The organism is Marinobacter daqiaonensis (assembly GCF_900115285.1).
Taxonomy (GTDB): Bacteria; Pseudomonadota; Gammaproteobacteria; order Pseudomonadales; family Oleiphilaceae; genus Marinobacter; species Marinobacter daqiaonensis.
Map to the genome: position 1 here is coordinate 755997 of NZ_FOYW01000001.1, position 56931 is coordinate 812927.

Sequence of the window (56931 nt, forward strand, 5' to 3'; positions counted from 1 at the left end):
CCAGATGATTGGCGCTATCGTCTCGCCATTGAATCCCCAGTACAAAGATGCTGAGGTGGAATACCAGCTCAGCAACGCTGAAACCCGCGCGGTCATCGTGGGTGAGGACCTGTTGGCAACCGTTCAGCGGGTAAAGCCCAACGTGCCCGGGCTGGCAGTGGTCATTTCGACAGCCTATGCCGATTACCTGCCGGAGGAGCCAGCACTGGAGGTACCGGCCTTCTTGCGGGAGCGATATCCGGTCGAGGGCGACGTCGTGGATCTCTTGTCCATCCTGAAAGACTATCCGCCACTGGCAGAGGGTGAGCCGGTCGATCTGTGGAACGATATCTCCCTGATGACGTTCACGTCTGGCACAACCGGCCGTCCCAAGGGGGCCATGCTGACCTTCGGCAGCGCACTCTACAAGACGGCGGCTTCCATGATGGCCAACCAGGTCGAACCCGATGGATGCTCACTGGCGGTTGCCCCCTTCTGCCATATTGCAGGGATGAACTCCGGTGTCTACATGCCGGTCTACACCCGGCGCACCACCGTGATTTTACCCCGGTTCGACCCGGAGACCGTGGTGCGGGCCTTTGAAGTGTATCGTTGTGACATGTGGTACAGCATTGCCCCAATGCTGAGAGCCATCCTGGACATGCCGGGTATCCAGGAGCGGGATTTGCGATGCATCCGCAACAACCCGGCGACCAGTTTCGGCATTCCGGTAACGGAAAAACTGGCCGACGAGTGGAAGGCGCTAACCGGCTGCCAGATTCATGAGGCCGCCTTTGGACTGAGCGAAACCCACACATCGGACACCTTCATGCCCAAGGAAAGAATCCGGTGGGGCAGTTGCGGCATCCCCATGCCGGAGAACGAGATTCGTATTCTTGATATCGAAACCGGAGCTCCCCTGCCCCAGGGCAAGAGCGGGCAGATTGCGATTCGTAACAAGGGTGTTTTCAAAGGCTACTGGAAACGGCCCGACGCTACGGCGGAAACACTCCGGGACGGCTGGGTTCATACCGGTGACGTCGGCCACTTCGATGAGGACGGCTACCTGTTCTTCACCGGCCGTATCAAGGAGATGATCAAGTGTTCCGGCTACAGTGTCTTCCCGGAGGACGTGGAGGCGCTGATGCTGCGTCATCCGGCCATCAGGCAGTGCGCGGCGATCGGCATTCCGGATGAGAAAAGGGGCGAAACCGTGAAGCTGGTTGTCGTACTCCATCCGGACTACGGGGGCCGCGTGTCGAAACAGGAATTGATTGATTGGGCCAGGGAAAACATGGCTGCCTATAAATATCCAAGAACCATCGAGTTTCGTGATTCCCTTCCAGCTACAGGGGCAGGCAAAGTGCTTCGAAGACTGCTGAAAAACTAGTACTTCTCCCGCAATGCCCGGTTCGCTCCATCGACATGGTTCTGCCCGGCGGGAGCAAAATCCCAACGGTGCAATACGAGGTGATCGATGGAAAAGCGATCGTCGAGGGCGACATCGTCCTGGGTGACGCGAATGCGCTCGACCACTGGACCAGCGGCCCGGAGCAGCCCGCGGGGCAATCCCAGGAAGGCCACTACGTCACTCAGACCCAGGAACTGGCAACGGTGGACAACCCGTGTGTACTGTTGCCGGGAGGCGATGTTCTATGACTTCGCGGCGAACCTTTCGTCCGGTATTCGCAGCAATGTTTCCGACGCCGCCCAGCGCCTGACGAACAGCACCAACCTGCGTCTTCTCCAGCGCCGCTCCTCGGCTGATGACTACATCCTCATCTCCCAGGGGTCGGGTTGCTCCTGGGAGCTCGGTCGCCAGGGCGGTGAGCAGGATATGACTCTGGAAGGGGGCTGCACGGACGGTATCATGCATGAATTCCTCCACGCCGCCGGGGTCTGGCACGAGCAGAGCCGGACCGACCGCGACAAACACGTCAGTGTATTCCTGAACCGGGGGGGAGAACGGCAAGGAGCACAATTTCGAAATCCATCAGGACAGCGAATGGCTCGGCCTCTACGACTACGGCTCCATCATGCATTACGGCCCAAAGGCCTTCGACAAGGATGGTTGCTCAGGCACCTCCTGCATCACGATCAGCCCCAAGGGGTCACCGCCATCCGGCGTTACCATGGGCCAACGTTCAGGACTGGGCGCCAACGATCGAGACGTGATTCACCTGCTCTATCCGGCTCAGCCCGGATCAGCCTGCAGTCTTGGGTGGGGCGACCGGTACCACGCGACGGCGGCGGCCTTCGGTGATGTCGACAATGACGGTGATGGGGAGCTGGGCGTGGCCCGCCGGGCGGGTCAGAACGCTCGATATTTCGTCATGGACTACCAGGGACAGGTCGCAGGGCGACCGAATCTGGCGGCTCGAACTGGGGCAGTTCCTACTATGCAACATCGATTGCTCTCGGCGATAGCGATACGGACCTGGCTGTCACCAGAAACGAAGGCCAGCGCGGGCGCACCCGGTATGAGGTCATCGTAACGCCCTGCACGGTTCGTCAAACAATTTGCCCTCGCCCGGCAACGGGCAGGGCATTTTTTGTCTGCGTAATAGACAGGTTCAGATCTTGTGCACTTATTTAACCTCTGCTAATTCTTATGATGTAAGGGATACCAATAACATCAGAACGGCTCGGCTCTCGAAAACAACAACCCCGACAGCCTTCAGACAAGGCTTTGACTGGCAGAGGAAATCGCCATGGAAGACCTCAAAGGAAAGACTGCAATTGTTACCGGCGCCTCCCGAGGAATCGGCAGAGAAATTGCCCTGCAACTCGCCAAACGCGGCGCTGACGTGGCCATCAATTATGTCTCCCGTGAAGACGACGCCAACAATGTCGTAAAGGAACTCGAAGACCTGGGAGTTCGTGCCTTGGCCTTCAAGGCTGACCTTTCACAGATGGCAGCTGGCCGTGAACTTATCGACCAGGTCCAGGAACAATGGGGACACATCGACATACTGGTCAATAACGCGGGCATCACCCGCGATAAAGCCATGAAGAACCTTTCTGATGCGGAATGGACGGAAGTGCTCGATACCAACCTGGGGAGTTGCTATGCGACCTGCTCCGAGGTGCTGCCGATCATGATGGAACAGAAGTTCGGCCGTATCGTGAATATCACCTCTTTCGTCGGCCAGGCAGGCAACTTCGGCCAGGCGAATTATGCGGCCAGCAAGGGCGGCATCATCGCCTTCACCAAGACGCTGGCCCTGGAGGTGGCCCGGTACAATATTACGGTTAACGCGATTGCGCCGGGCTTTACCGAAACCGAAATGCTTGCCCAGGTTCCGGAAAACATCCGCGAGAAAATCATTGCCCGGGTACCCATGGGGCGCTTTGGCCGGCCCGAGGAAATTGCCAGGGCGGTGGTATTCATTGCGGCCGAAGGGGACTACATCACCGGCCAGCAGATCAACGTCAACGGCGGGGTTTATATGTAGCTGCCCACGCCGAAACACGGCCTGTTCGCCGCTGCGGTGCGGCAATGAGCCCGACTAAAAAGGGGACCGGACCCCAGGGACGGGGACCGAGGAGGTCACGGTGGGGGTCGTACCTGGCAACCACCTGACCAGGTGGTTGAGACAGACAATATCTATGGGTCCTCAGTTACCCTTCTTGTTCAGGTACATTTTTACGTCCGCTTTACCCAGTAACTCCCTCGCGGTGGTGCCATCCTCCGGATAGCGGGCCACGCCGATACTGCAAGTGACATGAAACACCTCGCCAGCGATGTCCATGGGCTCTGCCACCAGGTTGCGCAATTTCCCCACTGCTGCGTCAACGGACGATGACTCACCGATGTCGGTCAGCAGAATCGTGTACTCGTCCCCTCCCATTCGGGCAATGGTGTCCGTTTCTCTGGTTCCACGCTCGAGCCGGCGAGCCACCTCCCTGATCACCTCATCACCGGCGTCGTGGCCCCAGGTGTCGTTGATCCGTTTGAAGTCGTTCAGGTCCAGGCACAGTAGCGCCAGCCGCTGCTGATTTCTGGCTGCTGACCGCAGCGCCATCTCCAGCCTGTCCCAAAAAAGGTAGCGGTTGGTGAGGCCGGTCAGAGAATCGTGATGAGCCCTGAATCGCAGGGCTTCTTCGGCCTGCTTGCGGGCGGCGACGATAGCGACCTGGGTAGCGACGAACTGGAGAAGCTCCCGGTCGGCCGACCGGAAGACAGCGCCTTTCGACCCCTTCTTGACGACTATCGCTCCCAATACGGTGTCCGAGGTCATCAGGGATATACCCATAAACCCAGCCTGCTCCGGAGGCGGGACCACGTCCCGGTGATTCTGCTCATCCGGGGCCTGGTGAGCCTCTGCCCTGAGGATGAGGTCGTCGAGCTCCCGTCCGGCTTCAATGGGTCTTTCCAACCAGCTGCCGGAACGGGCGGAGGGCCAGTCAGGGAGTCTGAGCATTCCTCTGGCCGGATCATGGAACGCGAGTTGGAGTTCATCCCCCGGGAACAATTGGCCAATCACCTCGCGGACGCCATCGCAGAACGCCCGAAGAGTGTCCGCTGCCTGAGCCGCTTCGGAGATGCGGTACATTGCATCCCGGGTCTGATCCGCCCTGCGCAGCGCCGTCACGTCCCGGGCGACCGCTATCCGCCAACGGTCATCGTCAGACCAGCGGGCCGACCAGAGGATATTCACCGTGTCGCCATCCTTGCGCAGGTAACGATTTTCAAAATGGATGTGGGACTGACCACTCATGATCCGGCTGGCGGCCTGGAGTGTTCTGTCAAGGTCGTCCGGGTGAATGTAATTGGTGATCGGTGTCCCTTTCATCTCGGTCGCGGTATAGCCGAGCAGTTGCTCACAGGCGTCGCTGATAAAGATGATTGTGCCGGATTCATCCACCACGAATACGGTGTCCAGCAGGAGATTAATGAGTTTCGGGTACAGGACTTCCGGGTTGACAGGCATCGGCACGGCCTTACGCTCGAAAAGCGAGCGTTACTGGCAACCAGCATAATGTGGAAACGATGAGAACGACAGAAAAAGTCAGCCTGTCACGCTAATCAGCCTCGATGCGCTCCGGCTCTCCAACGGGCTTCAGGTCCTTGGGGCTGTTTACCGGCTCGCAGATCAGCGGCACCGGAATGTGCGGGCGCATAAGACCCTGGAAGGCATCCACCTGGTGGAAGTCCGGGTCGAGCCAGGCGTCGAAGTCCTCGGGCCTGAGCATCAAGGGAAGACTCTTGTCGTGGATGTGGCTGAATCGCGGGTGCGGCGGCAGCGTGATGGTGGTGAAGGAGATCACCTCGTCATCACCATTGCGGTAGCGCTGCCATAGCCCGGCCATGGCGATGGCCTCGCCGTCCGGGTGAATGTTGTAGACCTGCCCGCTGCGCCATTCGTGGAAGGCCGACATGGGTACGATGCAGCGCTGCTTCGGGTAGACCCGTTTCCACAAGGGGCTCGAGGTCAGCCGGTCGCTGCGGGCGTTGAAGGTCTTGAACCTGGGGTTCGGCCGGTAGCCTTCACCATCGGGATGGGGCTCGATCAACAGCGACCACATGCCTTCCACCAGCTGCCGGCCCTCTCCCGCGTCCAGCACCACTTCGGCGGCGCTTCCCGGGGCCACGTTCAGCCGAGGCCGGGGGCGGCGGGCCACCCCGAGCTGTTCCATCAGGTCCCGCACCAGGGGGTCATCGTTGACATTGAAACGGCCGCACATGGCGCCTCCATTCAGCCGTCAGGGCGCGGGATAGCTCGCGGGGGCCAGTTTCTGACCGGGGAGAAGCACACCGGTGCGGAGCAGCTCACGCAACGTGGTCTGCCCGTCTTCCACCTTGGCCAGGCCGTCATCCAGCATCAGCGGGTGACTCCGCTCAATAAGAGCATGGCGCAGGGAGTGTTCGTCCTCCTGGCGCAGAATCCGCGCGTAATCCGCTTCCGTGGGCTGCCACACCTCGAAGATACCGATCCGGCCACGGAATCCCAGGTTGTCGCATTCGGAGCAGCCTGCGGCCGCCCAGGTTTCTTCCGGCACTTCGCGACCGCAATCCGTGAGCCACTGGGTTTCGATCTCGTCGGGGGCCCGCCGGGTCCTGCATTCGGGGCAGAGCTTGCGGACAAGCCTCTGGGCTGCCACAAGACCCAGGTTGGCGGCAATCTCGTAATCGTCCAGGCCAAGGTTACGCAGGGCAGTCACAGTACCCACCGAATCGCGGCTGTGCAGGGTTCCCATGAGGGAGCGGCCACTGGTGGCAACGCTGACCGCCGCCTGGGCCGAGGGCACATCACGGATCTCACCAATCAGAACGTAGTCCGGGTCCAGCCGCAGTGTTGCCAGGGTCCCGCTGGCAAAGGTCAGGTCATGGCGCGGATCCACCTGGATCTGGTTGATGCCCGGTATCTCGTACTCGACCGGGTCTTCCAGGGTAATGACGTGGCTGTCGGCGAGCTTCAGTTCATGGAGGATTGTATAAAGGGTCGTGGTCTTGCCGCTGCCAGTGGGGCCCGCCACCAGGAACATGCCACCGGTGGCGTCCAGCCATCGACGGATCCAGTCCGCCCCCTGTTCGGGTATACCCAGGTGTTTTACCTGCTGCACCGCCTCCGGCGGAGACAGCACGCGGATTGCCAGCTTGTCGCCGGAAACGCAGGGAACGGCGGTGACCCGCAGGTCCAGGTCTCTTTCGTCGAGACTGTAGAAAAAACTGCCTTCGTTACAATTGACCGATGGAATGGGATCGAGTCTCGCCATGGCCTTGAACTGGTTTCCCAACCGCCGGCCCTGGTCCGGGGAAACCTCCAGGGCATCCACCATCATACCGTCGATTCTGAGACGGACACGGTAATGGTCCGGAAGCGGGTCCAGGTGAAGATCGGTGGCCCGGGCCCGGACCGCATCACTGAGCAGGGCGTGGGCTTCCAGGGTTTCGCGGCGTTCCTCGTCTTCCTCTTCCTCCACCAGCCGCTGGTACTCGACCATGAGGTAATCCCGAAGATGCCGCTCAAACCGCTGCTCGGCCCTACTTTTACCGTCCATTACCGACTCCTTTAAAACACGATGTCCGGGGAGTATAGCAAATGGGGTTCCAGCGTCAGACGAAGGGTGCGGAGCGGTCCGTGCTCAACCGCCCGGTATCCGCTTCTGGCCATTGCTCCAGGTGAGCAGCTCAAGGGCAGCGGCAACGTGAATGCGGTTCTCCGCCAGTGGCCGTGGCAGCAGTTCCTCGGCGCGGGCCAGCCGGCGCAGGAGGGTATTCCGATGGGTATGCAGCCGTTTCGTGGCCTGGGCGGCATTGCAGCCATGACTGAGATAGGTCAGCAACGCCTGCTGAAGCTCCACGCCGGCGGAGGCCAGGTCACCCAGCGTATGGGAGACGAATTGCCGGGTTGCCTCCGGATCTTCGGACATCAGCGAGACCAGGCGGATCTGGTCAAAAACGACGATCCGGCTTTTGGGGCGCAGGCGGCCAAAGACCCGTTGCGTGGTCGCCGCTTCCAGATGGGACCGGCGGAAACCGTCCAGGCCTGTGCCCTCTGAGCCGACCGTCACGTAAACACCGGACAGGTTACTGAGATACTGCTCCATCTGCGGAAGGTCGAGAGGAGCCGTGGCGTGACACCAGACCCACAGGGTCGCCGAGTTGGCGGCGACGGTGAGCACCTCGCTGGTGCCCGCGCATCGGGCGAACGTCCGGGAGACGCCCTCCAGCCGGGAGATTTCCACGTTGGGATCCTCACACCAGACGATCGCCGCCAGCTGGGGCTGATCCACCGCGTACTTCAGCTGGATGTTGAGCCTGGGCACGCTGGTCAGATCACCTTCCAGCACCCGGGTGATGAGCTCCCGCCGATCAACCTGGCCGCTACGGATCAGCTTCTCCCGCTCATCCCGCATGATGGCGGTGATGCCTTCCATGTTGGCCTCCACAAACCCGTTGACCGACCGGGACGACAACTCCAGGAGCTGGCGCAGCTGGGCGGGATCGTCGGTCAGCTCGAACGCCACTTTCATCCACAGGTTCCAGGCCGCGTTCTGGGCTGCCCGGGCTGCCGAGAACATCAGCTCGGGAACACCCAGGCGTACCAGCTCCCTGGCATTGCTTTTCATATCCTCGGAAATATAGGGCGCAACCGGCGCGCCCGGTTTTTCCACGTTGGCGAGGGCCCAGTGGGTCAGACTGCCCCGGTTGGCCCGTCTCGTGGCGGCGGCCAGTACGGGGTCTTCGGCCATCGCCCCGGGAACATCCACAGTCATGCTGGCATTGTCGATTTCACTGAGCCACTCGACCGGGGAACTGAGTACCTGTTCCGCCCCCCGTCTGAGGAGGTCAAGCACGCTCCGGGGTACATCATTGGACAGTGCTTCGCTTCTGGTGGGGCTACCGGTAGTCATGGCAGGACGTCCGCTCCGGGGAAAGGGATAGAATGCACAATATAAACCTTATCCAGGTGCCAAGTGTACCTTGTTGCGGGAACAGTGAGCCCATAGGATGGAATTGGGCCACCACAAGCGCACAGAGAGGTCGTTATGCCCGGACAACAACAAGAAAAGACAGAGCACACAGATGTTCTGATTATCGGCGCGGGCCTGTCGGGCATCGGCATTGCCCGCTATCTGCAGGAGAACGTTCCCGATATCTCCTACACCATTCTCGAATCACGCTCGGCCAGCGGCGGCACCTGGGATCTGTTTCGCTACCCGGGTATCCGTTCGGACTCGGACCTCCACACCTTTGGCTATGAATTCAAACCCTGGGTGGATGACAAGGCGATTGCCGGGGCGGATTCAATTCTCGGTTATCTGCGAGAGACCGCTGCCGAGAACGGCATTGACCAGCATATCCGGTACCAGCACCGGGTGAAGCATGCCGACTGGTCCTCGGAGGAGGCGCGCTGGTTCGTCGAGGTGGAACAGGGAGAAGGCGGCGAGCCCCGGCGTTTTGTCTGCAAGTGGCTTTTCTCCGCCGCCGGATACTACCGCTACGATGAGGGCTATGCCCCTTCGTTCCCCGGTAGCGAACGCTTCCGGGGAGAACTGATCCATCCCCAGCACTGGCCTGAAAACCTGGACTATGCCGGCAAGCGGGTTCTGGTGATCGGCAGTGGTGCCACGGCCATCACTCTGGTGCCGGCCATGACCGAAAAGGCGGCCCACGTCACCATGCTGCAACGTACCCCCAGCTATGTGATGAGCCTGCCCTCCGAGGATGCCATCGCCAAGCTGCTTGCCAAAGTTCTGCCGGCGGAAAAAGCCTACGCCCTCACCCGTGGCAAGAACATTACCCTCTCCCGCAACATCTGGCGCTTCTGTCAGAAATACCCGAAGGCCGCCAGACGGCTGATACGCCGGCTCAACAAGCGGGCGCTGCCCAAGGGCTATCCGGTGGACGAACACTTCAATCCACCCTACAACCCCTGGGACCAGCGCCTTTGCGTGGTACCTGACGGCGACCTGTTCCAGGTCATCTCCCAGGGCAAGGCCTCCGTGGTGACCGACCATATCGATACCTTTACGGAAAAGGGGGTGCGGCTGAAGTCCGGCCAGGAACTCGAGGCGGATATCATCGTCACCGCCACCGGGCTCAACCTGCAACTGTTCGGCGGTATCCGCCTGAGCAAGGATGGCAGGGATGTGGACCTGTCCCGCACCGTGGCCTACAAGGGCATGATGCTCAGTGGTCTGCCGAATTTCGCCTTCGCCATCGGTTATACCAATGCCTCCTGGACCCTGAAGGTAGGCTTGGTTGCCGAGCACCTGTGCCGGTTGCTCAATCACATGAAGCAACATGGTTACGACGTCTGCTGTCCGGAACTGCCCTCCCCTGACATGCCGACTCGGCCATTACTGGATTTTGACGCGGGCTACGTGCAGCGCTCCATCGATATGCTGCCCAGGCAGGGCGAGCACGCGCCCTGGCTGATGCCCATGGATTACCGGGTGGATTCCGAAGTGCTGCGCCACGGCCCGGTAACCGATCCCGCGCTGAAATTCTCCTCTGTCTCCGCCACCGGCAAGCGCGCCACCTCGGAAGCAGAACAGACCGAAGAGGTATCCCCATGAATGCGCACGTCCGGTTTCCGGCTGAAGATCGCTTCTGTGAGGTGTCAGACGGGCTGCGCCTGTGTTACCGGGAGTATGGCCCTGGCGAGGGCGAGCCGCTGTTGCTGGTGGCGGGCCTGGGCCTGCAGCTGACCTCTTGGCCAGCCACCATGATCGAAAGGCTGTCAGCTGAGGGCTACCGGGTCGTGGTATTCGACAACCGTGACGTGGGCCGGTCCTCTCTGCAGTCGGGACCGCCGCCGGGGCGGGTACGGCAATTTCTGAGGATGCCGTCCGGCGATGGTTACGACCTGGCAGACATGGCACGGGACGCGCTCGGCCTGCTGGACCATCTGGAGATTGAAAAGAGCCACGTGGTGGGGATGTCCATGGGGGGCATGATCTCCCAGACCATGGCGGTACTGGAACCCCGGCGTCTGACCTCCCTGACCTCGATTTTCTCCACCACCGGCAACAGGCGGGTTGGCCAGCCTGCGGTTTCCTCACTGCTGCGCCTGATCGCTCCTCCCGCCCGGACCCGGCAGGCCTACGTGAACGGGCACCTGGCCATGATGAGGCACATCGGCCCCACCACCTACCCCCTTTGCGAGGAGACCCATGCAAGCTATGCCGCCGAAGGATGGGATCGCGGCCATGGCGAGATGGCCCATCAGGGAGTGGCCCGCCAGATAGGAGCGATCATCAGGTCCGGCGACCGGACGCCACAGCTGCAAAAGATCTCCACACCCACCCTGGTGATTCACGGTGACCGGGACCTGATGGTGGCACCAAGTGGAGGACAGGCCACGGCCGCCGCCATCCAGGGCGCCCGGCTGGTGACCATCCCCGGCATGGGACATGCCTTTCCTGAGCCGGTAATACCGGAGCTGACGGACGCCATCGTTGCCCATGCCCGCGGGGCCGCCGGACAGTGGGAGGCACGGCCATGAAACAGTTTACCGACAGGGTGGTGGTGATCACCGGCGCCGGCTCAGGCATGGGTCGCGCCTACGCCCTGGCATTCGCCCGCCTGGGGGCGATACTGGCCCTGAACGACTATCACCTCGAAAGCCTCGAGCAAACGGCGGTACTGGTACGGGACCTCAGCCACAGACCCCTGCTGACCTCCGCGTTCGACGTAGGCAACCGGGAGCACATGTACGACTTTGCCGCCAGGGTGAAAGCCGAACTGGGCCATGCCCATGTCGTCATCAATAACGCCGGCGTTTCCGGGGAGGGCCTGCCATCGTGGTTGCTCGGCGACGACTCCTATGAGCGGGTCATGCAGATCAACTTTTTTGGCGTGGTCTACGGCACCCGTGCTTTCCTGCCCCAGCTGCTGGCCAATGGCGAAGGGGCTGTGGTCAATGTTTCCAGTGTCTTCGGCCTGGTGGGAACACCCAACAACTCCGACTATTGCGCCTCAAAATTCGCAGTCCGCGGCTTCACGGAGTCGTTGATGGTGGAGCTGGAGCAGTCACCGATTTCGGTCCACCTGGTCCATCCGGGCGGGATTCGCACCAACATCGCCAGCGGCGCGGCGAAAGGCGAGGAATTCACCGAAAAGTACCTGAAGACCGAGCCGGATGACATTGTTGAGCAGGTCATCCGCTGTATTCGGTCCGGCAAGCAGAGGCTGGTCTACGGGCACCAGGCCCGGAGACTCTGGCTGGCGTCCTGGGCCATGTCCCTGGAAAAGCGAAACCGGGTCCTGTTCAGGGAAATGGAGGACCTGCTGGACCCCGAACACTACGGCGTCCTGAACGATCCACAAGGCGAGGCTGGCAGGCCCTGACGCTCTTTCAGACGTTGTAAAAGTCCCGGTACCAGTCCACGAACCGACCCATGCCCTCCTCGAGGGAGGTGGTCGGGCGGTAGCCGACGTCGGCGATCAGGGAGTCGACGTCGGCGTAGGTGGCCGGCACATCCCCGGGCTGCATCGGAAGGTAGTTCTTTTCCGCTGTCCTGCCGGTCTTCTCCTCGATGACTTCGATGAACCGTGCCAGCTCTGTCGGGTTATTGCTGCCGATATTGTAGAGCCGGTATGGCCCCTTGCCTGAACCGGCATCCGGGTTCAGCCCGCTCCACTGGGGATTGGGTCGGGCAACGTGATCGAGGGTCCGCACCACTCCCTCCACGATATCATCGATATAGGTGAAGTCCCGTTTGTGGTGCCCGAAGTTGAAGACGTCAATGGGCTCTCCGGCGAGGATCTTGCGTGTGAAGATGAACGGCGCCATGTCCGGCCGGCCCCAGGGACCGTATACCGTGAAGAATCTCAGGCCGGTGGTGGGCAGGTCGTAGAGATGACTGTAGGTGTGCGCCATCAGCTCATTGGCCTTTTTTGAGGCAGCGTAGAGGCTGACGGGATGATCCACATTGTCTTGGACCGAGAACGGCATGGTTTCATTGGCGCCGTAGACGGAACTGCTGGAAGCGTAGACCAGGTGCTCTACCGAATTATGACGGCAGCCTTCCAGGATGTTGACGAAGCCCACCAGGTTGGAGTCCACATAGGCATGCGGATTCTCGATGGAATACCGGACGCCAGCCTGGGCAGCCATATGAGCGACCCGTTGTGGCTGTGTCCGGGTAAACAGCGCCTCCATGGCCGGCCGGTCGGCGATGTCCTGCCGGACTTCGGTATATCCGTCGTAATCCCTGAGTCGATCGAGGCGGGCCTCTTTCAGGGCGATGTCATAGTAGGCGTTGACGTTGTCGACACCGATAACCTCGTCTCCCCGCTCCAACAGTCGCCGGGCGAGGTGAAATCCGATGAATCCGGCCGTGCCGGTAACTAGAATCTTCACGGGCTTTCCCTGTTGCCTCATGTTTCAGCCGATACTCCGGCGCCCCCGCCGGGGCGCACCGGATTCATACCCTGTCCCCGGCGGGACGACCGGTCTCAGAAACTGAAGCCGGCACTGACGAAGGGCCCGGCAATGTCCACGTCGAGACGGTCGTCGCCGTCTTCATAGTCCACGGTCATCTGGCGGTAGCCGGCCCGCAACTGGACGCCCACGAACTGGTACTGGGCATAGGCGTCGTAGTCGTAGATGGAATCGCCATCGTAGCCGATGACGTTGCCGTGGGCACCCACGGACAGGCCGGTGAGCGGCAGGTCAAATCGTGCGGCGGCATACAGCATGGGAAGAACCGCATCCACTTCGGTACGACTGACAGCCGTGCTGTTCACCTCCTGGACCACCAGCTCGGCATCCAGGTTACGGGCGGTCAGACCGAGGTCGAGGTTGACCCAGTTGTCCAGCACCTCGTAATAGAGCGTCAGGTCGGCCTGGGTCCAGTCCAGCTGGGAAGACACGTTAACGCCGGAGGGAAGCACGTCAAAGCTGGTGGAGAGCTGACCGCGGCCTTCCTGGTCGATCCTGACGTAACTCAGGCGTACGTTGGGCAGCAGCGGAATCGGATGCTCAAGGTAAGCTGACAGGTTGATCTCATCGTTATTGCTCAGGTTCAGATCGTTCTCCACATCCACCTGGTCGTTGCCACGGGACGCCTCGCCGGAGAGATCGGAATCCCAGTATCCGACGCTGGCGCCGAATCCCAGCACATCGGCACTCGCGACCGGAGCGAATGCAAGCAGTGATGCGGTAACGGCAATTGGTAATTTTTTCATGGTGCACTCCGGGGACATTCAGGGTGTAAGGGTCAGAAGTCAGCAAACAGGATGCTGAGCATTAAAAAGGGGCCGTGAGGCCCCTGTCGCGGGGGCCTCAGTCAAACTCGACACCGAGGCGGCGACCCACTTCCTCGTAGGTCTCGATAACGTCGCCCAGTCCCTGACGGAAGCGATCCTTGTCCATCTTCTTGCGGGTCTCCCGGTCCCAGATCCGGCAGCCGTCCGGGCTGAACTCGTCACCCAGGACGATGCGGCCTTCGCAGCGACCGAATTCCAGTTTGTAGTCCACCAGCAGCATGCCGGCATCGGCAAACAGGGACTTGAGAACGTCGTTGACCCTGTAGGTCAGCTCCTTCATCTGCTCCAGTTCCCCGGCCGTTGCCCAGCCAAAGGTCACCGCCAGGGACTCGTTCACCATGGGGTCGTGCAGCTCGTCGTTCTTGAGGAACAGTTCATAGGTCGGCGGGTTCAGGTCCTGCCCCTCTTCCACGCCGAGACGACGGCACAGACTGCCCGCGGACACATTCCGCACCACGCACTCCACCGGAATCATGGTGAGCTTCTTGACCAGGGATTCCGCGGGCGACAGCAGCCGGTCGAAGTGCGTGGGCACGCCGGCCGCCTCCAGCTTTTCCATGATGAAGGCGTTGAAGCGATTGTTCACCATGCCCTTGCGTTTGAGCTGTTCCTTTTTCTGGCCGTCAAAGGCCGAGGTGTCATCACGGAACACCAGCACGAAACGTTCGGGATCATCAGTGGTGAATACCGACTTGGCCTTGCCGGCGTAGAGTTCTTTGCGCTTTTCCATTTCAGTCTCCGGCGGCCTGACTCTGGGTCAGAGAACCGCAGCGTTAATCGTTTCAGGCCCGGTTCGGCCCGGGCCCGACATCAATACAGGTATTCGTAGAGCCGGTTCAGCAGTGAGCGGGAATAATTGCCACCGTCGAAATCATCGGCCCGGTCGGCGGTCACCACCACCTGACCGTCCTGCTGTGTCAGCTGAATCCGGTTGGTTACCACGGGCTTTACTTCGTCACCGGCAAACCAGCGTGTCAGCCAGCTACGACGGCGATCCTCCGCAGGGCGCCCGTCCACCAGGAAGTAGCCCGCGCTCTGATCCAGATCCAGCACCGGAATACCCTCGTCTTCCAGCACACGGCGGATCTCGGCCCAGGCCCGGCTGTAGTCCAGGTCGATAACAACCGCACGCTCCTGCTCGGCGTCGGCTTCCCGCAGGGTGACCCGTGGATCGCTGCCCATCTCCATTGCCGCCCGGGAATAGGACCGGCTTTCTTCACGGCCCTGTATGAAGCGGGACAGGTTCTGCAGCAGGCTTTCTTCCAGTTGCTGGTCTTCCGGGGTGTCCTGCCAGGCGATCAGGCGGCCCGGCGTTTCATCCACAGTGCGGGGGCGCACCTGGATCTCGGTGGTCTTGCGCCGGACCCCCGGGGCAAGGCGGACCTGCACCAGCATCAGTGGCTCGTCCCCGGCTCCCTGTTCCAGCCCCACAAGACCGCGGGCGCGACGGCTGTAGTTCACCAGTTCGCTCTGCATCAGGCCAAGCTGGGTGCTGTCGTAAGCCACTCCCAGGCCAGTTTCGTTCATCCAGGCGGCCACGGCGGGCCAGATCCTGCCGGGGACATCGTTGACCAGCAGCCAGGACTGGTCATCGATGGATTCGATCACGTAATTCTCGTCCAGAATTTCCGCGGTCATATCCGGTGGTTTTGGTACCGCATTGCTGAGGGTGCCACCATTTTCCGCCAACGGCCTTACCGGGAACGCACTGTTCTGCCGGGGCAACGGCTCACCATCAATACCATGGACCGGAGTCATTGCCCTGGCATTGGCGTAGTCGTCGCCACGGTCCTGGACCAGGCTGCAACCCGCCATCAAGACGGCAATAGCCAGAACCGCCGGCGTTGCGGCATGAGCCGTGGTTTTCCGGACCGGACTGAGGTCTGTCTTCCGATCTGTCATTCAGAGTACGCCCGCCGTCTTGAGAGCCTCTTCGACCTCTCCGTGAAACTTGTCGCTCAGGGGCGTCAATGGCAGGCGGATGCCGGTTTCGATACGGTCCATGCGCTGCAGGGCCCATTTGACGGGAATCGGGTTGGCTTCCAGGAACAGCTTGCGGTTCAACGGTTCGAGGATGGCATTCAGTCGTTCGGCCTCTTCCCGGTGACCACCAATGGCAGCCTCGCAAAGCTCCGACATCAGTTTCGGCGCCACGTTGGCTGTCACCGACACATTGCCCTTGCCGCCAGCGAGCATCAGCTCGGCGGCGGTGGCGTCGTCGCCGGAATACACCGCCAGACGCCCTTCCACCGCCCTGATCAGCTCCGTGCCCCGGGGAATATTGCCGGTGGCATCCTTGATGCCCACGATGTTGGGAATATCCGCCAGCCGTACCACCGTTTCATTGAGCATGTCACAGGCGGTCCGGCCCGGCACGTTGTAGAGAATCTGGCTGACATCCGGAACGGCCTCGGCGATGGCCTTGAAGTGCCGGTAGAGTCCTTCCTGGGTGGGCTTGTTGTAGTAAGGCACCACCAGCAGGCAGGCATCCGCGCCAAGCTTGGCCGCTTCCGAGGTCAGGTCAATGGCCTCGTGGGTGGAGTTGCCGCCCGTGCCGGCAATCACCGGGATTTTGCCGGCCGTCCGCTTGATGATCTGCTCGATCACCTTGAGGTGCTCCTCCGGCGTCAGGGTTGCTGACTCCCCGGTCGTACCCACGGCAACGATACCGTGGGTTCCGTTTTCAAGGTGAAAGTCCACCAGTGCATCCAGTTGCTCCCAGTGAATGCTGCCATCCGGGTGCATGGGCGTCACCAGAGCGACGAGGCTTCCAGTAATCATAAGGACTCCGTGCAGATAAAACGGTTATGGTAATGTTGGGTCTCAACCGACACAAGGGAAACCCGGGAGAAGCCATGACAAAGCCAGAACTTGACCAACCTGTTCACGATTTTGAAGCCCCGGCCACCGGCGGCCAGACGGTTAAGCTGTCGGACCTGAAGGGCAGCAATGTGGTGCTCTACTTCTACCCCAGGGACAACACCCCGGGGTGCACCACAGAAGGCCAGGATTTCCGGGACCTTCATGACCAGTTCAGGGCGCTCGACACGGTCATTTTCGGCGTTTCCCGGGACGGGCTCAAGGCCCATGAAAATTTTCGCGGCAAACACGACTTTCCCTTCCACCTGATCTCCGACAGGGACGAGACGGTGTGCTCCCTGTTCGATGTCATAAAGCCCAAGAAACTCTACGGCAAAGAGTACATGGGCATTGACCGCAGCACCTTCCTGATCGATAAGGAAGGCACGCTTCGACGGCAGTGGCGCGGTGTCAGGGTGAACGGTCACGCGGCCGAGGTACTGGACGCTGTAAGGGAACTTTAGTGGCCTGCCTGGTGCGCCTGTTCCGGGTTGTGTGCCGAACGCACCGGCCAGGCCGAGAACACCGCTTTTACAATGGTAGCCAGGGGAATGGCGAAAAAGACGCCCCAGAGACCCCAGATACCGCCGAAGAACACCACCGCCACGATGATCACCACCGGGTGCAGGTTGTTGACCTCGGAGAACAGCACTGGCACCAGGACGTTGCCATCAAGGGCCTGGATGATGCCGTAAACCACCATCACCCAGATGAAGTGGCTGCCCCAGCCAAAGGCGAACAGGGCAATCATCGCCACCGGCACGGTTACAACAGCGGCGCCGATATAGGGAATCACCACGCTCAGGCCCACCACCAGACCCAGCAGGGCGGCGTAGGGAACCCCCAGAAGCTTGAAGGAAACGTAGCTCACACCCCCGACAATGAGAATCTCCACCGCCTTGCCACGCACGTAGTTGGCGCACTGCTGATTCACCTCCAGCCAGATCCGGTTCATCATCTCACGCTGCCTGGGCAGCATGCGCGACAGTGAGCCCAGCAACAGCCGGCGATCCTTGAGGAAGAAGAACACCAGAATCGGCACCAGCACCAGGTAGATCAGCAGCGCCAGCAGGTCGGGAATACTGCTCAGGGAAAACGACACCAGCCATTGCGTCAGGTGGCCTGCCTCTACGGTTACCTGGCCGTAGAAGGCATTGATCGCCTCCATGGAAATCATGTTCGGATACTGCTCGGGCAGCACTTCGAGATAGGTTCTCATTTCCCGGAATATTCTCGGCGCTTCCGTGGCGAGCGATGCCAGCTGGGTCCAGATGAGCGGCAGCAGGCCGAACAGGAAACCGGCCAGCGATCCCAGGAAGACCACGAACACGCCGATGATGGAAACCAGCTCGGGTACGCCCAGCAGGGTCAGGCGGGCCACCAGGCCCTGCAGGATAAAGGCGATAATGACGGAGGCAATGACCGGGGCGAGCATGGCCCCGAAGAAGATGATCGCCAGCACGCCGCCCAGTAGCAGCAGGAACAGGATGACAGCTTCGTCATCCGAAAAGTATTTATGGACAAGCCCGCGTAGAATACGAACCATATGCGAGTTACTCCCCGGGGCCGACGCGCAGGACGAAACGGTAGCGGCCCTGCTCTTCCGTGCTGGATACCAGCTCATGGGCCGTGTGAGAAATCCAGGCCGGAATATCGCGGGCGGAGCCGGGATCCGTTGCCAGAACCTCCAGTTCCTGGCCGGGGGTCATGCTGCCAAGTTCAAGCTTGGCCTTGAGAAGCGGCATGGGGCATCGCAGCCCGGTAGCATCAAGGGTATTATCGACCATATGTGGTTTCGGACCATCCCGTAGAGCACTGTTTGGAGGACGCCCATTATGCCCGGGCCGTCCAAAGCTTGCATCGTTTTCCGTGGAGTATAACAGCCAACCTATGTCTTTCCTTCAGAGCAGTCCCGCAAACCGCTTCCGTCGCTCCCTGGCGGCCGTCATGGCTGTGGTGATGCTGTTTGCACCGGGTCTGGCCTCCACTTCCGCGGCCAGGGAAACCAACCTGCCTTCCATCGGCGGTCTCGGCGGCGGCCTGCTTTCGGATCAGATGGAAGAGGAAATCGGTCAACAGGTGATGAGCTCCATCCGGCGTTCCGCCGACCAGATCCACGACCCGCTGGTGACCGAGTACCTGTCCTCCCTGGTCTATCGCCTGGTGCCCTACACGCCCCTGAGTGATCGCAACCTGACCCTGGTAATCATCGACGACCCGGCGATCAACGCCTTCGCTGTACCCGGTAACATTGTCGGGGTCAACGGTGGCCTGTTCCTGCATGCCGAAACCGAGCAGCAGTTCGGTTCGGTGATCGCCCACGAACTGGCCCACCTTAGCCAGCGCCATTTCGCAAGACGCCTCGAGCAGCAGGAGCGTTCCGCCCCCATGACCGCCGCCGGCATCATCGCCGGCATCGTGCTCACCGCGGTCACCGGCTCCCAGGCCGGGCTCGCCGCGATCATGGGCACCCAGGCCCTGAGCGCGCAGAATATGCTCGCCTACAGCCGCGCCCACGAACAGGAAGCCGACCGGGTGGGTATTGAAATCATGGCGGAGGCGGGCCTGGATCCCAGAGGGATGCCGGAGATGTTCGAGACCATGATGCGTCAGAGCCGGCTCCAGGGAAACCGGCCGCCGGAGTACCTCTCCACCCACCCCCTGACCCAGTCCAGGGTTTCGGACACCCGGAGCCGGGCCGAGCAATACGCCCAGCCGGGTTCCGAGGACAGTCACGAATACCACCTGATACGGTCGCGGATGCAGGTGCACTACGCCCGCAATGTGAGTGATGCCGTCAGTGCGTTCGAATCCTATCTGAAACAACCCGATGCCAACCGCAACATGGCGGCCCGTTACGGACTTGCCGTGGCCTACCTTGCCGATGACAAGGCCGGAAAAGCCCGCAACCTGCTGGAATCACTGCTGGAGGAGACACCGAACCGGATCACCTACCAGGTGACCCTCGCGGAAGCCCTGCAGGCCCAGGGTAAGCTGGATCAGGCCCGCTCCCTGATGGAAACCGCCCGCAACCGGAACCCCGGCAACTTCCCCATCATCGACCGTCTCGCCGACATTGAGATCCAGGCGGGTAATGGCAGCCGGGCGGCGGACTACCTGCGCACCCTGGTCCGTGACTACCCGCAACGGGCGAATCTCTGGCTGCGACTGGCCGAAGCCGAGGGCATGGCCCGCAACATCGTCGGCGTGCACCGGGCCCGAGCGGAATACGACATTCTGATGGGAAACCTGGAGGCGGCCCAGCGGCAATTGCGGCAGGCCCAGGAGCGGGTGGCGCCCGACACCCCCCTGCGGCAGGTCATCTCGGAGCGGCTGGCGGAAGTCAGCCGCCGTCTCAGTCAGTCCTGAGACGACGCTGAGAGGCCGGGGTTCAGGCGTTGCCGGCCGCTTTCAGATTCATATTCGCGGTGAAATCCAGCATACGCCGCAGCGGTTTCAGGGCATCCTCGCGAAGGGTCTCGTCCACCTGGATCTCCTGGTCGCCGTGTTCGATCACGTGGAGCAGGTTCTCCAGGCCGTTCATGGCCATCCACGGGCAATGGGCACAGCTGCGGCAGGTGGCGCCGTTACCGGCGGTGGGGGCTTCGATCAGGGTCTTGTTGGGCGCCAGCTGTTGCATCTTGTAGAAGATGCCGTTATCGGTGGCCACGATGAAGCGCTCGTTGGGCAGCGACTGGACCGCCTGAATCAGCTGCGAGGTGGAGCCGACCACGTCCGCCATCTCCACCACCTGGGCCGGGGACTCCGGGTGCACCAGTACGGCGGCATCCGGATATAGGGCCTTGAGATCCTCAAGCCCCTGGAACTTGAACTCCTCGTGGACGATGCAGGACCCCTGCCAGAGCAGCATGTCCGTTCCGGTGGTTTTCTGGATGTAGCTGCCCAGATGCTGGTCCGGAGCCCAGAGGATCTTTTCGCCCCTGGCGTCCAGATGCTCGACAATGGCCTGGGCGCAGCTTGACGTCACCACCCAGTCCGCCCTCGCCTTCACCGCGGCAGAGGTGTTGGCATAAACCACCACGGTACGGTCCGGATGCTGGTCACAGAACTCGGCGAACTCATCCGCCGGGCAGCCGATGTCCAGTGAACAGGTTGCCTCGAGGGTCGGCATCAGCACCCGCTTCTCCGGATTGAGGATCTTGGCGGTCTCGCCCATGAACTTCACACCGGCGACAACCACGGTGGAGGCGGGATGGCGGTTGCCGAACCGGGCCATCTCCAGGGAATCCGCCACGCAGCCACCCGTCTCCTCAGCAATGCGCTGAATGTCCGGATCCACGTAATAGTGAGCCACGAGAACCGCATCCTGATCTTTCAGGGCCTTGCGGATACGGGACTCCAGCTCGGCCTTTTCCTCCTGACTCAGAGGTATCGGTTCGGCCTCGTGGGCCAGGTATTCCTGCACCAGAATTCGATCTTCGGCTCGTGTCATTGCTTGTATCTCTGCTGCTACTCCTGAATGCCGAAAGTATATCACCCCCGGCGGGCTGTCATCTCCCGGTCACGGAATTGCCATATCCAGTGGGAGGTCTTTCAGGATCAGGATGGTGTTATTTCGGATACTACACAAACAGTCTTGGGCTTTTCAGGCAAAAAAAAAGAGCCCTGAGGCTCTTTTTTACGGCTGGCTGACACTACGGATCAACCTGCCTGGTTTGGTGGGTCGTGAAGGATTCGAACCTTCGACCAATTGGTTAAAAGCCAACTGCTCTACCAACTGAGCTAACGACCCGTAACCGGGCGATGCCGGCGATCCGTGCCGGCGATCTGTGTTTGGTGGGTCGTGAAGGATTCGAACCTTCGACCAATTGGTTAAAAGCCAACTGCTCTACCAACTGAGCTAACGACCCAAACGAGGCGCATATAGTACGGATTTTTCCGGGGTGATCAACCCCTTTTAGCTGGCTTCCAGATATTTTTTTGCCAGCCCCGCTGCCTGGCTGGTGCCATATTGATCAACAACCTGCTTCATGTACCGCTGCGCCTGATCACGCTCACCCATACGGTCGTGCACCACACCCAGCTTGTACATGGCGTCCGGTGCCTTGCGATGATCCTGGTAACGGGTCGCGATAATGGTAAAGGCCTGCTTTGCCTGCTCAAGCTGCGGTTTCACCAGGTATACCTCACCTAGCCAGTAGTAGGCATTCACCGTAAGGTCACCCTCGGGGTACTCGGCGATGAAATCGTAAAGCTCGCCAATGGCCTCATCGTAGGCTTTCTGTTCCTGGATCAGCTTCTGGATGCGCTGATAGGCCTGGCGCTCTTCCGCAGAGGGTTCCCGGTACTCCTTCGCCACCGTGGTAGCGTTTCCAGTCGACTGGGAGCGCTCGCCGGTGCCGCTACCAGAACCCCCGGAGCCGGCACGGGGTGTCGATTCACGCTCGGCAAGCTCCATGATCCGTTGATCCAGATCGATGTAGCGTTCACGGGACTGACGGGTCAGCTGGTTCAGTTGATGCCGCTGCTCTTCGAGCTCGCCACGGAGGTTCCTGACCTCTTCCTGGAGACGCTCGATCATGAAGAACAGCTCGGCGTTGCCCTGGTTGTTGGCCGCCAGCAGCCGTGCTTCCGACTGGTTGTTCTGGAAGGCGGGAGTGGAGGATTGCGCCAGGGCGCCGGCGGATACCGCCAGCGCCACTGCCGCCACGAGAAGCTTTCTCATGGGGTCACCTGTTGTCGGTTACCGCTGACGATCAGCGGAAAATCAGTTCCACACGACGGTTCTGGGCCCAGGCGCTCTCGCCGGAACCCATGGCCGCCGGTTTTTCCTCACCATAACTGACGGTCTCGATCTGGCTACGGTCGGCGCCATTGACCACCAGGAACCTTTGTACCGCGTTGGCCCGGCGCTCACCCAGGGCGAGGTTGTATTCCTTGGTGCCGCGCTCGTCGGTATGGCCCTCGAGACGGACATTCACGTCCGGATTATTGGCCAGGTACCGTGCATGGGCCGCCAACACATCGCGGGCTTCGGGCTTGATCTCGGCGGTGTCGAAGTCAAAGTAGAAGGTCGTGATCCGGCGCAGGGCGGCATCGTCACCGGTGGCAGCCGAATCAGCCTGGCGGCGGTCACGCTCGCGGAGTTCGTCGGCGGAAATGCCGCCGTCATCCGTGCCGCCATAAACCGACGCGCCGCCGTCCTGATCGACCGCACTCATTTCCTCGTCAGTCAGGGGCTCCTCGCCGGTGGTGCTGCAACCAGCAACCAGCCCGAGGGACAGGACGAGAGCGAAGGCAGAGTTTTTCATCATGGTATTCATAAAGCTTCCTTTGGATGTGATTTCAGTTTCCTGTACTTCCAGTTGATACTGGTCACCGGCCGGCGCTGTCAGCGCAGGATCGGGGACCAGGCCGGGTCTCCCACATCACCACGGGCCGCCGGCAGGGTATAGGCGGCGTCACCGTTGGTGGAAATAACTCTCAGCACGCTGTTTCCGTCCTGCTCGGTGGCGTAGATCAGCATGCGCCCGTTTGGTGCCACGCTGGGGGACTCGTCCAGTCGTGACCGGGTCAGCACCTGTTCGTCACCCGAGGCCAGTTCGGTGCGTGCAATATGGAATGCCCCGTCCCGTTGGTGCACGTAGTAGATATACCGACCATCGGGGCTGAAACGGGGTCGGGCATTATAGCGACTGCCGAAGGTCACCCGCCGCGGCGCGGCGTCCTCGGTGTCCTTGATGTAGATCTGGGGCCCGCCGGAGCGGTCGGATGTGAACGCCAGGCCCTTCCCGTTCGGGTGCCACTCACCCTCGGTGTCGATGGCCCAGTGGTCCGTGAGGCGGGTTAACGCCCGGGAAGCGAGGTCCAGCTTGTAGATTTCGGCGTTGCCGGACCGCGACAGGGTCACCAGCAGGGATCGGCCATCCGGCGACCAGTCGGGTGCCGAATTGAGCCCCGGATAAGACGCCACCACGGAACGTTCGCCCGTGGCCAGTTCATGGGTGAAGATCTGCGGTTTGCCGCTTTCGAAGGACACATAGGCCAGACGCCTGCCATCGGGCGACCAGGTTGGCGACAGGATCGGTTCGTCGCTCTCCAGTCTTACCCGGGCGCGGCGGCCGTCCACGTCACTGATCTGCAGACGATACCGGGGCTTGCCCTCGTGGGCATCAAGGGTCACATAGGCCAGCCTGGTGGAAAATACACCGGGCTCACCGGTAAGTGCCTCATAGACCTTGTCGCTGATATGGTGCGCCAGCGTGCGGATATTATCGACCGAGGTGTTGGCGGTCTCCCCCAGCAGGCGGCGTTCGCTGTTGATGTCGAACAGCTCGTAGCGGGCCCTGACCTGATCGCCCTCCCGTTCGACCCGGCCCACCAGGAGATAGCGCTGTCCGAGCAGTCGCCAGTCCCGAAAAAACACATCGTCACTGCTCGATGGCAGGCTGAGCATGCGCTCCGGATCCAGGGGATTGAATTCACCGGTCATCTCGAGATCGTTGCGGATGATGGTGCTCACGTCGTCCCCCGCGGGCAGATCGCCGGATTTGGCAAACGGCACCACGGCCACCGGTATCGCGGAGCCCACCCCCTTGGTGACCTGGATCGTCAGCTCGGCACGGACCTGCTGTGGCGCAGCGGCCATCATGATCAGCAGGGCCGCGCCGACCAACGCGGCGGCGGTTGATGTCCAGGTTGTCCTGAATCGGGACGTTACAGTCATACTGGCCTCACGGTTCTGTCAGTTTGCCGAACCATCGCCTGCCCGGCGACTGGTCAGAACTCAGGTTTGAATTGAATCGTAAACTGCCTGAAATACCTTTCAAAGGTGTCGCGACTCTCCGGCACCGGGTAACGACTGATGTCTCTGGCGGCACTCAGGGCGGAGTTGTCGAAGGCCGCATTACCGCTGCTTTGGACTACCTCCGCCGACACCAGTTCCCCGGTGGGCAACAGCGTCAGTCTCAGGGTCGCGCTCATGCCCTCCCTGGCGGACGGGGGCGCGTACCAGGCGCTTCTCACCCGCTCGCGGATCAGGCTCTCATACCGGGCCTTCTCGTTCAGCATCTGGGTTTCCCTGGCCCTGGCCGCCGCGGCCTGGGCCTTGCGCTGTTCTTCGGCCTGACGTGCCTGCTCCGCTTCCCGGGCCATGGCCTCGAGCTGCTGCTCACGCTCACGACGGGCCTGCTCACGCTGGCGCGCTGCCTCTTCCTGACGCTTGCGCTCCGCTTCCGCCTGACGGCGCTTTTCCTCTTCCTGGCGCTGGCGCTCGGCTTCCTGTTGGCGACGCTGCTCTTCCGCCTGTCGCTGCTTTTCCTGACGCTGGCGCTCCTCCTCGGCCTTGCGTTGAGCCTCCTCCCTGGCCTTGCGCTCGGCTTCGGCCTGCTGTCGGGCCCGCTCCTCCGCTTCGGCCTGAGCCTTTTCCTTTGCGGCCTGCTCTTCCCGGGCCTTGCGTTCCTGCTCACGGGCAGCCGCCTGCTCCTGTTCACGGCGCTGTTGCTCCAGGCGTTCCTGTTCCTTGCGCTGCTGCTGTTCCTGCTCCCGCTGCTCCTGCTGAATCCGGCGCTGCTCTTCCTCGGCCTGCTGACGCGCTTTTTCCTCCCGCTCGCGCTCCTGTTCCCGGCGCTCCGCTTCCCGGTCCGGTTCAGGCTCGGGGGGCGGTGAAGCCGGCGGGGGCGGCACGGCTTCCGGCGACACCAGCCGGGCGGAAATGCTTGGTTCCGGCGGCTCCTCAATGGGGGTGATCCAGTGCCAGCTGAACAGGGTGATGGCAACGATCACGCCGTGCAGCAGGAGTGACAACAGGACCGGAGACGCCCACGCCGGCCGGTCGGTTTTCCCTGTCTCGCGTTGCGGCTCCGTCACTGGTTACCCACCCGCATTGTTGATCTCTTCGGCCTCTGTGATCAGCCCCACGTTGGTGGCTCCGGCGCGTTGCAGCGCGGACATCAGCCTGACCACGGTGCCGTAATCCACGTTCTGGTCGCCCCGCACCAGAACCTCGCGATTGGTGCGTTCGGCCATGATGCGACCGACCATTTCCTGCACCTGACCCAGCGCCATGGGGTCGCTGCCCTGGTCGCCGACTTCCAGGTAATAGGCACCGTTGGCATCCACTGACACCACCACGGACTCGGTTTCTTTCTCCGCCTGTATCGGATCGGCACTGGTCTCAGGCAGATCCACTTTGACCCCCTGGGTCAGCATGGGCGCTGTCACCATGAAGATCACCAGCAGCACCAGCATGACATCAATGTAGGGCACCACATTGATCTCCGACATGGGCTTGCGGCGAACCGACTGCATCATTCCGCCTTTCATCGCTTTCTCCTCCTGAATGGGGCCGGATCAGCCCTGGCCGGCGCCATGGTCGTGGACCCGGCGATGCAGGATACTGGAGAACTCTTCGGCAAAGGTCTCGTAGTTCTTCAGCAGGGCATCGGACGTGGCGGAAAACCGGTTGTAAGCAACAACCGCGGGGATGGCCGCGAACAGGCCCATGGCCGTCGCGATCAGAGCCTCGGAAATACCCGGCGCCACCGTGGCCAGGGTGGCCTGCTGTACCACGGCCAGTCCCCGGAAAGAGTTCATGATGCCCCATACCGTACCAAAGAGGCCAACATAGGGGCTGGTGGAGCCGACAGTGGCAAGAAACGGCAGGTGGGTTTCCAGTCGCTCCTGCTCCCGCGAGAAGGCGACCCGCATGGCTCGCTGGACACCGTCCATCACCGCATCCGGATCACGGCTCTGCTGACGCAGGCGGGAAAATTCCCGGAAACCCGCACGGAACACGGACTCCATACCGGAGAAAGGCGTCGGGTTGGCATTGACTTCCCGGTAGAGCTGGCCGAGATCCATTCCGGACCAGAACTGTTCTTCAAACGCCAGCTGCGCCTTCCTGGCCTTCCGAAATACCAGAATACGCTGGAAAATCAGGGCCCAGGATACGACCGAGGCCAGTGCCAGCAGCAGCATGACCAGTTGTACCAGGGGCCCGGCCTGGGCGATCAAGTACCATACCGAAAGTTCCGAATCCACCGTTTACTCCTGCGATTGTTCAGATGATTTTTTTTGATCCAGGTGCTGCTTCAGCAACTGAGTGAGGTCTTCCGGCAGTCGACGTGGGCGGCCCGTATCCAGGGCTACACAGGCAACCCGGACAGTCGCCCTGGCCAGCTCCCTGCCATCATCCTTGCGGCTTACCCTCTGGTCAAATTCCATCCAGACCCGCCCGGCGTCCACCAGGTCCGCCGTGACCAGCAGCTCGTCGTCAAGCCTGCCCGGTGCGGCATAGTGAATACTGAGTTTCTGCACCACGTAGCTGATATTGTCACTCAGCCCGGCCCGCAGACCGACACCGCGGCTGCGAACCCATTCGGTTCTTGCCCGCTCCATGAAATGAAGGTACTTGGCGTGGAAGACGATGCCACCGGCATCGGTGTCTTCGATATAGACCCTGACCGGCAGGGTGAAAGCTGCCAGAGACCGGCCGGCCTGCGGGTTACTGTCGGTCAAGCAGGTCCTCCTGTGGCGATGACTTGGGTGTGGCTCCGAAATGCAGGTAGGCGCTGCTGGTGACCATACGGCCACGGGGCGTGCGAACCATGAACCCCTGCTGGATCAGGAACGGCTCAAGGACATCCTCGATGGTACCCCGTTCCTCGCTGATGGCGGCTGCCAGGCTGTCCACCCCCACCGGACCACCATCGAACTTCTCGATCATCGCCAGCAGAAGCCGCCGGTCCATATGGTCGAATCCCTCGTTGTCCACTTTCAGCATGTTCAGGGCCTGGTCCGCCACGCCGGCGCTGATAACGCCGTCCGCTTTCACTTCCGCATAGTCCCGGACCCGCCGCAACAGCCGGTTGGCGATGCGGGGGGTGCCCCGGGAACGGCGGGCGATCTCATAGGCTCCGGACTCGTCAATGCCAACGCCGGACAGTTTTGCCGAGCGCAGGATGATGGACGTCAGATCCCGGGTGTTGTAGAACTCCAGCCGCTGGACGATGCCGAACCGGTCACGAAGCGGCGAAGTCAGCAATCCGGCCCGGGTGGTGGCCCCCACCAGGGTGAATGGCGGCAGGTCCAGCTTGATGGAGCGGGCCGCGGGGCCCTCCCCGATCATGATATCGAGCTGGTAGTCCTCCATGGCCGGATAGAGCACTTCCTCCACCGCCGCGCTCAACCGGTGAATCTCGTCGATAAAGAGCACATCCCCCTGCTCGAGATTGGTGAGCAGGGCCGCCAGGTCGCCGGCTTTCTCCAGCACGGGCCCGGAGGTGGTCTTGATGGAAACGCCCATTTCATTGGCAATGATGTTGGCCAGGGTGGTCTTTCCCAGACCCGGCGGACCAAAGATAAGGGTGTGATCGAGAGCTTCCTGACGGGCCCGGGCCGCCGGAATGAAAATCTCCATCTGCTCCCGTACCGTCGGCTGCCCCACATAGTCCTCAAGACGATGGGGGCGGATCGCCCGGTCGTAGACCTCTTCGTGGTGCCCGGCCTGGGGGGAAATCAGTCGATCGGATTCAATCATGTAAAGACTCGTTACAGGTTTTCACCATCATACCTGTGTTGGGACGACTTGTTCATCCACTCTGACCGGCTGCGGCGGATTCCCGCCTGTGCCCGGAAACGCTGGTTCCCGCCTGCCCCTGACCCGGAACCATTGTACGGTGAGCAGTATGCCTGTCACGTTACGCTCTTTACACGTTTCTGTAGCGCAACAGGACGTTAGTGTTTCATGGGAACACTAGTGTCCCGGCCGGTTAATTCGCTGACCTATTGCTTGCCGCTGGCGACTCTGGCCAAGGCGTCAGTCCGCAGGTGTGGTGGTTCCACATCAAGGGCTGACAACACAGGTCCAGAGTCGCCAGCGGCAAGCCCTCCGGGAGCCCCTGAAAGCCTTGAGAGCTTTGTTGCGGCGCCTCGATTTGGAACCACCAAACCTTCGACACCGCGCCTTGCTCTCAAGGCTTTCAGGGGCTCAGTAGGTCAGCGAATTAACCGGCCGGGACACTAGCTGGTGGGGATCATGGCCTTCAGCGCCTGGCGGATCAGTTCCTCCCGCGTCATCCCCTCCCGGGCCACCCGGTTGATGGCCTTGCTCGCCTCCTGGGGCTTGTAGCCCAGGGCGATGAGTGCCGCTTCCGCCTCTTCGGAGGCGTCCGGTAACTTCACCGGGTGGCCGGGCGCCCCGGCGCGACCGCTGTCACGGGGAACGAACTGCCCCTCAAGCTGACCAATCCGGTCGGCCATGTCGATCAGCAGACGCTCGGCCGTCTTCTTGCCCACACCGGGGAGTTTTACCAGTGCCGCGGTGTCCTTCAGCTCCACGCAACGGATGAACTGGTCGGCATCGAGACCGGAGAGAATACCGACGGCCAGTTTCGGTCCAACGCCATTGGCCTTGATCAGCAACCGGAACAGGTCCCGGTCAAGGCGACGGGCAAATCCGTAGAGGCTGTGGGCATCTTCCCGAACGACAAAATGGGTATGCAGCGTCACTTCCTGGCCCGGTTCCGGCAGATGGAACAGCGTGGTGTAGGGAATGTCCACTTCGTAACCCAGCCCGGCCGCCTCAACCAGCACATGGCCGGGACTCTTTTCAATCAGGATACCGCGCAGTCGTCCGATCACCGGCTTCGTACTCCGTTAGTCAGTGGATTGTTCCAGTCCAAGGGTAAGACTACCGCATCCGACCGCCGCGGACACGCCCATGGGCCGGAGACTGACCGGTGCCAGGCGTCTCGGAGGCGGCTGCGACCCGTGCCAGGCTCTGGCTCATGTGGGCGTGGCAAAGGGCAATGGCAAGGGCATCGGCGGCATCGGCCTGAGGCTTGCGGGAGAGACCGAGAATGGCCTGGACCATGTGCTGGACCTGGGCCTTGTCGGCCCCGCCAGAGCCCACGACCGCCTGTTTGACCTGGCGTGCGGAGTACTCGTGCACCGCCAGACCACTGTTGGCGGCGCTGACAATTGCCACGCCCCGGGCCTGGCCCAGCTTGAGGGCGGAATCGGGATTGCGGGCCATGAAGACCTGCTCGATGGCGAACTCGTCGGGCCGGTATTCCGCTATCAGGGTGGCGAGACTCTGGAAAATGATCTGGAGCCGTTCGGCCATGGGTCGCTCGCCCATCCGGATACAGCCACTGTCGAGATAATCGGTATGGCGACCACTGGTACGGATAATGCCATAGCCGGTGATGCGGGAACCGGGGTCCACACCGAGGATGATCGCCATCAGGCACTGCCTCCGTGGTCGTGGGAGTGGATCAGCTGTTCAGTTCCGCCATGACCTCATGGGAGAACCCGGCATTGGTGTAGACATTCTGCACATCGTCCAGCTCCTCAAGCATGTCGATCAGCCTGAGGTTGGCCTCGGTGGTCTCCCGGTCGAGGTCGACGGTGGTGACCGGTACCATCGTGACCTCGGCATTGTCCGGTTCCAGGCCGGCACTGACGAGGGCCTGTTTCACATCAAGGTAGTTTTCCGGCGTCGTGCGAACTTCAAGGGAACCATCCTCCTGCTCGACGATATCCTCGGCGCCCGCTTCCAGGGCAACCTCCATGAGGTCTTCCTCACTGGTACCGGGGGCGTAGGTGAGGATGCCCTGTTTGCTGAACAGGAAGGCCACCGAGCCATCGGTTCCCAGGTTGCCGCCCATCTTGCTGAAAGCGTGGCGAACGTCCGCAACGGTCCGGTTACGGTTATCGGTCATGGCTTCAACGTACATGGCCACGCCGCCGGGACCATAACCTTCGTAGGTGAGTTCCTCGTAGTTGTCGTCATCACCGGCCCCCGCTCCCCGTTCGATGGCCCGGTCGATGGTGTCCCGCTTCATATTGGCCGTCAGGGCCTTGTCCATCACCGCCCTGAGGCGGGGGTTGTCATTGGGGTCCGGTCCACCCAGCCGTGCTGCCACGACCAGTTCCCGGATGATCTTGGTGAAGATCTTGCCCCGTTTGGCATCCTGGGCCGCCTTGCGATGCTTGATGTTGGCCCACTTGCTGTGCCCGGCCATGAAACCCGCTCCTCTCTTACCCCTGGCCTGAGAAAAGGATGCCGCCCCAGAACGTACGGGGCGGTATTACCATTAACCCTCGGATGACTCCCCGGAATCCCCGGCCGACTTGGCGGCCGGTTTACGCAGACGGATGTGGAGCTCACGGAGCTGTTTCTCGTCCACTTCGCCCGGCGCCTGGGTCATCAGGCAGGTGGCGCTCTGGGTTTTCGGGAAGGCGATCACGTCGCGAATGGAGCTGGCGCCCGTCATCAACATGATCAGCCGGTCGAGCCCAAAGGCCAGACCACCATGGGGAGGGCAACCGAACTTGAGGGCATCCAGCAGGAAGCCGAACTTGGCCCGTGCCTCTTCCTCATCGATTCCCAGCACCCGGAATACGGACTGCTGGGTGCTCTCATTGTGGATACGGATGGAGCCGCCGCCCAGCTCGGTACCATTGAGTACCATGTCATAGGCGCGGGAAAGGGTCCCGGCCGGGTCCGCCGCCAGTTCCTCGGGAGTACAGCTCGGCGCTGTAAAAGGATGGTGAATGGCGGTCAGGCGGCCATCCTCGAGTTCCTCGAACATGGGGAAGTCCACCACCCACAGGGGCGCCCAGTCCCGGGTCAGCATGTTCAGGTCATGGCCGACCCTGATGCGAAGGGCACCGAGCGCCTCGTTGACCACGGTTGCCTTGTCCGCACCAAAGAACACAATGTCGCCATCCTCAGCGCCGGCGCGTTCCATCACCGCCATGGCGGTCTCCTCGCCCAGGAACTTGACGATGGGCGACTGCAGGCCCTCGACCCCCTTGGCGATCTCATTGACTTTGATATAGGCCAGGCCCTTGGCGCCGTAGATGCCCACGAATCTGGTGTAGTCGTCGATCTGCTTGCGGGTCAGGCTGCCGCCCCGGGGAACACGCAGCGCGGCAACCCGGCCTTTGGGATCTTTCGCGGGGCCGGAGAAGACCTTGAAATCCACCCCTTCCACCAGGTCACCCACATCCACCAGCTCCAGCGGAATGCGCAGGTCCGGCTTGTCGGAGCCATAGCGCTGCATGGCCTCTGAATAGGGCATCCGGGGGAACGGTGCCAGCTCCACGTCCAACACATCCTTGAACAGGTTGCGGACCATGGTTTCGGTCATCCCCATCAGGTCTTCTTCGTTGACGAAGGAGGCCTCGATGTCCACCTGGGTGAATTCCGGCTGCCGGTCGGCCCGCAGGTCCTCATCCCGGAAACACTTGGCTATCTGATAGTAACGGTCGACGCCGGACACCATCAGCAACTGTTTGAACAGCTGGGGGGACTGGGGCAGCGCGAAGAACGAACCCTCGTGGGTGCGGCTTGGCACCAGGTAGTCGCGGGCACCCTCCGGTGTGGCGCGGGTCAGGATGGGGGTTTCCACATCCATGAAGCCGTTGCCGTCGAGGAAATTGCGCAGGTAGCTGGTGACCCGGGAACGGAAGCGCAGCCGGTTGAGCATTTCCGGGCGGCGCAGGTCCACAAACCGGTAGCGCAGGCGCACGTCTTCACCAACGTCGACATGCTCATCCAGGGGGAACGGCGGGGTGGCGGCGGCGTTGAGGATGGTCAGCTCCCGGCCCAGCAACTCGACCTGACCCGTGGGCATGTTGGAATTCTCGGTGCCCGCCGGACGACGGCGGACACGACCGGTCACCTGGATGACGAATTCACTGCGGACCTTCTCCGCCTTGGCAAAGCTTTCCTCGGTGTCCGGATCGAACACCACCTGAGCCATGCCGTCCCGGTCGCGAAGATCCAGAAAGATCACGCCCCCGTGATCCCGGCGGCGGTGGACCCATCCACAGAGTGTGACGTCCTGATCGATGTGTGATTCGTTGATTCCACCGCAATAGTGACTGCGCATACCCGTTCCCATAGCTGTCTGTCGATGTGTGTTCCGATGCCCCGCCGCAGCTGCCGGTGCAGCCACGGGGAACCTCTGAGAAACTCGTGAGTGCCTTCCGGCCGGACCCGGTGCCACAAGGCGTTCGGGGGATGGTCGAAGGCTTCCCGAAAAAGCGGGGTATTATAACCACAATCGGACACAAAATCAGGGGCTGTGAGCCGGCAAACCGGGGGCCCCGCACAAAATGCCGTGCCGGAAACCCGCGTGGGGGACGCTCGCTATCATCTGATACAACCTCTGATTACAATGAGCCGCCACCCAACCCTGTCGAGGAACCGCCGTGTCCGCCCGCGCCGAACAGAAGCTCCGCACCCGACGTGCCCTGATGGATGCCGCGCTGAACCAGCTCAGTGCCGACCGCGGCTTTGGCAGCCTGAGCCTGCGGGAAGTGGCAAGGGAAGCCGGCATCGCCCCCACCTCCTTCTATCGCCATTTTTCGGAACTGGATGAGCTCGGCCTGGCACTGGTGGATGAGGGCGGTGTGGCCCTGAGGCAGCTGATGCGCCAGGCCCGCAAGCGCATTATCCGTGATGGCAGCGCCATCAGCACGTCGGTGGACACCTTCCTGGAATACCTGGGCAACAACGCCAACCTGTTCCGGTTGATGCTGCGGGAGCGTACCGGGGTATCCAAACAGTTCCGCACCGCCGTGAAGGCGGAGATCGACCACTTTGTCACCGAGCTGGCGGACGACCTGAGCCGTTTCGGCGAGGAGCGGGGCAAGCCCATTTCCGACGGCCGCACCGTGGCCGAAGCCATGGTGACCCTGGTATTCAATCAGGGCGCGGAGGCCCTGGATGCCACCAAAGAAGAAAAGGAGCAACTTCGCCAGAAGCTGAAAACCGAACTGCGAATGGTCTTGCTGGGGTCTCAGGCCATGGCCCGCCATCAGAACAGTACGCGCTTCTGAGCCTCAGCTGTCACCAGTCAGGGCAGCCAGCACCGGAGCCAGCAACGCCCGGCACTGGTCCAGCTCCGACTTGCCATAGGCAACGGCTGCCTGCCTGCCCCACACCGGCCCCGGCCAGGCCGGGTCATCCCGGTGACGGACAATGTGGTGAAGATGAAGTTGAGGGACCAGGTTACCCAGCGCCGCCACATTGAGCTTGTCGCCGCGAAAGGCATTCATCATGCCCTCCCCCAGCCGCGACGATTCCTCAAGCAACTGCTGTTGGTCACCTTTCGACAACTCATAGATCTCGCGGATACCCTCACGCCTGGGCACCAGCAGTACCCAGGGCCAGGTCCGGTCGTTCATCAACAGGATATCGCACAGGCGGGTTCCGCCCAGGTTGATGGTGTCGGCTTCAAGCTTCTCGTGGAGACGGAACCCGGCAGCCATCTCAGTCAACCTGGAACTGGTTACGGCCACGGCCAATGGCGTAATAGAGCAGGCCGTGACGATCCAGCATCTGTGGCTCGTACATGTTGCGCCCGTCAAAGACCACCGGCTCCTTGAGGGCCCTGGCGATGGCCGCGAAATCCGGGGAGCGGAATTCCTTCCACTCGGTACAGATCACGAGCACGTCCGCGCCGCGAAGGGCCTGCTCCTTGGTGCCGCAGAGCTGCAGATCATCACGGTCGCCGTAGATGCGCTGGGTTTCCTCCATGGCTTCCGGATCGAATGCCTGGACCTTCGCGCCCGCGGCCCAGAGCGACTCCATCAGGGTACGGGCCGGGGCCTCCCGCATGTCATCGGTATTGGGCTTGAAGGACAACCCCCACAGGGCCACAGTCTTGTTGGCCAGATCATCCTGAAAGTAATGGCTGACCTTGTCGAACAGAACGTGCTTCTGGGCGTAATTGACCGCCTCCACCGCGTTCAGCAGTTTCGACTCGTAGCCGCAGTCGTAAGCGGTTCGGGCCAGGGCCTGAACGTCCTTGGGGAAGCAGGAACCGCCATAACCACAACCGGGATAGATGAAGTGGTAGCCGATGCGGGGATCGGAGCCGATACCCCGGCGGACTGCCTCGACATCCGCTCCCAGTCGCTCGGCCAGGTTGGAGACCTCATTCATGAAGCTGATCTTGGTGGCCAGCATGGCGTTGGCCGCGTACTTGGTCAGCTCCGCCGAGCGGATATCCATGAAAATCATCCGGTCATGGCTCCGGTTGAAGGGGTAGTAAACCTCCCGCAATACCTCTTCGGCACGGTCACTGTTGGTGCCCACAATGATCCGGTCCGGCTTCATGAAATCGTTGACCGCGGCACCTTCCTTGAGGAATTCGGGGTTGGACACCACGTCGAACTCCAGCTCCAGACCACGGTGGTCCAGCTGGGCACGAACCACATCTCGGACTTTGTCGGCGGTACCCACGGGAACGGTGGACTTGTCCACCACCACCTTGTAGTCCTCCATGTGCTGGCCGATAGCCTTGGCCACCGCCAGCACATACTGCAGATCGGCGGATCCGTCCTCATCAGGAGGTGTGCCCACGGCGATAAACTGCAGGACACCATGGGCCACGGCTTCGGCGGTATCGGTGGTGAACTTCAGCCGTCCCGCCTCGGCGTTGTGTTTGACGATGGGTTCCAGGCCGGGTTCGTAGATGGGAATCTGGCCATTTCTGAGTCGCTCGATCTTGCCCTGGTCCACATCCATGCACAGCACGTCGTGGCCGGTGTCTGCCAGGCAGGCGCCTGTTACCAGACCAACGTATCCGGTGCCGAAAATGCTAATTTTCATCGTTCAGTCCCTGTATGGAATCGAGTTGGAATTTACCTTCAAAATGTATTGCAAGTTACCGCCGTTACTGCTTTTTCCTGAGCTTCTGCCACTTATGCTCCCAGTCCAGAGCGGTCTGGACGATGACACCCAGATCATCGTGGTCGGGAGTCCAGTCCAGGGTTTCGGTGATCAGACGGTTGTCCGCCATCAGGGCGGCGGGGTCCCCGGCGCGACGGTCGGTTTCCCGGACCGGGAAATCGACGCCGGAGCGGGCCTTGACCACATCGATCACTTCCCGCACGGTAAAGCCACGACCGTAGCCGCAGTTCATGACTTTCGACTCCCCTCCACGCACCATGTAGTCAAGGGCCATGACATGGGCCTTGGCGAGATCCTCAACGTGGATGTAATCGCGGATACAGGTGCCGTCCCGGGTGTCGTAGTCGGTCCCGAAGATGCTCATTCCCTCACGTGCGCCGGTCACGCACTCACAGGCCACCTTGATCAGATGGGTGGCTTCGGGCGTGGCCTGCCCCAGCAACCCGTCCGGATTGGCGCCGGCGACATTGAAATATCGCAGGATCACGTAGTTCAGGGATGACGCCGCCGCCAGGTCCATGATCATCCGTTCGCTCATCATCTTGGAGGCGCCGTAAGGGTTGATCGGCGCCAGCGGCAGGTCTTCCGTGAGCACAGTCTGCTCCGGCATGCCATACACCGCCGCAGTGGAGGAGAACACCATGTAGGGCACCTGGTGGCGATCCACTGCCTTGAGCAGATTGAGGGTATTGCGGGTATTGTTGCCGTAGTATTTGAGGGGGTTGGCAACGGACTCGGGCACCACGATGTTGGCGGCAAAGTGGAGCACCGCTTCAAACCGATGGCTGGAGAACAGGGCCTCGATGGCCGCCTCGTCCGCCAGATCGCCCACCACCAGTTCGCCGGCGGTCACCGCCCAGGGATAACCGGTGGACAGATTGTCGAACACCACAATGTCATGACCGGCCGCGCCCAGCTGGCGCACCACATGACTCCCGATATAGCCAGCTCCGCCGGTTACCAGTACTTTCATGCCGTATTTCCGTTTCGTCCCTGAATCACTCAGGCCTTGGTTGCTTACGGGCGCGCCGGAGCTGTTCCCGGCGAGCCGTGAAAAATTCAGTGAGCGCCTGCCCGCACTCATGGGCCATGACACCGCCGGTGGCATCAACCCGCCAGTTGAAGTGGGGCTCCGCAAGTGTCGCCCGGACCGACTCCACGGCACCGGCCTTGGGCTCGGTGGCGCCATACACCAGGCGGGAAATCCGGCTGTGCACCAGCGCCCCGATGCACATGGTACAGGGTTCGAGTGTTACGTAAAGCGTGGCCCCGGACAAGCGGTAGTTGCCCGTGCGGGCGGCAGCGTCCCGCAGTGCGCGGATCTCTGCATGGGCAGTGGGGTCGCATCCGGAAATGGGCGCATTGTAGCCGGCCCCGATTTCACGGCCGTGATGGACCACCACCGCTCCCACGGGAACCTCCCCCAGGCTGGCCGCGTGGGACGCAAGCGAGAGGGCCCGATTCATCCAGAAGATGTCGTCCGGGGTCTCCATGGGCGACCGTTCGGCCCTACTCCCACTCGATGGTGGCGGGCGGCTTGGAGGAAATATCGTAGGTTACCCGGGATATTCCACTGATTTCATTGATGATACGGTTTGAGACCGTTTCCAGCACCTCGTAGGGCAGCCGTGCCCAGCGGGCCGTCATGAAGTCGATGGTCTCCACCGCCCGCAGCGCAACGACGTACTCGTAGCGACGGGCGTCGCCCACCACACCCACGGATTTCACCGGCAGGAACACGGCAAAGGCCTGGCTGGTCTTGTGGTACAGCTCCGCCCGGTGAAGCTCCTCCAGGAAGATGGCATCGGCACGGCGCAGGATTTCTGCGTACTCCTTCTTCACTTCCCCAAGGATACGGACCCCGAGGCCCGGGCCCGGGAAGGGATGGCGGTAGACCATGTCGTAGGGCAGCCCCAGCTCCAGCCCGATACGGCGGACTTCGTCCTTGAACAGCTCCCGCAGGGGCTCCACCAGTTTCATTTTCATGGTTTCCGGCAGACCGCCGACATTGTGGTGGGACTTGATCACGTGGGCCTTGCCGGTCTTGGACGCAGCGGACTCGATAACGTCAGGGTAGATCGTGCCCTGGGCCAGCCAGTTCACATCGGTGATCCGGGTGGCATGCTCGTCAAACACCTCGATGAAGGTGTTGCCGATGATCTTGCGCTTCTGCTCCGGATCAGAGACCCCTTGCAGGCGCCCCAGGAAAAGATCCTCGGCATCGGCACGGATGACCTTAACGCCCATGTTGCGGGAGAACATGTCCATGACCTGGTCGCCCTCATGAAGCCGGAGCAGACCGTTGTCCACGAACACGCAGGTAAGCTGGTCGCCAATGGCACGATGCAGGAGCGCCGCGGTCACGGAGGAATCCACACCGCCGGAGAGACCCAGCAGCACTTTCCCGTCACCCACCTGCTCCTGGATCTGGCGGACGGCATCCTCAACGATCCGTGCCGGGGTCCACAGGGCCTCGCAGCGGCAGATATCCCGGACGAAATGCTCCAGGATCCGCTGGCCCTGCAGCGTGTGGGTGACTTCCGGATGGAACTGGACGCCGTACAGGTGGCGACTGACGTCCTGCATGGCGGCAATGGGCGCGCTCTCGGAGGCCGCCAGCAGCTCGAAGCCCTCAGGCATGGCCACCACTTTGTCACCGTGGCTCATCCACACATCCAGCAGTGACTCGCCCTGGGTGCCAAGATGGTCCTTGATGTCTTTCAGCAGGGGCCCTTCCGCCCGGACCTTCACCTGGGCGTAACCGAATTCGCGCTTCTCGGAACTGGCAACCCGGCCACCGAGCTGCTCCGCCATGGTCTGCATGCCATAGCAGATTCCGAGGACGGGGATGCCACGATCAAACAACCCTTCCGGAGCGCGGGGGCCACCCAGCTGGGTCACGGACTCCGGACCACCCGCCAGGACAATGCCCTTGGGCCGGAACGCTTCGATCTCTTCGGCGGTAAGATCAAACGGCTTGATCTCACAGTAAACGCCGATTTCCCGAACCCGCCGTGCAATGAGCTGGGTGTACTGGGAACCGAAGTCAAGGATCAGAATACGGTGGTCGTGGATGTTGTCGGACATGGATTCCTCAATGTAAAAGCAGAAACGGCCCTTGAAAGGGCCGTAAACAGGGCTGTCTTAACCGATCCGGTAGTTCGGGGCTTCCTTGGTGATCGTCACGTCGTGAACGTGGCTCTCTCTCATGCCGGCGTTGGTGATGCGTACGAACTGGGGCATGGTGCGCATGGTTTCGATATCCAGGCTGCCGGTATACCCCATGGAAGCCCTGAGGCCGCCCATCAACTGGTGCACGATGTTGCGCATAGGACCCTTGCAGGCAACGCGTCCCTCGATGCCTTCCGGGACCAGCTTCTCGACACCTTCGCTGGCATCCTGGAAATAGCGGTCGCTGGAACCCTGGCCCATGGCGCCGATGGAACCCATGCCCCGGTAGGCCTTGTAGCTACGGCCCTGGAACAGTTCCACTTCGCCCGGGGATTCGTCAGTTCCGGCCAGCAGGCTGCCGATCATGACACAGTAGGCGCCCGCCGCGATGGCCTTGGCGATGTCACCGGAAAACCGGACGCCGCCGTCGGCAATCAGCGGAACTCCGGTTCCTTTCAGGGCTTCCGCCACATTGGACACGGCACTGATCTGGGGAACGCCCACGCCGGCGACAATGCGGGTGGTGCAGATGGAGCCCGGGCCGATGCCCACCTTGACCGCGTCCGCACCGGCATCGGCCAGAGCCCTGGCAGCCTCGGCGGTGGCAATGTTGCCGCCAATGACGTCCACCTGGGGATAGTTCTTCTTGATCCAGCGCACCCGCTCGATAACGCCGGAGGAATGACCGTGGGCGGTATCCACCACGATCACGTCGACACCGGCCTCAACCAGGGCCAGGACGCGAGCCTCGGTGTCACCGCCGGTACCGACGGCGGCACCCACACGCAGGCGACCCTGATCGTCCTTGCAGGCCAGCGGATAATCCTTGGCCTTCTGGATATCCTTTACGGTGATAAGGCCCCGGAGTTCGAACTCATCGTTCACCACCAGCACTTTCTCGATACGATGGCGGTGCAGGAGCTCTTTTACCTCTTCCAGGTCGGCGCCCTCGCGGACTGTAACCAGCTTGTCCTTGGGGGTCATGATATCGGCGACCCTGGTGTCGAGCCGGCTTTCGAAGCGGATATCGCGGCCGGTCACAATGCCGACCAGGTCCCGGCCATCCACCACTGGCAGGCCGGAGATGTTATTGGCCATGGTGATATCCACCAGCTGGCGCACGGTGGTATCCGGCGTCACGGTGATGGGATCCTTCACCACGCCGCTCTCGAACTTCTTGACCTTGCGGACGGCGGCCGCCTGTTGTTCGACGTTCATGTTCTTGTGCATGATGCCGATTCCGCCTTCCTGGGCCATGGCGATGGCCAGCTCCGACTCGGTGACGGTATCCATGGCGGCAGAGACCAGCGGAACATTCAGGTTGATGTTCCGGGTCAGCCGGGTTTTCAGGTCGACGTGCTTGGGCAGCACTTCGGAGTATCCCGGCATCAGGAGAACGTCGTCAAACGTGAGGGCTTCTTCGGCTATTCGCAACATTGGGACCCGCCTTCTGGACATGCTGTATGGGGACCGGCAGGAGGCTGGAAGCGCCTTCCAGAACCGGTTACCTTAATCGATCTATTATAAGTGTCGGCGCGGACACAGTAAACCGCGCTGTGCCCCGCTCCGGGTGCATCTCCATGAATTATCGCCGGTTTTGTCGCCGGCCTTCTCGGTAAACCCGTATGGGGAGGGGGAAGCTTCTGATAAGATGGTCGTCTTACCCAACCACTTCCCCATCAAGGCGACGGATCAACTGATGAGCTTTACCGGCGACTCCGCTCCCATACGCCCCGGCGCACTGACGGTTTCTGAACTGAACCGCCAGGCCCGCCATCTGCTGGAAACCAGTTTCATGCAGGCCTGGGTTGAAGGGGAACTCTCGGGCCTGTCGCGGCCCTCCTCCGGCCACTGGTACTTCTCCCTGAAGGATGACCGCTGCCAGGTCCGCTGCGCCATGTTCCGGGGCGTCAACCAGCGCCTCAGGGACATTCCCAAGGAAGGCGATCAGGTCCGTATTCGCGGAAAGGTCACCCTCTACGAGAACCGGGGCGACTTCCAGATCATTGTCGAGCACCTGGAGCCGGCCGGCCTCGGCGCCCTGCAGCAAGCCTTCGAGGCGCTGAAGGCAAGGCTTCAGGCCGAAGGCCTGTTCGCGGTGGAGCGGAAGAAACCGATTCCGGGCATGCCCCGTCACATAGGGGTGGTGACATCCCCTACCGGGGCAGCGATTCACGACATTCTCACGGTACTTGGCCGGCGCTGCCCCGGCATTCCGGTCACAGTGTATCCCACGGCCGTACAGGGCCAGGCCGCCACCACCGGCATTGTCGACGCCATTGCCAGAGCGGTGCGGCACAATCGCGCGGATGTGCTGATTATCGGCCGGGGCGGCGGATCCCTCGAGGATCTCTGGTGTTTCAACGAAGAAGCAGTGGCCAGGGCCATTGCCGCCTGCCCCATCGCCACCGTCAGCGCGGTGGGCCACGAGGTGGACGTGACCATCGCCGATTTTGTGGCCGACCTGAGGGCACCCACGCCCTCCGCCGCGGCTGAGAAGGTCTCGCCGGATCAGGCTGCATGGCTCAGCCGGCTGGAAGACACAAGGCTTCGCCTCGCCGCAGCGGCAGGTCGTCATCTTCGCCAGCTGGAAAACCGGCTGTCCCATATCGCTGCGCGCCTGCGGGACCCCCGCCGTGACCTCCAGGAAAAAGCCCAACGGCTGGACGAAACGGAATTGCGCTTCCGCCAGGCCATGAGCCAGCAACTGAACGGACGCCGGACCCGGACCGGCCACCTTGAACAACGGCTACTGGCCCATCGTCCGTCCCGCCATATCAGCGAGCGGTTTGCCCATATTGAGCAGCTTCGTGAAAGGCTCAACCTGACCCTGAACCGGCAACTTGAGCGACGGGGCGAGCGGCTACAGTCCGCCGCCCGCACCCTCCATGCTGTCAGCCCCCTGGCGACCCTGGGGCGTGGCTACGCCATCGTCTCCAGCGATAGCCAGACGGTAGTCCGGGAGGCCGGCTCGCTGGCCCCGGGAGACCGGATCTCAGCCCGCCTGGCCCGGGGCCGGGTGGATGCGGAAGTCATCGCCATCCGTGCCGAACCGACGGGGAAGGATTGATCCAGGGCAAATTTCAGACCGGCCTCATCCTTTGGTCTACTTCCGCTGGCCGCAGGATTCCTTAAAGTCGGGAGACACTCAATAACAACAATCCCGACAGCCAAAGGACAGAGGTGGACCCATGGACTACCAAACGGAATTCCGTCGTTCCATTGACCAGCCGGAAGCTTTCTGGCGCGACAAGGCCAATGCCATTGACTGGATCCGGCCCCCCGAGGAAATCTGGAAAGCCACCGACAACGGGCACGGCCAGTGGTTTCCTGACGGCCTGATCAACACCTGCGACGTTGCTCTGGACGCCAACATCCGCGCCGGCCGTGGTGACCAGACCGCCCTGATCTACGACTCACCGGTTACCGATACCCGCCAGAGCTACACTTATCGTGAACTGACCGACCAGGTGGCCCGGTTCGCCGGTGTTCTCCGGGAGCAGGGCGTGGCGCCCGGCGACCGGGTCATCATCTACATGCCGATGATTCCCCAGGCCGTTTTCGCGATGCTGGCCTGCGCCCGCCTTGGCGCCGTGCACTCCGTGGTATTCGGCGGCTTTGCCGCCCATGAACTGGCGGTACGGATTACCGACGCCACGCCCCGCGTCATCGTGACCGCCTCCTGCGGCATCGAAGTGAGCAAGGTCATTCCCTACAAGCCCCTGGTGGACAGGGCCATCGAGGAAGCCGAACACAAGCCCGAGCGCTGCATCGTGTTCCAGCGTGAGGAGGTAACGGCCGAGCTCCAGCCGGGCCGCGACCTGGACTGGGAAACCCAGATGGCCTCCGCCCGCGCGGTGGACCCGGTTCCGGTGGCGGCCACCGATCCCCTGTATATCCTGTACACCTCCGGCACAACCGGAAAACCCAAGGGAGTGGTCCGTGATAACGGCGGCCACGCGGTAGCCCTGAGGTACAGCATGGAGCTGGTCTATGGTGCCCGGCCGGGGAATGTGTTTTGGGCGGCATCCGACGTGGGCTGGGTGGTTGGGCACAGCTACATCGTCTATGGCCCCCTGTTCATGGGGTGCACCACCATCCTGTACGAAGGCAAGCCGGTAAAGACCCCCGACGCCGGCGCGTTCTGGCGAGTGGTCCAGGACCATGGGGTCGACTACCTGTTCACCGCGCCCACCGCCTTCCGGGCGGTGCGCAAAGAGGATCCCGAGGCGGACCTGCTGGCGACGTACGACGTCAGCTCGCTCAAGCGCCTGTTCCTGGCGGGCGAACGGCTTGATCCGGCAACCTATGAATGGCTCAGGGAGCACACCGGCCTGCCGGTACTGGACCACTGGTGGCAGACCGAAACCGGCTGGGCGATCTGCTGCAACCCCGTTGGCATCGAGGAGTTCCCCACCAAACCCGGTTCGGCAACCATGCCCTCCCCCGGTTTCAATGTTCAGGTGGTGGACCCGCAGGGGCAACCCATGCCCGCCGGCATGCAGGGACAGGTCGCGGTGAAACTGCCTCTGCCTCCCGGCTGCCTGACCACGGTCTGGGGCGATGACCAGCGCTTCCGCAAGACCTATCTCAACCCCATTCCGGGCTTCTATAGTTCCGGTGACGGCGGCTTTATCGACGAGGACGGTTACGTCTTCATCATGGGACGAACCGATGACGTCATCAATGTGGCGGGCCACCGTCTGTCCACGGGTGAAATGGAGGAAGTGGTTGCATCCCATCCTGCGGTGGCCGAATGCTGCGTAGTAGGCGCTAACGATGAACTGAAGGGGCAGATTCCCGTTGGGCTGGTGCTGCTGAAGGATGGCGCCACCATTGATCCGGACGAGCTGGAAGAGGAACTGATCGATATGGTCCGGGAGAAGATCGGCGCGATTGCCTGTTTCCGTCGGGCCATGGTGGTGGAGCGGTTGCCCAAGACCCGGTCTGGCAAGATCCTCCGGCGGGTGATCCGGCAGATCGCCGATGGCGACGAATGGGCGGTGCCATCCACCATTGACGACCCGTCGATCCTCGACGAAATTCAACAGCGGTTCCACCGTTAACCGCTGCTGGGCAGTGTTTCATTTTCATGAAAACATCTGATTTAAAAGAGAAAACCAGGGGCGATCTGAGCCATCAAAAAATCTTTGACGCCCCCGCAAGTCGGTCTATACTGAATTTGCTGTGGTAAAGACAGCGGTATTGAGTGAAAGCGTTACAGCAGTCTGCATTCCAGGCTTTTGGATACTCCTTCCCTACGTACAACTGCCCTGCCCCAGCGCTCCGTCTGCTTTTTGGGTTACCCCGATGCAGGTAAGAAAAAAGGTCCCGTGAGGGCGCAACGTTCAGAAACACAGGAAAGATCAATGTCTGACACAAAAACCGGCCACGTAAAGTGGTTCAATGAGTCCAAGGGTTTTGGCTTTATTGCCCAGGACGGTGGTAGCGACGTTTTCGTTCACTACAGTGCAATCAACTCAAGCGGGTTCCGGACCCTGACCGAAGGTCAGCAGGTACAGTTCACCGTTACCCAGGGACCGAAAGGCCCCCAGGCGGAAAACGTAACCCCGATGTAAGGTTATGGGTTCCGGCCAATGCCCCTCACGGGCCTTGGAAACCAGTAAAGCCGGCAAATGCCGGCTTTACTGCGTTCTGGGGCAGGCATTCTGGCCAGCCCCGGGGCCATCGGATCAGGCGGTCACGGCCTCATGACCACTTGCCATGGTCCGGCTTGAGCCCAGGTGATTTCCCACCGCCGACAAAAGTGCCTGAAGCGTGGCCGATGTCGTGTCTTCCGCCAGCGCGGCAGCACTGCGTATCTCGCCATCCGCGACAATGCGGATGCAGGCCATGGCATTGGCACTGGTACCTTCACCCAGGGCGAACTCGTCGTAGGCCTCCACCGCCACGCTGACGCCATAGGTTTGCTCCAGGGCGGCCACGACCGCCTCCACTGCACCCAGCCCATGTCCTTTCAGTTCGATGCCCTGGCTGCCGAATTTCACGGTGGCGTTTACCCCTTCCTCGTCCCGGTGCAGGTCATAGGTGGACAGGCGCCATTCCTCGTGGACATCCAGGTAACGCTGCTCGAACAGCCGGTGAATGGTGAGGGAATCGATCTCTCCGCCATTGGTCTCCGCCTCTTTCTGGACACACTGACTGAACTCGATCTGCAACCAGCGCGGCAGGCTGATGTTGTAGTCACGCTCCAGTACGTGGGCCACGCCCCCCTTGCCGGACTGACTGTTGATGCGGACCACCTCCTCGTAGCGACGCCCCAGGTCATGGGGATCGATGGGCAGGTAGGCAACGTTCCACGGGTCGCCCTCGCTGCGATAGGCCAGGCACTTGCGGATGGCGTCCTGGTGGCTGCCGGAGAAGGCGGTGAATACCAGCTCGCCGGCGTAAGGGTGGCGGGGATGGGTCGCGATTTCAGTGCAGGCCTCCACCACGTCGGTGATCTCCGCCATATTGGACAGGTCCAGGGTGGGGTCGATCCCCTGGCTGTAGAGGTTCATGGCCATGGTCACCAGGTCCATGTTGCCGGTGCGTTCGCCATTCCCCATGAGAGTGCCCTCGACCCGGTCGGCGCCGGCCATTACCGCCAGTTCGGCGGCGGCCACGCCACAGCCCCGGTCGTTATGGGTATGCACGCTGATGCTCAGGTGTTCGCGCCGGCGGATGTTGTCGCAGATCCATTCAATCTGGTCCGCGAACACATTGGGAGTGGCCATTTCCACGGTCGCGGGCAGGTTGATGATGACCTTCTGGCCCAGATCCGGACGCCAGACCTCGGTTACCGCATCGACAACCTCGGCGGCGTAGTCCAGCTCGGTGCCGGTGAAACTCTCCGGGGAGTACTGGAAGGTCCAGTCGGTATCGGGGTAACGGGTGGCAATCTCCTTCACCAGCCTGGCGCCATTGACGGCAATCTGTTTCACCCCTTCACGGTCCATTCCGAACACCTGCTGGCGCTGGACAGTGGAGGTGGAATTGTAGACATGGACTATGGCGCGCTTCGAGCCCTCGAGGGCCTTATAAGTGCGCTCGATCAGTTCCGGACGGGCCTGGGTCAGCACCTGGATGCGCACGTCATCGGGAATCCGGTCTTCTTCGATCAACTTGCGGCAGAAATCGAAATCCGGCTGGCTGGCTGCCGGGAAGCCGATCTCGATCTCCTTGAATCCCACTTTCACCAACAGATCAAACAGACGCTGTTTCTGGGCGACGGTCATGGGCTTTACCAGTGCCTGGTTGCCATCCCGAAGATCAACGGCACACCAGGTGGGGGCCTCCTGGATGACTTGATCCGGCCAGCGACGGTCGGTTTTGCGCACCGGCTGGAAAGGGATGTATTTGCTGTGGTCGAAAGCCATGGTCGGTTTCCTTATCTCTGAATCTCTGAAACAGCTGAGTGTTACGAATAATCACCATGGTAACGCAGGAAACGAAGAATATGTTTGCTTTTTTTGCCGTCCCCGCCAGAATGTGAGCAATATTTCTTCCATAAAACCTCCGATCAGAGACATATTATGCCATCAGCGGGCAGCGAGCTGCACAAACTTGACCGTACCGACAGGCGGATCCTCGACGCACTGCAACGCAACGGGGCCCTGAATAACCAACAGCTGGCCGAAGAGGTCGGGTTGTCGCCGTCGCCCTGCCTGCGCCGGGTGCGCGCCCTTGAGGAAGCGGGCATTATCATGGAGCGGGTCACGGTGCTGGATCACAAGAAGCTGGGCCTGGCACTTACGGCCATTATCCTTATCGGCATGGACCGTCACACCCCCGAACGATTCGAGGAGTTCCAGCGGCAGGTGGCCCAGTACCCGGAAATCCAGGAGTGCTACCTGATCACCGGCCAGGACGCCGACTATATGCTGAAGGTGGTGGTACCGGACATGGACCATTACCACCAGTTCCTGCTGAACCAGATCACCCGCATTCCCGGTGTCAGTGGCGTGCATTCCAGCTTTGTACTGCGCCGGGTGATCGACACCACCGCCCTGCCCCTCAAATATCTGGAGAGTGGCGGATAAGGACCCGCCGGACCGGTTCATTTCTGCGTCAAGCCACGTACAATAAGACTTAGAACGACAACCCACTCCCTTTTCTTTGTTACGGAACCGATAATGCGAGCAAGCCGCTACCTGATTGCCACCCTCAAGGAAAATCCCTCCGACGCCGAAATCGTCAGCCACCAGCTGATGCTGCGTGCCGGCATGATCCGCAAACTCGCCTCCGGTCTTTATACCTGGTTGCCGCTGGGTCTGCGGGTCCTTCGCAAGGTGGAGCGTATCGTGCGGGAAGAGATGGACCGCAGCGGTGCCCAGGAGCTGCTGATGCCGGCGGTCCAGCCAGCGGAGCTGTGGCAGGAATCAGGCCGCTGGGAGCAATACGGCGGCGAGCTTCTGCGCCTGAGCGATCGCCATGGCCGGGACTTCTGCTTCGGTCCGACCCATGAGGAGGTGATCACCGACCTGATCCGTAACGAACTCAAGAGCTACAAGGAGCTCCCCGCCAACTTCTACCAGATCCAGACCAAGTTCCGTGACGAGCGCCGGCCCCGGTTCGGGGTCATGCGGGCCCGGGAATTCCTGATGAAGGACGCCTATTCGTTCCACGCGGACAGCGCCTCCCTGGATGAGACCTACGACCAGATGCATCGCACCTACTGCGCCATTTTTGATCGTCTGGGCCTCGACTACCGGCCGGTGGTGGCGGATTCCGGATCGATCGGTGGCAACGCATCCCACGAATTCCACGTGCTGGCCTCCTCCGGCGAGGATGAGATCGCCTTCAGCACCGCCAGTGACTATGCCGCCAACATTGAAAAGGCCGAGGCACTGGCACCCGCCGGCGAACGTCCGCAGCCGGGGGAAAGGATGGAGGAAGTGGCGACACCGGGCCAGACAACCATTGACGAGGTCTCCGGGTTCCTCAAGATTCCCGCCGACCGAACCGTCAAGACCCTGCTGGTAAAAGCGGAAAACGACGAGGGCGAAGCCGCCGGCCTGGTGGCGCTTATTCTGCGCGGAGATCACACCCTCAACGAGATCAAGGCCGAGAACCTGGCGGGCGTCGCGGAACCCCTGACCATGGCCACGGACGACGAGATCCGGGAGGCAACCGGCTGCGCACCCGGCTCCATCGGTCCGGTGAACCTGCCATTACCGGTGATTGTCGACCGGGCTGCCGCCCACCTGGCGGACTTTGTCTGCGGTGCCAACCGCGAGGGCTATCATCTCACCGGCGTTAACTGGGGCCGGGACGTGGAAGCCGGTCGCGTTGAAGACCTGCGCAATGTGGTGGAAGGCGACCCGAGCCCGGATGGCCAGGGCACCCTGGAGATCCGCCGCGGTATCGAAGTCGGTCATATTTTCAAGCTCGGGAACAAGTACAGCACTGCCATGGGGGCGACGGTTCTGGACGAAAACGGCAAGAGCACCATCCTGGAGATGGGTTGCTATGGCATCGGCGTATCCCGGATCGTGGCCGCCGCCATCGAGCAGAACCATGACGACCGTGGCATCATCTGGCCGGAGGCGATTTCGCCGTTTGAAGTGGCGATTGTAACCCTCAACGCCCACAAGTCACCGGCGGTACAGGAAGCCGGCGAGAAGCTCTACGAGCAGCTGCATCAGGCCGGGTATGATGTCCTTCTGGACGACCGCAACGAGCGTCCGGGCGTCAAATTCGCCGATCTGGAACTGGTGGGAGTGCCCCACCGGGTGGTGGTGTCGGATCGCGGCCTGGCCGCGGGCACCCTGGAATACAAGGGTCGCCGGGATGCCGACAAGCAGGACGTGGCGGTAGAGAATATCCTGCCGTTCCTCCTCAAAGCGTCACCCCGCAAGGGGCTTTAAGTAAGATCCCGTTAGTCCGCTAGAGAGCATCGGTCCGTGAGGGGCGATTACCGCGTCACGGCCCGGTGCTTTGTGCCGGGAGCGGGGGAAGGCCTGCCTGGGCCGGTACCACTCCCGGCTCCATTTCAAGAACCACCCCATAACGGGCCAGAACGTCTTTCCGGATCCTCTCGGCGAGCCTGAGCACATCGGCGCCCGTTCCTGCCGAATGGTTCACCAGCACCAGGGCCTGATGGTGGTGAACACCGACGTGGTGGTTCCGGTAGCCTTTCCAGCCGCACTGGTCAATCAGCCAGCCGGCCGCCAGCTTGATGCCGTTTTCCGCAGGATAGCCCACGATACCCGGCCAATCAGCCTCGAGCTGCTGCCACCGGGCCTCCGACACCACCGGATTCTTGAAGAAACTGCCGGCATTGGGCAAATCCCCCGGGTCCGGCAATTTCCGCCTGCGCACCGTCATCACGGCTTCGGCCACCGCCATGGGAGAGTCTGGCCGGGCATCGGCAAACCACTGAGCCAGCTCACCATAGCCAAGCCGGTAGGGCCGCGTGCGGCTCAGGGCGAGGCGGATCCCGAGAATCAGGTAACGCTCGGGCTCCTGCTTGAACAGACTGTCACGGTAGCCGAAGCGGCAATCGCCGTTAGTCAGGGTCAGCCACTTGTGTTCGACGCGATCCCAGGCATCGAGACTGACCAGGGTGTCCGCCAGCTCCACACCATAGGCGCCAATGTTCTGGACCGGGGCCGCCCCGGCGGTGCCGGGAATCAGGGCCAGGTTCTCGATGCCCCGGTAACCGGCGCCGGCGGCGTAAAGCACCGCCCGGTGCCAGTTCTCCCCGGCCGCCAGAGCCAGAACCGCCGAATCCTCCACCACTGATTCCCAATGCCGGCCGCGCAGGTCCATGTGCAGAACCAGCCCTGGAAAATCGTCACAGAACACCAGATTGCTGCCGCCACCAACCACCTGCACCGGCAGCCCCTGCGCCTCAGCCCAGGCCAGGGCATCCGTCGCCTGACGGGCACTGGTCGCCCTGACCAGATAGCGGGCCCGGGCGGGAGTCGCCATGGTACTCAGGCCCTTGAGGTCGGCCTCTTCCTGCAGCTCCCCCGGCCCCATCACGCCAGGCGCGCCCGGATATCCGCCAGCAGACCATCACTGGCTTCGGTGATCAGGTCAAGGACATGGGCAAAACCGTCGTCGCCACCGTAATAAGGGTCCGGTACCTCCTGCTCGCGCCGGTCAGGAAGAAAATCCAGAAAAAGCCTGGGCTCGGTACCACCCTGCTGCAGCCAGATATCCCGGATATCCGCCAGGTTCTGACGGTCCATTGCCAGCACATAGTGGAAGGAATCAAGATCCTCCGGCTCAAATTGCCGGGCCCGAAGGTGGCCGATATCGACACCCCTTTCAGCGGCGGCCCTGCGGGCCCGTTCGTCCGGCGCTTTCCCCACATGCCAGTGGCCGGTGCCACAGGAATCGACCTCAACCTGTTCCTCCAGGTCATGGTGGCGCAGGCGCTCACGAAAGACACCCTCGGCGGTGGGAGACCGGCAGATATTGCCAAGGCAGACGAAAAGCACACGGATCGGTTGGTTCATTGCTATCTCCCTGGGTTAGCGGGCGAGCTGCTGCCTGACCCGCTCCAGGTCGGCGGCGGTATCAACACCGGCAGGCGGCGTTTGTGCGGCCTCACTGACATGAATGCGGACACCCTGATAGAGGGCACGCAGCTGCTCGAGGCTCTCGATGGTTTCGGTTGGTGCCGGTTCCCAGCTGACGAACCGGTTCAGCAGACTGGCGCGATAACCATAGATGCCGATGTGGCGCCAGGCGATGTAGTCGTCAGGGAGGGCCGAAGGCACCTGACCTGGCTGCCACTGGTCCCTGAACCAGGGGACCGGGGCCCGGCTGAAGTAATGGGCGTAGCCCTCGGCGTCCCGCACCACTTTCACCACATTGGGATTGAACAGGTCGGCGGGTCGTTCGATGCGTTCACAGAGGGTGGCAATACCGGCATCGGGATAACGGTCCAGGGCCTCGGCGACCTGGTCGATCAACGCGGGCGGAATCAGCGGTTCGTCGCCCTGGACGTTCACGATCCGGGCGCTGTCTTCCAGCCCGAGGATCCGGACCACTTCCTGCAGCCGATCGGTACCGCTGACGTGACCCGGCGAGGTCATCACCGCCTCCGCCCCGAAGCTGTTGCAGGCTTCGAGTATCCGGTCATCGTCCGTGGCCACCAGAACCCGGCCGGCCCGGCTGCGGCATGCCTGTTCGTAGACGTGACGTATCATCGGCTTGCCGCCGATGTCGGCCAGGGGCTTGCCCGGCAATCGTGACGAGGCAAACCGGGCGGGAATCACAACCGTAAAGGACATGCCGCCTACCCCAGGGTCCGGTCCACGCGTTCCTCGGCACCCAGCGTCCGGGCCTCGGAAGCCAGCATTACCGGAATACCTTCACGGATGGGGAACGCCATGCCATCGCCGTAGCACACCAGTTCCTGGCGTTCCTTGTCCAGTTTCAGGTCCCCCTTGCAGACCGGGCAGGCCAGCATGGCAATCAGCTTCTTGTCCATGTCGTGTCTCTTGTGGTTGTCAGGTTGATCATTGGATATCCGGTGTCAGTCCCCTGGCCCTCATCTTCCGGGCCAGAGCGTGGCGCAGAGCCGGCCTGAAGGTTTCGGGAAGTCGTGCCTCCACATCCAGAACCCAGCAGTTGCCGTGGGCGAATGAACGAATCTTGACAGCGTCCTTGGCGGTCATCAACAGCGGCCTGTCGCCGGACTCGATATCCGCCGGGGAATAGTGATGGTGGTCGGGAAAGGAACGGGGCTTCACATCGGCTCCCCGGGCCCGCAATTCGGCGAAGAAGCGGCCGGGGTTGCCAATGCCTGCGATGGCATGACAGTGCCTTCCTTCCAGCCAGTCCGGGGAATGGCTTTCGCCGGTAACCAGGTTGCGAACCGCCACCGGCTCGAGATGCATGGTAAAGCGTTGGGGGTGCTCCGGCACTCCTGGCCCCGGCTCGCCATTGACCACCACGAAGTCCGCCTCGGCGACACGGGACGGCATTTCCCGCAGGGGGCCCACCGGAATCGACTCGCCGTTGCCGATGCCCCGGGAGCCATCGAAGACCACCAGCTCCAGATCACGGGCGAGGTGGTAGTGCTGAAGGCCGTCGTCGCACAGAAAAATATTGCCCAGCTCCAGGGCCATGGCGTATTCGGCCGATTGCAGACGCCGGGGATGGACCACCACCGGGCAGGCGGTCTGGGAAGCAAGCATCACCGGTTCGTCGCCAACCTCGGCGGGGTCGGACGCCGGCGTAACAACCAGGGGACGATCAGAAGGCCGCTTTGCGCCATATCCCCGGGACAGTATTACCGGACGCCAGCCCTCTGCCTTAAGCTGGCCTGCGACCCAGGCGGTCAGCGGTGACTTGCCGGTGCCCCCGGCGGTGATATTACCCACCACGATCACCGGCAGCGGTAATGGCTCGGCTTCCGCCTGCAGGCGCCGGCGGCGGTACCGGCTGACAGCCTGGTACAGCCATGCCAGGGGCAACAACGGCCAGAGCGGCCGACCCTTCCGGTACCAGAGCGTTTCAATCCGGTCTGCCATCAGCCTTCGCTGAACTGCATCTGATGAAGCTGAAAATAGGCGCCCCTGGCCGCCAGTAGCTCCTGATGACTGCCGTCCTCCACAATGCGTCCCGACTCCATGACCAGGATTCGGTCCGCCTTTTCGATGGTGGACAGGCGGTGAGCGATCACAAGCGTGGTCCGGCCCTTCATCACCTCCTCCAGTGCTTCCTGGATGTAGCGCTCTGATTCGGTATCCAGAGCGGAGGTGGCCTCGTCGAGTATCAGAATGGGCGCGTCCTTGAGCAGGGCCCGGGCAATGGCGAGCCGCTGGCGCTGGCCGCCGGAGAGCATCACCCCGTTATCCCCCACCATGGTGTCCAGACCGTTCGGCATGCGCTCAATGAACTCCAGGGCGTGGGCCTTGCGGGCCGCCTCTTCGATCTCTTCCCGGGGCTTATCCCTCAGGTCGCCGTAGGCGATATTGGCGGCAATGGTATCGTTGAACAGGACCACATTCTGGGTCACCAGGGCAATCTGGGCCCGCAACGCCGCCAGCTGGAAGTCATTCACCGGGTGATCATCAATGCGGATCTCTCCGCTCTGATAATCGTAAAATCGTGGCAGCAGACTGACCAGGGTGGATTTGCCACTGCCTGAGCGGCCCACAAGGGCAACACTCTGTCCCGCCGGGATGTCCAGGTTAATGTTGTGGAGTACATCATCCGCCTGCTGCTGGTACCGGAAACAGACGTTCTCGAGGTTTATGGCCCCCTCCACCCGCTTCGGGGCCCAGGTTCCGTCGTCACGCTCCGGCTCCTCGTCCATGGTGCCGAACACGTCGTGAGCGGCAGCCACACCTTTCTGGATCTTGGCATGAACCGAGGTGACCTGGCGAATGGGCTTGGCCATGGTGGTTGCCGCAGTGATAAACGCCACCAGCTCACCCGTGGTCATGCCGCCGCGGATTTCCGGGGAGAGCATGACCCACACCAGGGCGGCAATGGCGATGGCCACCAGCACCTGTACAACCGGGGTGGCAATGGCCTGGGTCGAGGCCATTTTCAGCCCCTGTTTCATGACCCGGTCGGCCATGTCGTGAAAACGCTTCTTTTCGTAGGCTTCGCCGCCAAAGGTGCGTACCACCCGGTAACCGGTGATGGCTTCCGAGGAAATGTGGGTGATGTCACCCATAGAGCTCTGGATGCGGCGACTGATCTTGCGAAAGCGCTTGCTGGCGTAATTGACCACCACCCCGATAAGGGGCCCTATGGCCACGAACACCAGGGTCAGCTTCCAGTTAGTGTAGATCATGAAGCCCAACAGGCCGATGATGGTCAGACCTTCCCGCAGGATGATGGTGACCGCCTTGGTGGTGGCATCGGATACCTGCTCGACGTTGAAGGTGAGCTTGGAGACCAGCCGGCCGGAGGCATTATTATCGAAATAGCGGGAGGGCAACGCGATCATCCGCTGAAAGACCTGATTACGTAGCGCGTTAACCACGTGCCGGCCGACATAGGCGATGAAATAATCGCTCATGAAGGTGCCCAGGCCCCGGAGGGCGAAGACACCCACGATCATGCCGGTAATCAGAATGCGATTCTCAGGGGTGGGGTTCTCGATGGCCTGGATGACGAATTCCATGGCCGCAGCCATGCCCGTTGAGGCGGCGGCATAGATGACGTTACCCACCACCGCCAGGGAGAAGGCCAGCCAGAACGGTTTTGCGTACTTGAGCAGACGCCCGTAGGTCTGCCAGTTGGATGCTTCAGCTTGGTTCATTGCCCTGCCAGGTGGTCGGTAACAGAAGTCCCTTGAACACTATGGGTCGTCCGACATCCTTTCGGTGGTGATGCTCAGCTGGGTAAAGCCCAGCTCGCCGGCAACGTCCATGGCCCTGACGACAAATTCATGGGGTGTGCGCGCGTCCGCGGTAATGATGAACGGCACGCCGGTTTCACCGCCGGAAGCCTCGCGAATTGCCTGCTCCAGGGTCTTGCGCTGATTGTTGACCAGCGACCGGTCATTGACAATGTAGTGCCCATCGGCATTTACCACCACGTCAATCTCGCTGACCTCCGTCTCGGCGGCCTCTCCCCTGGCCTCGGGCAGCTGGATATTGAGATGGCTTTCCCGGGTGAAGGTGGTGGACACCATGAAGAAGATCAGCAGCAGGAACACCACATCGATGAGGGGGGTCAGATCCACCCCCACTTCCTGGCTACGCTGGCGCTTGAATTTCACGGCCGTCAGGCTCCCTCGACGTCGATTTCACGGTCGCCATGGACCACTTCCACCAGCCGGATGGCTTCCTGTTCCATATCCACCACCAGGGCGTCTACCCGACGGATGAAATAGCGGTGGGCGATCAATGCGGGAATGGCAACACTGAGGCCGGCGGCGGTGGTCATGAGCGCCTCGGCAATGCCTCCGGAGAGCGCCTGGGCGTTACCCGCGCCGGTGAACTCCATCTCCGCGAACACCTTGATCATACCCACGACAGTGCCCAGCAGACCCAGCAACGGGGTAATGGTGGCAATGGTGCCGAGGGGATTGAGGAACCGTTCCAGTTCGTGAATGACCTGGCTGGCTTCGTGCTCGATGCTTTCCTTCATGACCTCGCGGCCATGCTTGGCATTCATCAGACCGCTTGCCAGAACCCGGCCCGTCGGTGATGAGGCCTGCAGAGCCTTGAGCTTGCGAGCGTTGAGATCCTTGCTCTTGATCCAGCGCCACAGCTCCGCCATGATTCCCGGCGGCGCCACCCGGGACGGCCTGAGGGTCCAGAAGCGCTCCAGAATGATGGCCAGCGCCAGGATGGAGCAAATCACAATCGGCACCATCAGAATGCCGCCAGCTTTCAGAAGCTCAAACACGCTTGGTCTCCCTGATCTGTTACAAGCGGCGCTACTTTAGCATAGCCACGAAATCACACCACACCCCTTAAGTACCGGAGCGGGAAGAAAATCGGGAGGAAAGTTCCGGAGTGGGAAGAATTACTCACTCCGCATCGGATCCAGCGCCTCCGCGGGACGAATCCAGAAGGGCGCCCGGTCCCGCCATGGGGTGATCCGGATATCTCCTTCGGCCAGGTCCAGCCTCAGGGCGCCGGTAGTCGCCGTGTTGAAGAGTTCCGCACCTGCTTCATGATAGCGCTGCACCACATCCGGATGAGGGTGGCCGTAACGATGGCGGTAGCCGGCGGTGAAAATCACCCGATCCGGCGCGAGTCCACTCACCCAGGCCTTGCCCGAGGAGGTGTTGCTGCCATGATGGGGCGCGAATACGGTCAGGCCCCTGACCCGCCCTTCCCGGGTCGGATGCCGGGCCTCCAGGAAAGCCCTTTCGACAGGCCGGGAAATGTCCCCTGGCAGGATGACCTGCTCACCACCATGGTCGATCACAACGACGCAGGAGCGGTCGTTGCTGTCCCGGGCCTGCTCCGGCGCCGCCTGCCAGAAACGGACCCGCACATCACCAATCTCCAGGGGTGGCTGCCCGCGGCAGGGGGCGACGGAAAACGGGAGGCCGGCATCGGCCAGAACCCTTCCGGGTTCGCCAGAGATCACCCGGGCAGGGGAATAATGCCGGAACAGATGCCCCAGACCTCCGGCGTGATCCCGGTCGCCGTGGCTCAGAACCAGGGTATCCAGACGCTCGACACCCACCCGCTCCAGTGATGGCACCAGTACCTCGGTGACGGCATTGTAGCCGCTGGCCGACTCCGGACCGGTATCGTAGAGCAGCGTCTCGTGGCGATGATGCACCAGTACCGACAGACCCTGGCCCACATCCCACACCCAGATCCGGGGCGTGTCCTGCCGGTGGTTCGCCGGCTGGAGGCCCGAGAACCCGGCAAGCAGGCCAGCCGATAACATCGCTGCCGCTGCCGCCCGCAGGCGCCGGTCGGGCCACCAGAGTACTGTCAGCAATACCACCGCAATAGCAAGGGCAATCAGGAAGGGCTGGCGGCCACCCGAAACCTGCACCGTGGCCAGCAATGACAACAGCCACCACAGTGGCGCCAGCACAAGATCGAACGCCAGCCCCACCCAGGGCTCCACTGACCCTGGCCCCACCAGCAGAATCCCTCCGCCGAGCAACAGGGTCGGCATCACCACAAGGGAGAGCCAGGGAATTGCCAGCAGATTGGCAATAAGGCCCACTGGCGAAGCGGCCTGGTCCAGCAGCGACAACACGGGCCACAGTCCGGCAAACACCGCCAGCTGGGCCAGGACGAGCGCCCTTAAGGGCCTCACCGCACCCTGGCGCCGACTGAACACCAGAACGAGTACCGCGACGGCTGCGAAAGACAGCCAGAAACCCTGATCCAGGGGCGACAGCGGATCCGCCGCCAGCACCAGGCCGAGGGCCACCAGCCAGCCCTGCCAGGCATTCGTCAGCTTGCCCCGGAGCAACAGCCAGCCACCGATCACCACCATCACCAGCGCGCGCCGGGTCGGCACCGTAAACCCGGCCAGCATCCCGTAGCCGAGGGCAACCACTACCGTCAGCCCCCATAATAGGTAGCGCAGCCTGGAGGCGGAGCCGGAACGGGACGGCAGGCGAGCGCCCAGCCAGCGCAGCACCAGGGCCGTCAGGCCAGCCACCAGCCCGAGGTGGAGCCCGGAAATGGCGACCAGGTGGATGGTCCCCGTGGCATTGAGCACGTCCCAATGTTGCTGGCCGAGTTCGCCGCGATACCCCAGCAACAGCGACCGGGCCAGGCCCCTGTGGTTCATGCCGGCCAGGGCATCGCCGCTGGCGGCGACAAGCTGCTGGCGCCAGCGGTGGTAGCGGCAGACCAGGCCACAGGGGGTATCGTCCGCCGGCACGACCGAGCGCACCGTGCCTGTGGCCCCGTAGCCCTTGCGGAAAAGCCAGGTTTCATAACGAAAGCCCCCGGGGTTCACCGCGCCGTGTGGGCGCTTCAGGATCACCTCCGCCGTCATCGGCGTGGGCAGGTCAAGCGTCGCCTTGTCGCCATACCAGGAAAGACGCAGTCTGCGCGGGAGGCCGGCGTCGAGCTCACCGGTGAGGCACAGGCTGAAACGGACACTCCCCCAG

Annotated in this window: 55 protein-coding genes, 2 tRNA genes and 2 pseudogenes (2 of these 59 running past the window's edge); 16 read left to right on the plus strand and 43 right to left on the minus strand. The window is 61.9% G+C overall.

From position 1 onward, the window contains the following. The 4 genes and pseudogenes from BM346_RS03470 to BM346_RS18445 form a co-directional block, all read left to right on the plus strand. Nucleotides 1-1369, plus strand: partial view of an AMP-binding protein gene (locus BM346_RS03470; protein ID WP_092008891.1) — the 3' portion only. Its footprint begins 293 nt before the window's first position; 1369 of the gene's 1662 nt are visible here — the last part of the coding sequence; the start codon falls outside the window, past its left edge; its stop codon occupies nt 1367-1369. Nucleotides 1370-1449: 80 nt separating this feature from the next. After that, the gene (locus BM346_RS18025; RefSeq protein ID WP_167812700.1) at nt 1450-1638 is read left to right on the plus strand and encodes a hypothetical protein; all 189 of its coding nucleotides are present in this window, start codon (nt 1450-1452) and stop codon (nt 1636-1638) included. Continuing rightward, a pseudogene (locus tag BM346_RS18440) lies at nt 1628-1885 on the plus strand (M12 family metallopeptidase); the annotation flags it as partial. The gene BM346_RS18025 and the pseudogene BM346_RS18440, both read left to right, overlap by 11 nt. A gap of 73 nt (nt 1886-1958) precedes the next feature. Then, a pseudogene (locus tag BM346_RS18445) lies at nt 1959-2156 on the plus strand (M12 family metallopeptidase); the annotation flags it as partial. A 27-nt stretch (nt 2157-2183) separates the two neighbouring features. On the opposite strand, the gene BM346_RS18030 reads toward BM346_RS18445, so the two are convergent. Beyond that, entirely contained in the window at nt 2184-2387 is a 204-nt protein-coding gene (locus BM346_RS18030) for a hypothetical protein (RefSeq protein ID WP_167812691.1), read from the minus strand. Between the two features lie 303 nt (nt 2388-2690). Between BM346_RS18030 and fabG the strand changes: the two genes are divergently transcribed. Beyond that, the gene (gene fabG, locus BM346_RS03480; RefSeq protein WP_092008893.1) at nt 2691-3434 is read left to right on the plus strand and encodes a 3-oxoacyl-[acyl-carrier-protein] reductase; all 744 of its coding nucleotides are present in this window, start codon (nt 2691-2693) and stop codon (nt 3432-3434) included. A gap of 162 nt (nt 3435-3596) precedes the next feature. On the opposite strand, the gene BM346_RS03485 is transcribed toward fabG, so the two are convergent. The 4 genes from BM346_RS03485 to BM346_RS03500 form a co-directional block, all read right to left on the minus strand. Next, nucleotides 3597-4913 (minus strand): diguanylate cyclase domain-containing protein, encoded by a 1317-nt coding sequence (locus tag BM346_RS03485; RefSeq protein ID WP_092008894.1) that lies wholly within the window; start codon nt 4911-4913, stop codon nt 3597-3599. Nucleotides 4914-5004: 91 nt separating this feature from the next. Beyond that, nucleotides 5005-5667 (minus strand): SOS response-associated peptidase, encoded by a 663-nt coding sequence (locus tag BM346_RS03490; RefSeq protein ID WP_092008895.1) that lies wholly within the window; start codon nt 5665-5667, stop codon nt 5005-5007. Between the two features lie 18 nt (nt 5668-5685). Continuing rightward, nucleotides 5686-6984, minus strand: coding sequence for a GspE/PulE family protein (locus BM346_RS03495; protein WP_206675738.1), 1299 nt, complete (start codon nt 6982-6984; stop codon nt 5686-5688). An 84-nt stretch (nt 6985-7068) separates the two neighbouring features. Further along, nucleotides 7069-8340: a PucR family transcriptional regulator gene (locus tag BM346_RS03500; RefSeq protein ID WP_092008896.1), complete on the minus strand. Its 1272-nt coding sequence runs from the start codon at nt 8338-8340 to the stop codon at nt 7069-7071. A 135-nt stretch (nt 8341-8475) separates the two neighbouring features. Between BM346_RS03500 and BM346_RS03505 the strand changes: the two genes are divergently transcribed. Genes BM346_RS03505 through BM346_RS03515 form a run of 3 tightly spaced genes read left to right on the plus strand, consistent with a single transcriptional unit; the run spans nt 8476 to nt 11782 of the window. Further along, nucleotides 8476-10008, plus strand: coding sequence for a flavin-containing monooxygenase (locus tag BM346_RS03505; protein WP_092008897.1), 1533 nt, complete (start codon nt 8476-8478; stop codon nt 10006-10008). Next, a complete protein-coding gene (locus BM346_RS03510) occupies nt 10005-10937 on the plus strand; it encodes an alpha/beta fold hydrolase (RefSeq protein WP_092008898.1) in 933 nt (310 codons plus the stop codon). The genes BM346_RS03505 and BM346_RS03510 overlap by 4 nt, the downstream gene beginning before the upstream one ends. Continuing rightward, nucleotides 10934-11782, plus strand: a complete 849-nt coding sequence (locus BM346_RS03515; protein ID WP_092008899.1) for an SDR family NAD(P)-dependent oxidoreductase — start codon at nt 10934-10936, stop codon at nt 11780-11782. The genes BM346_RS03510 and BM346_RS03515 overlap by 4 nt, the downstream gene beginning before the upstream one ends. 7 nt (nt 11783-11789) lie before the next feature. On the opposite strand, the gene BM346_RS03520 is transcribed toward BM346_RS03515, so the two are convergent. The 5 genes from BM346_RS03520 to dapA form a co-directional block, all read right to left on the minus strand. Next, nucleotides 11790-12797 carry an NAD-dependent epimerase gene (locus BM346_RS03520; protein WP_092013258.1) on the minus strand — a complete coding sequence of 336 codons (1008 nt, stop codon included), beginning with the start codon at nt 12795-12797 and terminating at the stop codon, nt 11790-11792. A 95-nt stretch (nt 12798-12892) separates the two neighbouring features. Beyond that, nucleotides 12893-13624, minus strand: a complete 732-nt coding sequence (locus BM346_RS03525) for a TIGR04219 family outer membrane beta-barrel protein (RefSeq protein ID WP_092008900.1) — start codon at nt 13622-13624, stop codon at nt 12893-12895. 97 nt (nt 13625-13721) lie between these two features. Then, on the minus strand, nt 13722-14435 hold the full coding sequence (gene purC, locus BM346_RS03530; protein ID WP_092008901.1) for a phosphoribosylaminoimidazolesuccinocarboxamide synthase: 714 nt from the start codon (nt 14433-14435) through the stop codon (nt 13722-13724). An 80-nt stretch (nt 14436-14515) separates the two neighbouring features. Continuing rightward, a complete protein-coding gene (gene bamC / locus BM346_RS03535) occupies nt 14516-15607 on the minus strand; it encodes an outer membrane protein assembly factor BamC (RefSeq protein ID WP_092008902.1) in 1092 nt (363 codons plus the stop codon). Next, nucleotides 15608-16486, minus strand: a complete 879-nt coding sequence (gene dapA / locus BM346_RS03540; protein ID WP_092008903.1) for a 4-hydroxy-tetrahydrodipicolinate synthase — start codon at nt 16484-16486, stop codon at nt 15608-15610. Between the two features lie 74 nt (nt 16487-16560). Between dapA and BM346_RS03545 the strand changes: the two genes are divergently transcribed. Then, nucleotides 16561-17028, plus strand: a complete 468-nt coding sequence (locus tag BM346_RS03545; RefSeq protein WP_092008904.1) for a peroxiredoxin — start codon at nt 16561-16563, stop codon at nt 17026-17028. Here the strand turns inward: BM346_RS03545 and BM346_RS03550 are convergent. Both BM346_RS03550 and BM346_RS03555 read right to left on the minus strand, forming a co-directional pair. After that, the gene (locus tag BM346_RS03550) at nt 17025-18110 is read right to left on the minus strand and encodes an AI-2E family transporter (protein WP_092008905.1); all 1086 of its coding nucleotides are present in this window, start codon (nt 18108-18110) and stop codon (nt 17025-17027) included. The genes BM346_RS03545 and BM346_RS03550 overlap by 4 nt on opposite strands. Before the next feature lie 7 nt (nt 18111-18117). Beyond that, nucleotides 18118-18351: a sulfurtransferase TusA family protein gene (locus BM346_RS03555; RefSeq protein WP_092008906.1), complete on the minus strand. Its 234-nt coding sequence runs from the start codon at nt 18349-18351 to the stop codon at nt 18118-18120. 103 nt (nt 18352-18454) lie between these two features. On the opposite strand from BM346_RS03555, the gene BM346_RS03560 reads away from it, so the two are divergent. Beyond that, nucleotides 18455-19933 carry a M48 family metalloprotease gene (locus tag BM346_RS03560; RefSeq protein WP_227663045.1) on the plus strand — a complete coding sequence of 493 codons (1479 nt, stop codon included), beginning with the start codon at nt 18455-18457 and terminating at the stop codon, nt 19931-19933. Between the two features lie 22 nt (nt 19934-19955). Here the strand turns inward: BM346_RS03560 and nadA are convergent, their stop codons facing one another. From nadA to aspS, 15 genes are all read right to left on the minus strand, one after another. After that, nucleotides 19956-21017, minus strand: coding sequence for a quinolinate synthase NadA (nadA, locus tag BM346_RS03565; RefSeq protein WP_092008907.1), 1062 nt, complete (start codon nt 21015-21017; stop codon nt 19956-19958). Nucleotides 21018-21241: 224 nt separating this feature from the next. Beyond that, nucleotides 21242-21317, minus strand: a tRNA-Lys gene (locus BM346_RS03570). A gap of 42 nt (nt 21318-21359) precedes the next feature. Beyond that, nucleotides 21360-21435, minus strand: a tRNA-Lys gene (locus tag BM346_RS03575). Nucleotides 21436-21482: 47 nt separating this feature from the next. After that, nucleotides 21483-22250 carry a tol-pal system protein YbgF gene (ybgF, locus tag BM346_RS03580; RefSeq protein ID WP_092008908.1) on the minus strand — a complete coding sequence of 256 codons (768 nt, stop codon included), beginning with the start codon at nt 22248-22250 and terminating at the stop codon, nt 21483-21485. 31 nt (nt 22251-22281) lie between these two features. After that, complete coding sequence (gene pal / locus BM346_RS03585; RefSeq protein ID WP_092008909.1) at nt 22282-22848, minus strand: peptidoglycan-associated lipoprotein Pal; 567 nt, start codon at nt 22846-22848, stop codon at nt 22282-22284. 68 nt (nt 22849-22916) lie between these two features. Then, complete coding sequence (tolB, locus tag BM346_RS03590) at nt 22917-24251, minus strand: Tol-Pal system beta propeller repeat protein TolB (RefSeq protein ID WP_167812702.1); 1335 nt, start codon at nt 24249-24251, stop codon at nt 22917-22919. Nucleotides 24252-24304: 53 nt separating this feature from the next. Then, entirely contained in the window at nt 24305-25393 is a 1089-nt protein-coding gene (gene tolA, locus BM346_RS03595) for a cell envelope integrity protein TolA (protein ID WP_227663046.1), read from the minus strand. A gap of 3 nt (nt 25394-25396) precedes the next feature. After that, entirely contained in the window at nt 25397-25849 is a 453-nt protein-coding gene (gene tolR / locus BM346_RS03600; RefSeq protein ID WP_092008911.1) for a protein TolR, read from the minus strand. A 27-nt stretch (nt 25850-25876) separates the two neighbouring features. After that, on the minus strand, nt 25877-26566 hold the full coding sequence (gene tolQ / locus BM346_RS03605) for a protein TolQ (protein ID WP_092008912.1): 690 nt from the start codon (nt 26564-26566) through the stop codon (nt 25877-25879). 3 nt (nt 26567-26569) lie between these two features. Continuing rightward, a complete protein-coding gene (locus BM346_RS03610; protein WP_227663047.1) occupies nt 26570-27043 on the minus strand; it encodes a YbgC/FadM family acyl-CoA thioesterase in 474 nt (157 codons plus the stop codon). Further along, nucleotides 27030-28064: a Holliday junction branch migration DNA helicase RuvB gene (gene ruvB, locus BM346_RS03615; RefSeq protein ID WP_092008913.1), complete on the minus strand. Its 1035-nt coding sequence runs from the start codon at nt 28062-28064 to the stop codon at nt 27030-27032. Before ruvB ends, BM346_RS03610 begins: the two co-directional genes overlap by 14 nt. A gap of 482 nt (nt 28065-28546) precedes the next feature. After that, a complete protein-coding gene (gene ruvA, locus BM346_RS03620; protein WP_092008914.1) occupies nt 28547-29167 on the minus strand; it encodes a Holliday junction branch migration protein RuvA in 621 nt (206 codons plus the stop codon). A 49-nt stretch (nt 29168-29216) separates the two neighbouring features. Beyond that, entirely contained in the window at nt 29217-29771 is a 555-nt protein-coding gene (ruvC, locus tag BM346_RS03625; RefSeq protein WP_092008915.1) for a crossover junction endodeoxyribonuclease RuvC, read from the minus strand. A gap of 31 nt (nt 29772-29802) precedes the next feature. Next, nucleotides 29803-30552 (minus strand): YebC/PmpR family DNA-binding transcriptional regulator, encoded by a 750-nt coding sequence (locus BM346_RS03630; RefSeq protein ID WP_092008916.1) that lies wholly within the window; start codon nt 30550-30552, stop codon nt 29803-29805. 72 nt (nt 30553-30624) lie between these two features. Then, nucleotides 30625-32427 carry an aspartate--tRNA ligase gene (gene aspS, locus BM346_RS03635; RefSeq protein WP_092008917.1) on the minus strand — a complete coding sequence of 601 codons (1803 nt, stop codon included), beginning with the start codon at nt 32425-32427 and terminating at the stop codon, nt 30625-30627. Nucleotides 32428-32749: 322 nt separating this feature from the next. Here aspS and fabR point away from each other — a divergent pair, with 322 nt between their 5' ends. Next, nucleotides 32750-33379, plus strand: a complete 630-nt coding sequence (fabR, locus tag BM346_RS03640; protein WP_092008918.1) for an HTH-type transcriptional repressor FabR — start codon at nt 32750-32752, stop codon at nt 33377-33379. A 3-nt stretch (nt 33380-33382) separates the two neighbouring features. Here the strand turns inward: fabR and BM346_RS03645 are convergent, their stop codons facing one another. The 6 genes from BM346_RS03645 to guaB form a co-directional block, all read right to left on the minus strand. Continuing rightward, nucleotides 33383-33811, minus strand: a complete 429-nt coding sequence (locus tag BM346_RS03645; RefSeq protein WP_092008919.1) for an HIT domain-containing protein — start codon at nt 33809-33811, stop codon at nt 33383-33385. Nucleotide 33812: 1 nt separating this feature from the next. Next, nucleotides 33813-35156, minus strand: a complete 1344-nt coding sequence (locus BM346_RS03650; RefSeq protein WP_092008920.1) for a UDP-glucose dehydrogenase family protein — start codon at nt 35154-35156, stop codon at nt 33813-33815. Between the two features lie 64 nt (nt 35157-35220). Continuing rightward, nucleotides 35221-36210 carry a UDP-glucose 4-epimerase GalE gene (gene galE / locus BM346_RS03655; RefSeq protein WP_092008921.1) on the minus strand — a complete coding sequence of 330 codons (990 nt, stop codon included), beginning with the start codon at nt 36208-36210 and terminating at the stop codon, nt 35221-35223. A gap of 25 nt (nt 36211-36235) precedes the next feature. Next, nucleotides 36236-36730, minus strand: a complete 495-nt coding sequence (gene tadA / locus BM346_RS03660) for a tRNA adenosine(34) deaminase TadA (RefSeq protein ID WP_092008922.1) — start codon at nt 36728-36730, stop codon at nt 36236-36238. A 16-nt stretch (nt 36731-36746) separates the two neighbouring features. Then, a complete protein-coding gene (guaA, locus tag BM346_RS03665) occupies nt 36747-38324 on the minus strand; it encodes a glutamine-hydrolyzing GMP synthase (protein WP_092008923.1) in 1578 nt (525 codons plus the stop codon). Nucleotides 38325-38381: 57 nt separating this feature from the next. Further along, the gene (guaB, locus tag BM346_RS03670) at nt 38382-39845 is read right to left on the minus strand and encodes an IMP dehydrogenase (protein WP_092008924.1); all 1464 of its coding nucleotides are present in this window, start codon (nt 39843-39845) and stop codon (nt 38382-38384) included. Between the two features lie 262 nt (nt 39846-40107). On the opposite strand from guaB, the gene xseA reads away from it, so the two are divergent. From xseA to BM346_RS03685, 3 genes are all read left to right on the plus strand, one after another. Beyond that, on the plus strand, nt 40108-41478 hold the full coding sequence (xseA, locus tag BM346_RS03675) for an exodeoxyribonuclease VII large subunit (RefSeq protein WP_092008925.1): 1371 nt from the start codon (nt 40108-40110) through the stop codon (nt 41476-41478). A gap of 121 nt (nt 41479-41599) precedes the next feature. After that, on the plus strand, nt 41600-43474 hold the full coding sequence (locus tag BM346_RS03680; RefSeq protein WP_092008926.1) for a propionyl-CoA synthetase: 1875 nt from the start codon (nt 41600-41602) through the stop codon (nt 43472-43474). A 303-nt stretch (nt 43475-43777) separates the two neighbouring features. Beyond that, a complete protein-coding gene (locus BM346_RS03685; protein WP_092008927.1) occupies nt 43778-43987 on the plus strand; it encodes a cold-shock protein in 210 nt (69 codons plus the stop codon). A 114-nt stretch (nt 43988-44101) separates the two neighbouring features. Here the strand turns inward: BM346_RS03685 and leuA are convergent, their stop codons facing one another. After that, complete coding sequence (gene leuA, locus BM346_RS03690) at nt 44102-45787, minus strand: 2-isopropylmalate synthase (RefSeq protein ID WP_092008932.1); 1686 nt, start codon at nt 45785-45787, stop codon at nt 44102-44104. Nucleotides 45788-45943: 156 nt separating this feature from the next. Here leuA and BM346_RS03695 point away from each other — a divergent pair, with 156 nt between their 5' ends. Continuing rightward, entirely contained in the window at nt 45944-46450 is a 507-nt protein-coding gene (locus tag BM346_RS03695; RefSeq protein ID WP_092008934.1) for an Lrp/AsnC family transcriptional regulator, read from the plus strand. Nucleotides 46451-46543: 93 nt separating this feature from the next. Further along, a complete protein-coding gene (locus BM346_RS03700) occupies nt 46544-48277 on the plus strand; it encodes a proline--tRNA ligase (protein WP_092008935.1) in 1734 nt (577 codons plus the stop codon). 55 nt (nt 48278-48332) lie between these two features. On the opposite strand, the gene murB is transcribed toward BM346_RS03700, so the two are convergent. The 9 genes from murB to BM346_RS03745 all read right to left on the minus strand — a co-directional run. Further along, nucleotides 48333-49394, minus strand: a complete 1062-nt coding sequence (gene murB, locus BM346_RS03705; protein WP_092008936.1) for a UDP-N-acetylmuramate dehydrogenase — start codon at nt 49392-49394, stop codon at nt 48333-48335. Next, complete coding sequence (locus BM346_RS03710) at nt 49394-49876, minus strand: low molecular weight protein-tyrosine-phosphatase (protein WP_092008938.1); 483 nt, start codon at nt 49874-49876, stop codon at nt 49394-49396. The genes murB and BM346_RS03710 overlap by 1 nt, the downstream gene beginning before the upstream one ends. Nucleotides 49877-49891: 15 nt before the next feature. Beyond that, nucleotides 49892-50656: a 3-deoxy-manno-octulosonate cytidylyltransferase gene (gene kdsB / locus BM346_RS03715; RefSeq protein WP_092008943.1), complete on the minus strand. Its 765-nt coding sequence runs from the start codon at nt 50654-50656 to the stop codon at nt 49892-49894. A 5-nt stretch (nt 50657-50661) separates the two neighbouring features. Then, nucleotides 50662-50856: a Trm112 family protein gene (locus tag BM346_RS03720; RefSeq protein WP_092008944.1), complete on the minus strand. Its 195-nt coding sequence runs from the start codon at nt 50854-50856 to the stop codon at nt 50662-50664. 28 nt (nt 50857-50884) lie between these two features. Next, nucleotides 50885-51901, minus strand: a complete 1017-nt coding sequence (gene lpxK / locus BM346_RS03725; RefSeq protein ID WP_092008946.1) for a tetraacyldisaccharide 4'-kinase — start codon at nt 51899-51901, stop codon at nt 50885-50887. Then, complete coding sequence (gene msbA / locus BM346_RS03730; RefSeq protein WP_092008947.1) at nt 51901-53646, minus strand: lipid A export permease/ATP-binding protein MsbA; 1746 nt, start codon at nt 53644-53646, stop codon at nt 51901-51903. The genes lpxK and msbA overlap by 1 nt, the downstream gene beginning before the upstream one ends. Nucleotides 53647-53685: 39 nt before the next feature. Next, complete coding sequence (locus BM346_RS03735; protein WP_092008949.1) at nt 53686-54108, minus strand: ExbD/TolR family protein; 423 nt, start codon at nt 54106-54108, stop codon at nt 53686-53688. Between the two features lie 5 nt (nt 54109-54113). Further along, nucleotides 54114-54740, minus strand: a complete 627-nt coding sequence (locus BM346_RS03740; RefSeq protein WP_092008950.1) for a MotA/TolQ/ExbB proton channel family protein — start codon at nt 54738-54740, stop codon at nt 54114-54116. 120 nt (nt 54741-54860) lie between these two features. Continuing rightward, nucleotides 54861-56931: the 3' portion of a DNA internalization-related competence protein ComEC/Rec2 gene (locus BM346_RS03745; RefSeq protein WP_092008952.1), read on the minus strand. It continues 299 nt past the right edge of the window; 2071 of the gene's 2370 nt are visible here — the last part of the coding sequence; its start codon lies off the right edge, out of view; the stop codon is at nt 54861-54863.

Bases quoted from the DNA above. Each gene is read 5' to 3' on its own strand.
- BM346_RS18030 (WP_167812691.1), bottom strand. From the start codon at position 2,387: ATGTTGCATAGTAGGAACTGCCCCAGTTCGAGCCGCCAGATTCGGTCG.
- fabG (WP_092008893.1), top strand. From the start codon at position 2,691: ATGGAAGACCTCAAAGGAAAGACTGCAATTGTTACCGGCGCCTCCCGA.
- BM346_RS03485 (WP_092008894.1), bottom strand. From the start codon at position 4,913: ATGCCTGTCAACCCGGAAGTCCTGTACCCGAAACTCATTAATCTCCTG.
- BM346_RS03490 (WP_092008895.1), bottom strand. From the start codon at position 5,667: ATGTGCGGCCGTTTCAATGTCAACGATGACCCCCTGGTGCGGGACCTG.
- BM346_RS03495 (WP_206675738.1), bottom strand. From the start codon at position 6,984: ATGGACGGTAAAAGTAGGGCCGAGCAGCGGTTTGAGCGGCATCTTCGG.
- BM346_RS03500 (WP_092008896.1), bottom strand. From the start codon at position 8,340: ATGACTACCGGTAGCCCCACCAGAAGCGAAGCACTGTCCAATGATGTA.
- BM346_RS03505 (WP_092008897.1), top strand. From the start codon at position 8,476: ATGCCCGGACAACAACAAGAAAAGACAGAGCACACAGATGTTCTGATT.
- BM346_RS03510 (WP_092008898.1), top strand. From the start codon at position 10,005: ATGAATGCGCACGTCCGGTTTCCGGCTGAAGATCGCTTCTGTGAGGTG.
- BM346_RS03515 (WP_092008899.1), top strand. From the start codon at position 10,934: ATGAAACAGTTTACCGACAGGGTGGTGGTGATCACCGGCGCCGGCTCA.
- BM346_RS03525 (WP_092008900.1), bottom strand. From the start codon at position 13,624: ATGAAAAAATTACCAATTGCCGTTACCGCATCACTGCTTGCATTCGCT.
- purC (WP_092008901.1), bottom strand. From the start codon at position 14,435: ATGGAAAAGCGCAAAGAACTCTACGCCGGCAAGGCCAAGTCGGTATTC.
- bamC (WP_092008902.1), bottom strand. From the start codon at position 15,607: ATGACAGATCGGAAGACAGACCTCAGTCCGGTCCGGAAAACCACGGCT.
- dapA (WP_092008903.1), bottom strand. From the start codon at position 16,486: ATGATTACTGGAAGCCTCGTCGCTCTGGTGACGCCCATGCACCCGGAT.
- BM346_RS03545 (WP_092008904.1), top strand. From the start codon at position 16,561: ATGACAAAGCCAGAACTTGACCAACCTGTTCACGATTTTGAAGCCCCG.
- BM346_RS03550 (WP_092008905.1), bottom strand. From the start codon at position 18,110: ATGGTTCGTATTCTACGCGGGCTTGTCCATAAATACTTTTCGGATGAC.
- BM346_RS03555 (WP_092008906.1), bottom strand. From the start codon at position 18,351: ATGGTCGATAATACCCTTGATGCTACCGGGCTGCGATGCCCCATGCCG.
- BM346_RS03560 (WP_227663045.1), top strand. From the start codon at position 18,455: ATGTCTTTCCTTCAGAGCAGTCCCGCAAACCGCTTCCGTCGCTCCCTG.
- nadA (WP_092008907.1), bottom strand. From the start codon at position 21,017: ATGACACGAGCCGAAGATCGAATTCTGGTGCAGGAATACCTGGCCCAC.
- ybgF (WP_092008908.1), bottom strand. From the start codon at position 22,250: ATGAGAAAGCTTCTCGTGGCGGCAGTGGCGCTGGCGGTATCCGCCGGC.
- pal (WP_092008909.1), bottom strand. From the start codon at position 22,848: ATGAATACCATGATGAAAAACTCTGCCTTCGCTCTCGTCCTGTCCCTC.
- tolB (WP_167812702.1), bottom strand. From the start codon at position 24,251: ATGACTGTAACGTCCCGATTCAGGACAACCTGGACATCAACCGCCGCC.
- tolR (WP_092008911.1), bottom strand. From the start codon at position 25,849: ATGAAAGGCGGAATGATGCAGTCGGTTCGCCGCAAGCCCATGTCGGAG.
- ruvB (WP_092008913.1), bottom strand. From the start codon at position 28,064: ATGATTGAATCCGATCGACTGATTTCCCCCCAGGCCGGGCACCACGAA.
- ruvC (WP_092008915.1), bottom strand. From the start codon at position 29,771: ATGGCGATCATCCTCGGTGTGGACCCCGGTTCCCGCATCACCGGCTAT.
- BM346_RS03630 (WP_092008916.1), bottom strand. From the start codon at position 30,552: ATGGCCGGGCACAGCAAGTGGGCCAACATCAAGCATCGCAAGGCGGCC.
- aspS (WP_092008917.1), bottom strand. From the start codon at position 32,427: ATGCGCAGTCACTATTGCGGTGGAATCAACGAATCACACATCGATCAG.
- BM346_RS03645 (WP_092008919.1), bottom strand. From the start codon at position 33,811: ATGGCTGCCGGGTTCCGTCTCCACGAGAAGCTTGAAGCCGACACCATC.
- BM346_RS03650 (WP_092008920.1), bottom strand. From the start codon at position 35,156: ATGAAAATTAGCATTTTCGGCACCGGATACGTTGGTCTGGTAACAGGC.
- galE (WP_092008921.1), bottom strand. From the start codon at position 36,210: ATGAAAGTACTGGTAACCGGCGGAGCTGGCTATATCGGGAGTCATGTG.
- tadA (WP_092008922.1), bottom strand. From the start codon at position 36,730: ATGGAGACCCCGGACGACATCTTCTGGATGAATCGGGCCCTCTCGCTT.
- guaA (WP_092008923.1), bottom strand. From the start codon at position 38,324: ATGTCCGACAACATCCACGACCACCGTATTCTGATCCTTGACTTCGGT.
- guaB (WP_092008924.1), bottom strand. From the start codon at position 39,845: ATGTTGCGAATAGCCGAAGAAGCCCTCACGTTTGACGACGTTCTCCTG.
- xseA (WP_092008925.1), top strand. From the start codon at position 40,108: ATGAGCTTTACCGGCGACTCCGCTCCCATACGCCCCGGCGCACTGACG.
- BM346_RS03680 (WP_092008926.1), top strand. From the start codon at position 41,600: ATGGACTACCAAACGGAATTCCGTCGTTCCATTGACCAGCCGGAAGCT.
- BM346_RS03685 (WP_092008927.1), top strand. From the start codon at position 43,778: ATGTCTGACACAAAAACCGGCCACGTAAAGTGGTTCAATGAGTCCAAG.
- leuA (WP_092008932.1), bottom strand. From the start codon at position 45,787: ATGGCTTTCGACCACAGCAAATACATCCCTTTCCAGCCGGTGCGCAAA.
- BM346_RS03695 (WP_092008934.1), top strand. From the start codon at position 45,944: ATGCCATCAGCGGGCAGCGAGCTGCACAAACTTGACCGTACCGACAGG.
- BM346_RS03700 (WP_092008935.1), top strand. From the start codon at position 46,544: ATGCGAGCAAGCCGCTACCTGATTGCCACCCTCAAGGAAAATCCCTCC.
- murB (WP_092008936.1), bottom strand. From the start codon at position 49,394: ATGGGGCCGGGGGAGCTGCAGGAAGAGGCCGACCTCAAGGGCCTGAGT.
- BM346_RS03710 (WP_092008938.1), bottom strand. From the start codon at position 49,876: ATGAACCAACCGATCCGTGTGCTTTTCGTCTGCCTTGGCAATATCTGC.
- kdsB (WP_092008943.1), bottom strand. From the start codon at position 50,656: ATGTCCTTTACGGTTGTGATTCCCGCCCGGTTTGCCTCGTCACGATTG.
- BM346_RS03720 (WP_092008944.1), bottom strand. From the start codon at position 50,856: ATGGACAAGAAGCTGATTGCCATGCTGGCCTGCCCGGTCTGCAAGGGG.
- lpxK (WP_092008946.1), bottom strand. From the start codon at position 51,901: ATGGCAGACCGGATTGAAACGCTCTGGTACCGGAAGGGTCGGCCGCTC.
- msbA (WP_092008947.1), bottom strand. From the start codon at position 53,646: ATGAACCAAGCTGAAGCATCCAACTGGCAGACCTACGGGCGTCTGCTC.